Source organism: Actinomadura roseirufa, from assembly GCF_900659635.1.
Taxonomy (GTDB): domain Bacteria; phylum Actinomycetota; class Actinomycetes; order Streptosporangiales; family Streptosporangiaceae; genus Spirillospora; species Spirillospora roseirufa.
Genome location: NZ_CAACVB010000034.1, coordinates 1 through 48865 on the forward strand (window position 1 = coordinate 1; position 48865 = coordinate 48865).

General features: G+C 72.5%; 42 protein-coding genes. 21 read left to right on the forward strand and 21 right to left on the reverse strand.

Annotated elements, in window-relative coordinates:
• Positions 1-103: 103 nt before the first annotated feature.
• The gene (locus tag E1291_RS10480) at positions 104-1105 is read right to left on the reverse strand and encodes an ABC transporter permease (protein ID WP_131737554.1); all 1002 of its coding nucleotides are present in this window, start codon (positions 1103-1105) and stop codon (positions 104-106) included.
• A 370-nt stretch (positions 1106-1475) separates the two neighbouring features.
• On the opposite strand from E1291_RS10480, the gene E1291_RS10485 reads away from it, so the two are divergent.
• Both E1291_RS10485 and E1291_RS10490 read left to right on the forward strand, forming a co-directional pair.
• Positions 1476-2087 (forward strand): TetR/AcrR family transcriptional regulator, encoded by a 612-nt coding sequence (locus tag E1291_RS10485; RefSeq protein ID WP_131737555.1) that lies wholly within the window; start codon positions 1476-1478, stop codon positions 2085-2087.
• A 471-nt stretch (positions 2088-2558) separates the two neighbouring features.
• Positions 2559-4520, forward strand: a complete 1962-nt coding sequence (locus E1291_RS10490; protein WP_131737556.1) for a sensor histidine kinase — start codon at positions 2559-2561, stop codon at positions 4518-4520.
• Positions 4521-4784: 264 nt separating this feature from the next.
• Here the strand turns inward: E1291_RS10490 and dapF are convergent, their stop codons facing one another.
• Complete coding sequence (gene dapF / locus E1291_RS10495) at positions 4785-5657, reverse strand: diaminopimelate epimerase (RefSeq protein WP_131737557.1); 873 nt, start codon at positions 5655-5657, stop codon at positions 4785-4787.
• A gap of 31 nt (positions 5658-5688) precedes the next feature.
• On the reverse strand, positions 5689-6579 hold the full coding sequence (gene miaA / locus E1291_RS10500) for a tRNA (adenosine(37)-N6)-dimethylallyltransferase MiaA (RefSeq protein ID WP_131737590.1): 891 nt from the start codon (positions 6577-6579) through the stop codon (positions 5689-5691).
• 114 nt (positions 6580-6693) lie between these two features.
• On the opposite strand from miaA, the gene E1291_RS10505 reads away from it, so the two are divergent.
• Entirely contained in the window at positions 6694-6909 is a 216-nt protein-coding gene (locus E1291_RS10505) for an antitoxin (protein WP_131737558.1), read from the forward strand.
• 142 nt (positions 6910-7051) lie between these two features.
• Here E1291_RS10505 and miaB read toward each other — a convergent pair whose 3' ends face one another.
• Complete coding sequence (gene miaB / locus E1291_RS10510; protein ID WP_207400664.1) at positions 7052-8596, reverse strand: tRNA (N6-isopentenyl adenosine(37)-C2)-methylthiotransferase MiaB; 1545 nt, start codon at positions 8594-8596, stop codon at positions 7052-7054.
• Between the two features lie 345 nt (positions 8597-8941).
• On the opposite strand from miaB, the gene E1291_RS10515 reads away from it, so the two are divergent.
• The 5 genes from E1291_RS10515 (at position 8942) to E1291_RS10535 (ending at position 14726) form a co-directional block, all read left to right on the forward strand.
• On the forward strand, positions 8942-9664 hold the full coding sequence (locus E1291_RS10515) for an amino acid ABC transporter ATP-binding protein (protein WP_242614067.1): 723 nt from the start codon (positions 8942-8944) through the stop codon (positions 9662-9664).
• A 35-nt stretch (positions 9665-9699) separates the two neighbouring features.
• Entirely contained in the window at positions 9700-10569 is an 870-nt protein-coding gene (locus E1291_RS10520; protein ID WP_131737561.1) for a glutamate ABC transporter substrate-binding protein, read from the forward strand.
• Between the two features lie 104 nt (positions 10570-10673).
• A complete protein-coding gene (locus E1291_RS10525) occupies positions 10674-11354 on the forward strand; it encodes an amino acid ABC transporter permease (RefSeq protein WP_131737562.1) in 681 nt (226 codons plus the stop codon).
• On the forward strand, positions 11351-12337 hold the full coding sequence (locus E1291_RS10530) for an amino acid ABC transporter permease (RefSeq protein WP_131737563.1): 987 nt from the start codon (positions 11351-11353) through the stop codon (positions 12335-12337). The genes E1291_RS10525 and E1291_RS10530 overlap by 4 nt, the downstream gene beginning before the upstream one ends.
• Positions 12338-12737: 400 nt before the next feature.
• Positions 12738-14726 (forward strand): dipeptidyl-peptidase 5, encoded by a 1989-nt coding sequence (locus E1291_RS10535; protein WP_131737564.1) that lies wholly within the window; start codon positions 12738-12740, stop codon positions 14724-14726.
• Between the two features lie 95 nt (positions 14727-14821).
• Here E1291_RS10535 and E1291_RS10540 read toward each other — a convergent pair whose 3' ends face one another.
• The 4 genes from E1291_RS10540 to recA form a co-directional block, all read right to left on the reverse strand.
• Positions 14822-15718 (reverse strand): trypsin-like serine peptidase, encoded by an 897-nt coding sequence (locus E1291_RS10540; protein WP_165495056.1) that lies wholly within the window; start codon positions 15716-15718, stop codon positions 14822-14824.
• An 89-nt stretch (positions 15719-15807) separates the two neighbouring features.
• Entirely contained in the window at positions 15808-17379 is a 1572-nt protein-coding gene (gene rny / locus E1291_RS10545; RefSeq protein WP_131737566.1) for a ribonuclease Y, read from the reverse strand.
• A gap of 454 nt (positions 17380-17833) precedes the next feature.
• Positions 17834-18379, reverse strand: coding sequence for a regulatory protein RecX (locus tag E1291_RS10550; protein ID WP_131737567.1), 546 nt, complete (start codon positions 18377-18379; stop codon positions 17834-17836).
• Positions 18380-18536: 157 nt separating this feature from the next.
• A complete protein-coding gene (recA, locus tag E1291_RS10555) occupies positions 18537-19667 on the reverse strand; it encodes a recombinase RecA (protein ID WP_131737568.1) in 1131 nt (376 codons plus the stop codon).
• Between the two features lie 242 nt (positions 19668-19909).
• Between recA and E1291_RS10560 the strand changes: the two genes are divergently transcribed.
• From E1291_RS10560 to E1291_RS10575, 4 genes are all read left to right on the forward strand, one after another.
• The gene (locus tag E1291_RS10560; protein WP_131737569.1) at positions 19910-20779 is read left to right on the forward strand and encodes an ATP-grasp domain-containing protein; all 870 of its coding nucleotides are present in this window, start codon (positions 19910-19912) and stop codon (positions 20777-20779) included.
• 258 nt (positions 20780-21037) lie between these two features.
• On the forward strand, positions 21038-21367 hold the full coding sequence (locus tag E1291_RS10565; protein ID WP_242614065.1) for a hypothetical protein: 330 nt from the start codon (positions 21038-21040) through the stop codon (positions 21365-21367).
• A gap of 4 nt (positions 21368-21371) precedes the next feature.
• Complete coding sequence (locus tag E1291_RS10570; protein WP_207400665.1) at positions 21372-22529, forward strand: glutathionylspermidine synthase family protein; 1158 nt, start codon at positions 21372-21374, stop codon at positions 22527-22529.
• 61 nt (positions 22530-22590) lie between these two features.
• Positions 22591-23052 (forward strand): DUF350 domain-containing protein, encoded by a 462-nt coding sequence (locus tag E1291_RS10575; RefSeq protein ID WP_131737571.1) that lies wholly within the window; start codon positions 22591-22593, stop codon positions 23050-23052.
• 43 nt (positions 23053-23095) lie between these two features.
• Here E1291_RS10575 and E1291_RS10580 read toward each other — a convergent pair whose 3' ends face one another.
• On the reverse strand, positions 23096-23290 hold the full coding sequence (locus E1291_RS10580; protein ID WP_131737572.1) for a DUF3046 domain-containing protein: 195 nt from the start codon (positions 23288-23290) through the stop codon (positions 23096-23098).
• Between the two features lie 75 nt (positions 23291-23365).
• On the opposite strand from E1291_RS10580, the gene E1291_RS10585 reads away from it, so the two are divergent.
• Positions 23366-27958, forward strand: coding sequence for an ATP-dependent helicase (locus tag E1291_RS10585; RefSeq protein ID WP_131737573.1), 4593 nt, complete (start codon positions 23366-23368; stop codon positions 27956-27958).
• Positions 27959-27991: 33 nt separating this feature from the next.
• Here E1291_RS10585 and secA2 read toward each other — a convergent pair whose 3' ends face one another.
• Complete coding sequence (secA2, locus tag E1291_RS10590; protein WP_131737574.1) at positions 27992-30343, reverse strand: accessory Sec system translocase SecA2; 2352 nt, start codon at positions 30341-30343, stop codon at positions 27992-27994.
• Positions 30344-30599: 256 nt separating this feature from the next.
• Here secA2 and E1291_RS44565 point away from each other — a divergent pair, with 256 nt between their 5' ends.
• A complete protein-coding gene (locus E1291_RS44565; protein WP_278045246.1) occupies positions 30600-30734 on the forward strand; it encodes a hypothetical protein in 135 nt (44 codons plus the stop codon).
• A 129-nt stretch (positions 30735-30863) separates the two neighbouring features.
• Here E1291_RS44565 and E1291_RS10595 read toward each other — a convergent pair whose 3' ends face one another.
• Positions 30864-32087, reverse strand: a complete 1224-nt coding sequence (locus E1291_RS10595) for an ROK family transcriptional regulator (protein ID WP_131737575.1) — start codon at positions 32085-32087, stop codon at positions 30864-30866.
• Between the two features lie 253 nt (positions 32088-32340).
• On the opposite strand from E1291_RS10595, the gene E1291_RS10600 reads away from it, so the two are divergent.
• The 6 genes from E1291_RS10600 (at position 32341) to E1291_RS10625 (ending at position 38425) form a co-directional block, all read left to right on the forward strand.
• A complete protein-coding gene (locus tag E1291_RS10600) occupies positions 32341-33612 on the forward strand; it encodes an extracellular solute-binding protein (protein WP_131737576.1) in 1272 nt (423 codons plus the stop codon).
• A gap of 79 nt (positions 33613-33691) precedes the next feature.
• Complete coding sequence (locus E1291_RS10605) at positions 33692-34663, forward strand: carbohydrate ABC transporter permease (protein ID WP_131737577.1); 972 nt, start codon at positions 33692-33694, stop codon at positions 34661-34663.
• Positions 34660-35553: a carbohydrate ABC transporter permease gene (locus E1291_RS10610; RefSeq protein WP_131737578.1), complete on the forward strand. Its 894-nt coding sequence runs from the start codon at positions 34660-34662 to the stop codon at positions 35551-35553. The genes E1291_RS10605 and E1291_RS10610 overlap by 4 nt, the downstream gene beginning before the upstream one ends.
• The gene (locus E1291_RS10615; RefSeq protein ID WP_131737579.1) at positions 35550-37016 is read left to right on the forward strand and encodes a glycoside hydrolase family 3 protein; all 1467 of its coding nucleotides are present in this window, start codon (positions 35550-35552) and stop codon (positions 37014-37016) included. The genes E1291_RS10610 and E1291_RS10615 overlap by 4 nt, the downstream gene beginning before the upstream one ends.
• A 135-nt stretch (positions 37017-37151) precedes the next feature.
• The gene (locus tag E1291_RS10620) at positions 37152-37616 is read left to right on the forward strand and encodes an RrF2 family transcriptional regulator (RefSeq protein ID WP_131737580.1); all 465 of its coding nucleotides are present in this window, start codon (positions 37152-37154) and stop codon (positions 37614-37616) included.
• Between the two features lie 11 nt (positions 37617-37627).
• Positions 37628-38425: a DNA-formamidopyrimidine glycosylase family protein gene (locus E1291_RS10625; RefSeq protein WP_131737581.1), complete on the forward strand. Its 798-nt coding sequence runs from the start codon at positions 37628-37630 to the stop codon at positions 38423-38425.
• A 163-nt stretch (positions 38426-38588) separates the two neighbouring features.
• Here the strand turns inward: E1291_RS10625 and E1291_RS10630 are convergent, their stop codons facing one another.
• The 6 genes from E1291_RS10630 to E1291_RS10655 form a co-directional block, all read right to left on the reverse strand.
• Positions 38589-39149: a hypothetical protein gene (locus E1291_RS10630; protein ID WP_131737582.1), complete on the reverse strand. Its 561-nt coding sequence runs from the start codon at positions 39147-39149 to the stop codon at positions 38589-38591.
• Between the two features lie 2 nt (positions 39150-39151).
• Entirely contained in the window at positions 39152-39724 is a 573-nt protein-coding gene (locus tag E1291_RS10635; protein ID WP_131737583.1) for a TetR/AcrR family transcriptional regulator, read from the reverse strand.
• 146 nt (positions 39725-39870) lie between these two features.
• On the reverse strand, positions 39871-40338 hold the full coding sequence (locus E1291_RS10640; protein WP_131737584.1) for a Dps family protein: 468 nt from the start codon (positions 40336-40338) through the stop codon (positions 39871-39873).
• Positions 40339-40474: 136 nt separating this feature from the next.
• Positions 40475-40828, reverse strand: coding sequence for a helix-turn-helix domain-containing protein (locus E1291_RS10645; protein WP_131737585.1), 354 nt, complete (start codon positions 40826-40828; stop codon positions 40475-40477).
• Positions 40829-40939: 111 nt separating this feature from the next.
• Positions 40940-42235, reverse strand: a complete 1296-nt coding sequence (locus E1291_RS10650) for a CinA family nicotinamide mononucleotide deamidase-related protein (RefSeq protein ID WP_131737592.1) — start codon at positions 42233-42235, stop codon at positions 40940-40942.
• A 474-nt stretch (positions 42236-42709) separates the two neighbouring features.
• Entirely contained in the window at positions 42710-43222 is a 513-nt protein-coding gene (locus E1291_RS10655; protein WP_131737586.1) for a DUF1990 domain-containing protein, read from the reverse strand.
• 110 nt (positions 43223-43332) lie between these two features.
• Here E1291_RS10655 and E1291_RS10660 point away from each other — a divergent pair, with 110 nt between their 5' ends.
• The gene (locus E1291_RS10660; RefSeq protein WP_165495057.1) at positions 43333-44142 is read left to right on the forward strand and encodes an MOSC domain-containing protein; all 810 of its coding nucleotides are present in this window, start codon (positions 43333-43335) and stop codon (positions 44140-44142) included.
• A 10-nt stretch (positions 44143-44152) separates the two neighbouring features.
• Here the strand turns inward: E1291_RS10660 and E1291_RS10665 are convergent, their stop codons facing one another.
• The 4 genes from E1291_RS10665 to E1291_RS10680 form a co-directional block, all read right to left on the reverse strand.
• On the reverse strand, positions 44153-44740 hold the full coding sequence (locus E1291_RS10665) for a CDP-alcohol phosphatidyltransferase family protein (RefSeq protein WP_131737587.1): 588 nt from the start codon (positions 44738-44740) through the stop codon (positions 44153-44155).
• Positions 44737-46179 carry a 30S ribosomal protein S12 methylthiotransferase RimO gene (gene rimO, locus E1291_RS10670; protein WP_131737588.1) on the reverse strand — a complete coding sequence of 481 codons (1443 nt, stop codon included), beginning with the start codon at positions 46177-46179 and terminating at the stop codon, positions 44737-44739. The genes E1291_RS10665 and rimO overlap by 4 nt, the downstream gene beginning before the upstream one ends.
• 80 nt (positions 46180-46259) lie before the next feature.
• Positions 46260-47018, reverse strand: coding sequence for a helix-turn-helix domain-containing protein (locus E1291_RS10675; RefSeq protein WP_131737589.1), 759 nt, complete (start codon positions 47016-47018; stop codon positions 46260-46262).
• A 230-nt stretch (positions 47019-47248) separates the two neighbouring features.
• A partial coding sequence (locus E1291_RS10680) for a DNA translocase FtsK (RefSeq protein ID WP_242614066.1) occupies positions 47249-48865 on the reverse strand: 1617 nt, incomplete at its 5' end.

Here is a 48865-nt window from a genome sequence, read left to right on the forward strand (position 1 = left end):
CCCGCCGCCCGCGACCGGGCGGTCCGGCGCGCCGGACCGGCCCGCCGGCCGCCGGGACCATCGGACGGGTCGTGCCCGGACGCGCACGTCACCAGGTCCGCGGTCATGGGCGCGGCCCCGTCCGGACGCGGGGGTCGAGGATCCCGTAGACGAGATCCGACGCGAGGCCGGCCAGCAGGACCGCGCACACGGCGACGCAGTCGACGGCCGCGACCACGTTGACGTCGCCCTGGGTGATGGCGTCGACGAGCCATTCGCCCATCCCGTGCCAGCCGAAGAGCTTCTCGGTGAACATGGCGCCGAGGAGGAGCAGCCCGAAGGCGTAGGCGAAGTACGTGGTCATGGGGATCAGCGCCGTGCGCAGCCCGTGCCGCAGCAGCGCGTCCCGGCGGCGGAGCCCCTTGGCCCGGGCGGTGCGCACGAAGTCGGCGTGCAGCACGTCCAGCATCAGCCCGCGCTGGTAGCGGCTGTACAGGGCCAGCTGGGCAAGGGCGATCGTGGCGGTCGGGAGCAGCAGGTGGCGGGCCCGGTCGCCGAGGGCGCCCAGCACGCCGAACGGCCCGTCGGACGCTCCGGGGCCGGACTCGCCGACCCACTCGAACAGGCGCACCCCGGTCATCTCGTTGACCTTGCTCGCGACCATCTGCAGCAGCACCGCCAGGACGAACACCGGCACGGCCAGGAGCAGGCAGGAGGTGAACGTGATGAGCCGGTCCGCGGCGCGACCGTGCCTGACGGCCGCGTAGGCGCCGAGCAGCACGCCCAGGACGCCGCCCAGGAGGGCGCCGAGCGGGATCAGGCGGAGGCTCACGCCGAGGCGCCGCCACAACTCGGCGTTGACGGGCCTGTCCTCCCAGGTGCGGCCGAAGTCTCCGCGCGCCACGCCCGCGGCCCAGGTGCCGTAGCGCTCGGCCAGCGGCGCCCGGTCGTCGAGGTTGAGCCGGGCGAGGTGCGCCTCGATGACGGCCTCGGGCGGGCGTGGGATGCGCCCGTCGAAGTTGGAGCGCGGCCGGAGCGCGGTCGCCGCGAGCAGGTAGGCGAGGCTCGCGGCGAGGACGGCCAGCACGAGGTACCCCGAAAGCCGGCGCAGCAGGAACGCCGCCATGTCCCCCCTCCCCGGCGCTGAGAACAATCACAGGATGCTACTGATCGTTCACGTTCCGCGCGCAGAAACGCCGGGGAGCGCCCCTTTGACGGTCCGCCGAAACAGAAGCCGGTCTACCCGCGGCGCCATAAAGACCTGGCCGGACGGTGGGCAGCGAAAGACCGGCTCGCCACGTCCCGGGGCCGGATGCGACCTCGGGCTTCGTCACACGAGGGCCGCCTCTCGCTTCCCCTCCGCCCCGCTCGCGGTCCGGAGGCGCCGAGGGGGAGGGGCCCGGGAGAGCCCCAGGGACGCCCTCAGAAAGCGGATGTTCGTTCCTTCAAGGAGCGGGGAACTTGTCCGGAACGGACGTTCGTTTTATGTTGGCGCCATGCCCAGGGTCAGCGAAGAGCACCTCGAACGGCGCCGCCGGCAGATCCTCGACGCGGCGCACGCCTGCTTCGTCCGCAAGGGCGTCAACGAGACGTCGATGCAGGACATCTTCGCTCAGTCCGGGCTCTCGGCCGGGGCCGTGTACCGGTACTTCACGAGCAAGAACGAGATCATCGAGGCCGTCACCTCCACGGCGATCGGCGACCTCCACACCTTCTTCGCCGACCTCGCCGCCCGCGACCCGCTCCCCTCCCTGGACGAGATGGTCCTGCAGCTCGCCAGGAGGGTCGTCGCCCTCTCCGGCGAGGACGGCCCGATGCGCCTCGCACCCCAGACCTGGGGCCTCGCGATGCACGATCCCGAACTCCGCCGCTACGTGGCGGACAACCTGCGCAGCCTCCGGGACACGTGGAGGTCCTACATGCGCCGCCTCATCGCGGCCGGGCTGCTCCCGCCGGATGCGGACATCGACGCCGCGGGCAAGACGTTGCTCGGCCTCATGCCCGGCTTCGTCCTGCAGCGCCTCCTGCTGGGGGACGTCACGCCGGAGGAGCTCCAACGCGGGATCAGAGCGCTGTCGCGCGACAGCGTGCTGACGCTCCTGCCCTGACCCCTGGACCACCCCGATACTTCGGGTTTCAACCACGCCCGAAACAGGGGATCTCACCTCACAGACCGCGTTCCCCCGGTTATTCACGTGACTTCTGGGATACGTGTGCACGTTGCGGGCCCGTTGGGCGTCCTACGGCGTGAGTGTGTCGCTTGTCGTGAAGGTGTGCCCGTTGTCCGTTGTCCGTTGCCCGTCGCCCGTGCCGATCAGCCGGTGGCCGGTCGCCGGCGCGCGCCCGGATCCGGATCCGGACCACATCCGTCCTGTTCGTCCCGTCCGTCCAGGTAGTCCCATCTGGTTCTCTCCGTCCGCTTCCGCGGTTACCATCGCGACACGCGCGGCGGATCCGCGTCGAAGTCGCGTTTCCGCAGCGTGGGGTCCCCGTGTCCTGAGGCGGACGCCCCTGTGCACCAGGGCGGGGAGCAGGACGTTTTAACATTTCATTACCTTTGAGTCCCCCGGGAGCACACCATGGAGACGGTGGAACACGACCGCAGGGTGGGACGCGCGGCGTTCCTGCTGGCCCTCGCGGCTGTCCTGACCGTCGCGGCGTCACTGGTGCTGGGCGCCTGGGTGCCCGCCGGGCGGCGCCTGGTCTGGTGGCACCCGGAGATCGTCATCGCGCTCTTCTGGGCACCGGGCGGCGCGGTCCTGCTGCGCCACCGGCCGGGCCTGCGCGTCGGCTGGCTCATGCTCGGGTCCGGCTGCAGCGCGGCCGTGTACATCCTGGTCCTCAACCTGGGCCCCTGGTTCGAGCTGCACCACTGGGCGGGGGCCGGGTTCCTCACCTGGCTCGGCACCTGGCTCTGGGCGATCGACACCTACGCCCTGACGCTCGTCCTGCCACTGATCTTCCCGGACGGGCGGCTGGTGTCGCGCTGGTACCGGCCCGTCCTGCTCATGGCCTGCCTCGTCCCGGTCGTCGTGTGCGTGCACCTCACGATCGACCCGGACGCCCGGAGCTTCCACAACGGGGTCTCGGTCTACCCCTTCCAGGACATCCCCGTGCCGATCAGCGCGCTCATCATCGCCACGCTGCTCGGCGGGCTGGTGTCGATCATCGTCCGGTTCGTGCGGTCGCCCCCGGACGTCCGGCGTCAGATCGCCTGGGTCGTCTACCCGGGCGTGCTGGCCCAGGCGATCATCTACATCGGGGAGAACAGCCGGATCGGCGACCCGGTCCGCAACGTGACGATCGCCGCGGTGCCGATCTGCATCGCGATCGCCATCACCCGCTACCGGCTGTACGACATCGACCTCGTGGTCAGCCGGACGCTGGTGTACGCCGGCCTCGTCGTGGTCATCACCGGCGTGTACTTCGCGCTGGTCGGCGCCGCCAGCCTGCTGGCGCACGGCCGCGGCACGCTCGCCGGGCTCGCCGGGGCCGTCGCGGCCGGCGCGGTGTTCGAGCCGGTCAGGCGGCGGCTCCAGCGCGCCGTGGACGGGCTGATCCACGGCGAGCGCGACCCCTACCGGATCGCCGACCGGCTCAACCGGCGGCTGCAGACCGCCGCCGACCCGGGCGCCGCGCTCGCCGTCGCCGCCGAGGTGGCGCGCTCGGCGCTGCACGCCACCGGCGTCATGATCGAGGTGCTGGACCGGGACGGCCGGACGATCGCGGCCGAGGACGGCCTGCTCGGCGACCGGCCCCAGCTGATCCCGCTGGTGTGGCACGGCGAGCCGGTGGGCCGGCTGCTGTTCGGCGTCACCCGGCCGCCCGACGCGCGCCTGTCCGGCATCCTCGCCCGCAACCTGGCGGAACTGGCCAACGCGGCGCGGCTCGCCGCGGACGTGCAGCGCTCCCGCGAGCACATCCTGCGCACCCGGGAGGAGGAGCGGCGGCGGCTGCGCCGCGACCTGCACGACGGGCTCGGCCCGACGCTGGCCAGCCTCGCCATGACGGTGGACGCGGCGCGCATCACGCTGAAGACCGACCCGGCGGCCGTGGACGCGCTGCTGGAGAACCTGCGCGCGACGATGGGCCGGACCATCGGCGACATCCGCGAGCTGGTCTACGGGCTGCGCCCGCCCGCGCTGGACGACCTGGGCTTGGCCGGGGCCATCCAGGCGCTCGGCGGCGTCGTCGCGACGGGCGACGGCCCCAAGGTGGACGTGCACGTGGAGGGCGACCTGGAGCGGCTGCCCGCCGCCGCCGAGGTCGCGGCGTACCGGATCGTGCAGGAGGCCCTCACCAACGTGCACCGGCACGCGAAGGCCGACTGCGCGGAGGTCCGGCTTTACCTGAACGGCGACCTGCACGTCACCGTGAACGACGACGGGGTGGGGCTGCCTTCACGGTTGCGCTCCGGAATCGGCATGTCCTCCATGCGCGAGCGCGCGGCCGAGCTGGGCGGTTCCTGCACCGTGGGCCCGGGGCCCAGGGGCGGCACCCTGGTGCGCGCCCGGCTGCCCGTCAACGGAGCCCATCTGTAGCGGCACTTTCGCCGCCGTACCCGTGGGAACTCGGCCGGGCCACCCGGTGGGAGGGCCGGTGACCGCCCCCCGCCAAGAAGGTCGCCACCGGCCCTCGGGCTCCGCACGGCGCCGGGGCTCCCATCCCGGTCCATACGGGCCATTCACCAGAGGGTGTGCAAGAAGAAAGTTATGCCGCTCCGGGTCCCGTTGGAGAGGGACAGTAGTCCCGTTCGATCCGGGACCGCCGGAATTTCGGTCGAATCGCAGGTCGTAAGGGGGCGCTCAGATCCAGCCGGGACGGGTCTCGCCCTCGGCGACCAGGACGGCCGGGCCCTTCAGACGGCTCGTCCCGCTGTCGAGGGTCACCGTCACGCGTCCACCGGGAACATCGACGGTCCACTCCCCCTCGGGCAGGGCGTCGCCGCCCGTGCCCCGGGCCTGCGCGGCGGCCGCCGCGGCGACGGCGACGGTCCCGGTTCCGCAGGACCTCGTCTCGCCGGAGCCGCGCTCGTACACCCGCATCTCCAGGTGCCGTTCGCCGACCGGCCGGTAGAACTCGATGTTGACCCCGTCCGGAAAGGCCACCGGGTCGAAGCCCGGGGCGCGCGACAGGTCGAGCGCCGCGACGGGCTCCTCCACCGCGCAGGCCAGGTGGGGGTTCCCCATCGAGACGCCCGTCCCCGGGAACGACCTGCCCGCCATGGACGCCTCGCCCGGGCCGAGCAGCCGGGGCGGGCCCATGTCCACGCTCACGTCGCCGGACGCGCCCAGCGACACGCGCCGCGCCCCCGCGCGCGTGGCGACGTCCCACTCGCCGGGCGGGGCGAGGCCGGCCTCGACCAGGTAGCGGGCGAAGACCCGCAGCCCGTTCCCGCACATCTCGGCGACGCCGCCGTCGGCGTTGCGATAGTCCATGAACCATTCGGCGTCCGCCAGGCCCGCGCCCGCCGCCCCGGTCGGCCCACTGCCCGTCCCACTGCCCGTCTCCAGGCCCGCCGCCTTGGCCCGGACGACGCGCAGGACGCCGTCGGCGCCGATTCCCGCCCGCCGGTCGCACAGCCGCCGCACGGCCTCCGGCGTGAGATCGAGGGCGCCGTCCGGGTCGGGCAGGATCACGAAGTCGTTCTCGGTGCCGTGCCCCTTCACAAACCGCATACCTCGATCGTATTGCCTGGCCCAGGTGGTCTCAGCGGAGCGGCTCCAGGGCCCGCTCCAGCAGGTCAGGGGCATCGTGGGGCAGCCACTGGACCCGTGGGTCGCGGCGGAACCACGACTCCTGGCGGCGGGCGAAGCGGCGGGTCGTCCGGACGGTGTCCGCCTTGGCCTCCTCCTGCGTCCACTCCCCCGCCAGATACCGGAGCACCTGCGCGTACCCGAGCGCGCGACCGGCGGTCACGCCGTCGCGCAGGCCCCTTTTCTCCAGGGCCCTGACCTCGTCCACGAGGCCCGCGTCCCACATCCGGTCCACGCGCAGGGCTATCCGTTCGTCCAGTACGGCTCGCGGCACGTTCAACCCGATCTGCACGACCGCGTCGTAGCGGTACCTGTGCTCGGGCATGGTCGCCGTGAAGGGGCGGCCGGAGATCTCGATGACCTCCAGTGCCCGGACGATGCGGCGGCCGTTGCTCGGCAGGATCGCCTCCGCCGCCGCCGGATCCAGGCCGCGCAGCCGTTCATGGAGCGCACCGGGGCCCGTCCGCGCCAGTTCCTCCTCCAGGCGCGCGCGCACGGCGGGATCCGTCCCCGGAAACTCCAGGTGGTCGAGTGCCGCCCGCACGTAGAGCCCTGAACCGCCGACGAGGACCGGAACCCGGTCCCGGGCCCGTATACCGGCGATCGCCTCGGCGCTGAGCCTCTGGTACTCGGCCACGCTCGCCGTGACCGTCACGTCCCAGACGTCCAGGAGGTGGTGAGGAACCCCGCGCATCTCCTGGACGTCGAGCTTGGCCGTGCCGATGTCCATTCCGCGGTAGAGCTGCATCGAGTCGGCGTTCACCGCCTCACCGTCCAGGCGGAGGGCCAGGTCCACGGCGAGGTCGGACTTGCCGGCGGCGGTCGCCCCGACGACCGCGATCACATCTGGAGACGTCACAGGCTTAATTGTGGCAACAGAACGGGTATAGCCCGGTTGTACGGGTGCCGTGCGAAGTCGCGTGGCGCCATCGGCACGAGGGATCCGGGGGGAGAACGAATGTCCATCGTCGACAAGGTCAAGCAGATGCTCGGCCAGCACTCTGACAAGGCCAAGCACGCCGTGGACAAGGGTGGGGACAAGTTCGACCAGAAGACCGGCGGGAAGTACGCCGACAAGGTCGACCAGGCCCAGGAGAAGGCCGACGACTTCATCGACAGGAGCGGTGAGGGCGACGCCGGCGGCGGCACGCCCGGTCCCAACCAGCCCCACTGATCCAGCGCGCCCCTACACCGCATCAGCCCGGCGGGCCGCAGGGGGGCGGACGCGGGTTCACCGCCGCCGACATCGGCGTCCCGCCCCTCGGCCCGGCCCCTTCCTTTCCGCAGGGCGAGCACCGCGTACCCGCCGCCGGACCTCAGGAAGGGGTCGAGCAGCCCGGCGCCACAGCCGCCTGTGCGGCCGGGCGCCCGATGGAGGGCATGCCCAGCGAAACACCCTTGGCCCCGGCGCCGCCCCCGCCCTGGCGCGCCTCCCACGCGTCTCCGGCGCGGGTGCGCCGGACGGCCTCGACCGGCTTGTCCGCGACCAGATGGTGCGGCGCCGCGTAGGTGACCTCCACGGTGACCATGTCACCGGGCCGGACCGGCTCGGCCGGCGCCCGGAAATGGACCAGGCGGTTGTCGGCGGCACGGCCCGACAGGCGGCGGGTCTCGCCGTCCTTGCGGCCCTCGCCCTCGGCGACCAGGACCTCCAGGGTGCGGCCGAGCTGCTTCTTGTTCTCCGCCCAGGAGATCTCCTCCTGGAGCGCGACGAGCCGCTCGTAGCGCTCCTGGACGACCTCCTTCGGGAGCTGCCCGTCCATGGTCGCGGCCGGGGTGCCGGGACGCTTGGAGTACTGGAACGTGAAGGCCGAGCTGAACCGGGCCTCGCGCACCACGTGCAGGGTCTGCTCGAAGTCCGCGTCGGTCTCGCCCGGGAAGCCCACGATGATGTCCGTCGTGATCGCGGCGTCCGGGATCGCGGCCCGGACCTTCTCGATGATCCCGAGGTAGCGCTCCTGCCGGTAGGAGCGGCGCATGGCGCGCAGCACCGCGTCCGACCCGGACTGCAAGGGCATGTGCAGCGACGGTGTCACGTTCGGCGTCTCGGCCATGGCGGCGATGACGTCGTCGGTGAAGTCCTTGGGGTGCGGCGAGGTGAACCGGACGCGCTCCAGGCCCTCGACCTGCCCGCAGGCGCGCAGGAGACCCGCGAACGCGGACTGGCCGCCCGCGGTCATCGCCCGGACCTCCTCGGGGGCCGCGGCGAGCGCGCCGAAGCCCGAGCCGTAGGCGTTGACGTTCTGCCCGAGCAGGGTCACCTCGAGCACGCCCTCGGCGACGAGCGCCTCCACCTCGGCGAGGATCTCGCCCGGGCGGCGGTCCTTCTCCTTGCCTCGCAGAGAGGGGACGATGCAGAAGGTACAGGTGTTGTTGCAGCCGACCGAGATCGAGACCCATGCCGCGTAGGGCGACTCCCGCCGGGTGGGCAGCGTCGAGGGGAAGGTCACCAGCGACTCTTCGATCTCGACCTGCGCCTCGCTCTGGACGCGCGAGCGCTCCAGCAGGGCGGGAAGCGAGCCGATGTTGTGGGTGCCGAACACCACGTCCACCCACGGCGCACGCTTGACGATGGTGTCGCGGTCCTTCTGCGCGAGGCATCCGCCCACGGCGATCTGCATGCCGGGGTGACCGTCCTTGACGGGACGCAGGTGACCGAGGTTGCCGTAAAGGCGGTTGTCGGCGTTCTCCCGGACGGCGCAGGTGTTGAACACCACCACGTCGGGTTCGGTGTCTCCGGCGCGGACGTACCCTGCCGATTCCAGGAGCCCGGACAGCCGCTCGGAGTCGTGGACGTTCATCTGGCACCCGTAGGTACGGATCTCGTACGTGCGGGGGCCGGTCTCGATAGGCGCACTCATGACAGTCATCAAGGGTACGCGCCGGGCACGGTCCGCCCGACATGATCGAAGGCCGCCGCGGACGGCGCCCCGGACCGCATCCGCCGCACCATGATCACCATAAGGTTACCGGCGAGTTACGAAACGGGTGAACACCCTTCATCCCGGACGCCGCGACTGTTATCACCAGGGGCCCGAACACCCCCGCCGACATGGGTTTTCGTGATCGTATCGGTACCGCGCGGAGGCTTGCCGGTCGATGTCGATGACGTAAAGTCCGGGCGCATGACGGACAGCGAAGGCGAGCCCGAACCCGCCACGGGCGGCGGGCCGCAGGACGCGATCCCGGGCGCCGGGCCCCTCGTCGTGGTCGAGCACGTCGACAAGCACTTCGGCGAGCTGCACGTCCTCAAGGACATCAACCTCACGGTGAACCGTGGCGAGGTCGTCGTCGTCATCGGCCCCTCGGGCGGCGGCAAGTCCACCCTGTGCCGCTCGATCAACCGGCTGGAGCCCATCGACGGCGGCACGATCCTGGTCGACGGCAGGGAGCTGCCCAAGGAGGGCAAGGAACTGGCGAGGCTGCGCGCCGACGTCGGCATGGTGTTCCAGTCGTTCAACCTGTTCGCCCACAAGACCATCCTGGAGAACGTCACGCTCGGGCCGATCAAGGTCCGCAAGCAGGGCAGGGCCGAGTCGGAGAAGCACGCGCTGGAGCTGCTGGACCGCGTCGGCATCGCCGACCAGGCCCAGAAGTACCCCGTGCAGTTGTCCGGCGGGCAGCAGCAGCGCGCCGCCATCGCACGCTCCCTCGCGATGAAGCCCAAGGTGATGCTGTTCGACGAGCCCACCTCGGCGCTGGACCCGGAGATGGTCAACGAGGTCCTGGACGTCATGACCGGGCTGGCCAGGGACGGCATGACGATGATCGTGGTGACCCACGAGATGGGCTTCGCCCGCCGGGCGGCCCAGAAGGTCGTGTTCATGGCGGACGGCCAGATCGTGGAGGAGAACACGCCCGACGAGTTCTTCACCAACGCGCGCACCGACCGCGCCAAGGACTTCCTTTCCAAGATCCTCACCCACTGAGCCGGCGGGGCTCCGGCAGGAAAGAGGTAACGAGCATGCGAGCACGTCGTTTCGGCGCCCTCGTCGGCGCGGGGATGGCGCTGTCCCTGGCGCTCAGTGCCTGCGGCAGCGACACCGAGAAGACCGAGGCCAAGACGGTCGTCCAGAAGGCCAAGGACGACAAGAAGCTGACCATCGGGATCAAGTTCGACCAGCCGGCGCTCGGGCTGAAGAAGCCCGACGGCACCTTCGACGGCTTCGACGTGGACGTCGCCAAGTACATCGCCCAGAAGCTGGGCGTGCCCGAGAGCGGCGTCACCTTCAAGGAGACGACGTCGGCGAACCGCGAGTCCTTCCTCGGCGGCGGCCAGGTGGACCTCGTCATCGCCACCTACTCCATCACCGACGCCCGCAAGAAGCAGATCACCTTCGGGGGTCCGTACTACGTCGCCCACCAGGACACGATGGTGAAGGCCGACAACACCTCCATCAAGAAGCCCCAGGACCTCAAGGGCAAGAAGCTGTGCAAGGCGGCCGGGTCCAACTCCTTCCGCCGCATCACCGAGGGCCCGCCGGACGGCAAGCTCGCCATCGGCGGCGTCACGCTGGTCGAGGCGGCGAGCTACTCCGACTGCGCCGCCAAGCTCAAGAACGGCGCGGTCGACGCGGTCAGCACCGACGACCTGATCCTGGCCGGCTTCGCCAACCAGCAGAAGGGCTCCTTCAAGGTCATCAGCGCGCCCTTCACCGACGAGAAGTACGGCGTCGGCATCAAGAAGGGCGACAAGGAGACCTGCGAGGCCGTCAACCTGGCCATCACGCAGATGTACTCCGACGGCACCGCCAAGACCCTGCTGGAGAAGCACTTCTCGGGCACGGGACTGACGCCGACGACGACCGTCCCGCAGATGGAAGGCTGCGCCTGATCCGAGGCTGAGCAGGCCGCGCCGGCGCGCTCCCCGCAGGCACGTGGCCGGGGAGTACGCCGGCATGGCCCCTAACCGCTGGAACGCCATGGAGCAGCTACTCAATGTTTGACTTCGGCCCCTTCTTCGACAACATCGACCAGATCCTCGAAGGCTTCTGGGCGACCGTGCGCCTGGCCGCGGTCGCGGCGGTGCTCTCGATGCTCTTCGGGACGATCCTGGTGAGCTTCCGCGTCTCCCCGGTGCCCGTCCTGCGCACCTTCGGGACGGTGTACGTCAACGTGCTGCGCAACACGCCGCTGACGCTCGTGCTCCTGATGTGCAGCCTCGGCCTCAACGACGAACTGGCCCTGAAGTTCAGCGAGTCGAACAGCACCTACTACTGGTGGGCGGTGCTCGGGCTGTCCGGGTACACGGCGGCGTTCGTCTGCGAGGCGCTGCGCGCCGGCGTCAACACCGTGCCGCTGGGGCAGGCCGAGGCGGCGCGCTCCATCGGGCTGACCTTCGGCCAGTCGCTGCGCATGATCATTCTGCCGCAGGCGTTCCGCGCGGTCCTCGCCCCGCTCGGCAGCGTCCTCATCGGGATGATCAAGAACACGACGGTGGCGGCCGCGGCGGGCTACGCCGAGGCGGCGACCAAGATGAAGGACCTGCTGGACCTGCCGTCCTTCACCAGCGGGGCGCTCCCCCTGTTCATCGGCGTGGCCGCCGGGTTCATGATCCTCACACTGCCGACCGGGTTCTTCTTCGGCTGGCTCCACAAGCGGATGGCGGTGGCGCGATGAGCGACGAGGCGACCGTCCTGTTCGACGCCCCCGGGCCGCGGGCGCGGGCGCGGCACCGGATCGCGACCGTCGTCGCGTCGGCGGTGTTCCTCGCGGTCCTCGCCGCGCTCGTCTGGCGTTTCAACGAGCGGGGCCAGTTCGAGGGCAGGCTCTGGAGCCCGTTCCTGAAGTGGGAGGTGTGGGACGGCCTCATCCTGCCGGGCCTGTGGGACACGCTGAAGGCGGCGGCCGTCGCCTCGGTGCTCGCCGTGCTGTTCGGCATGGTGTTCGGCCTGGCGCGGCTGTCGGACCACCGGTGGATCCGGATTCCCGCCGCGGTCGTGGTGGAGTTCTTCCGCGCGATCCCGCTGCTGATCCTGATCTTCCTCGCGTTCTTCGTGCCCAACAAGATCAGCCCGACCATCGCCGATTCCTCGCTCGGCACCTTCCAGCGCCTGCTCGTGGACAACTTCTTCTCGATCTTCGGTGTGGAGATCAACGCCGGGACCATCACCGTCCCGGCGTTCGCCGCGGTCGTGTTCGGCCTGGTGATGTACAACGGCTCGGTGCTGGCCGAGGTGGTGCGCGCGGGCGTCCTGTCGATTCCCAAGGGGCAGTCGGAGGCCGCGTACTCGATCGGGCTGCGCAAGAACGGAGTCATGCGGCTGGTCCTGCTGCCGCAGGCCATCACGATGATGATGCCGGCGATCGTCAGCCAGCTCGTGGTCCTGCTGAAGGACACCGCGCTCGGGTTCATCATCGCCTACTCCGAGCTGCTGCAGGCCGGCTTCAAGCAGGTCCCCGCCAACTACGACAACAACAAGCTCCAGGCGGGCCTCGTCGTCGCGGTCATCTACATCGCGATCAACATGTCGGTGAGCCGGTTCGCGACCTGGCTGGAGGGGCGCGGCAGGCGCAGCCGCAAGACCTCGGCCGCGACGATGGGCGGCGGGGTCGGCGCCCCGCCCGCGCCGGGCATGGCGGCCGGCCCCGGGACGCTCTGAGACCGTTACGTTCGACACATTCGCGGCTAAAGCGACATCTGACACGCTGGGCGCCGCCGGGAGATCCGGCGGCGCCCTTCGTGTGCGGCGGCGGCGCGGCGAGCATCGCACGCATCCCCGAGAGCACCGCTGAGAGAACCACCGACGCGCCGTGAGCGTTCGAGCACGCAATCGCCCCGCCCCTCGGTCCGCGAGGCGTTCAGAGCGGCGTTCAGAGCCGCGCCCCCACGCGGGCGCGCACCCCGCCGCCGGACGCGGCCGGGGAAGGCCCAGGTGGTTCCGCGGAACGCCTCCGACCTGTTGTTACCCGTGGGTCCCCTGGCGACCGCCGTGTATCTTTCCGAAGTCAAAGCGCCCGTCATGGCCCCAACCGATCCCTGTATGCGGGACGATTCCTGGTATGACCGCTCGTGCGACCCTCCCCTACGGCTCCTGGCCTTCACCCATCTCTGCCGCCGATGTCGCCCGCGCCCGGCTGCGCCTTAGTTTTCCCACTGTCGCGGGTGATGACGTTTGGTGGCAGGAGAGCCGCCCCGAGGAGGGCGGCCGGACCACGGTCGTCCATCTCAAGGGAGGCCGTCGCACCGAGCTGCTCGCGGCGCCCTGGGACGCCCGGACGCGCGTGCACGAGTACGGCGGGCGGTCGTATCTGCAGATCAGAACCGGCGCGGGCACCTCGATCGTGTTCTCCAACTACGAGGACCAGCGGCTGCACCGGCTCGACGAGGGCGACTCCAAGCCCTACCCGCTGACCCCGGAACCGGCCGTCCGGGCCGGGCTGCGGTACGCCGACTACGTGCTGTCGCCCGACGGCACCGAGATCTGGTGCGTGTGCGAGGGCCACATCGCCGATCCCGAGGCCGGTGAGGGCGCCACCGGCATCCGGCGCGCCATCGTCGCCGTCCCCCTGGACGGCAGCGCCGCCGAGGACGCGGGCGCGATCCGCGAGCTCGTCACCGGCGCGCACTTCTACGCGAGCCCGGCCCCCTCGCCCGGCGGCGGGCACCTGGCGTGGGTGCAGTGGAACCACCCCCGCATGCCCTGGGACGGCACCGAGCTGCGCGTGGCCGCGATCGAGGAGGGCAGGACGGTCGCCCCCCGCACGGTCAAGGGCGGTCTCACCGAGTCGGTCGTGGCGCCGCTGTGGCGCGACGAGGAGTCCCTCTACGTCATCTCCGACTGGCCCGGCTGGTGGAACATCTACCAGGTCGGCCTGCACGGCGAGTCCCCGCAGGCGCTGTACCCCGCCGAGGAGGAGTTCGCCGGCCCGCTGTGGCAGCTCGGCGGGATGCCCTACGCGCTGCTCGGCGACGGGCGCCTGGCGGTGCTGCACGGCGAGGGCGACCTGCGCCTCGGGATCTACGACCCGGAGACGCTGGACCTCGTCGACCTCGAGGTGCCCTACGCGCACTGGCTGACCCAGCTGTCGGCCGACGGCACCACCGTCGTCGGCATCGGCGGCGGCCCGGACGTCCCGCCGTCGGTGGTGCGGGTCGACACCGCCACCGGCCGCGCCGAGGGGCTGCGCCGCGAGCTGCCCCGGATCCCCGAGGCCGGGTACCTGTCCACGCCGCGCGCCGAGCGGCTCGAAGGGCCGTTCGGGCGGCCGGTGTACGCCTACGTCTTCCCCCCGGCCAACCCGGAGGCCGCGGCCCCCGAAGGGGAACTGCCCCCGTACGTGGTGTTCGTGCACGGCGGCCCCACCAGCCGCGTGTCCCCGGTCCTCAGTCTGGAGCGGGCGTACTTCACCAGCCGCGGCATCGGCGTCGTGGACGTCAACTACGGCGGTTCCGCCGGTTACGGGCGCGCCTACCGCGAGCGGCTGCGCCGCCAGTGGGGCGTGGTGGACGTCGAGGACGCCGTCGCCGCCGCGCGCGCCCTCGTCGACGGGGGCATCGCCGACCCCGCGCGGCTCGCCATCCGCGGCGGCTCCGCGGGCGGCTGGACCACGCTCGCCGCGATCACGCGGACGGACGTGTTCAAGGCCGCCACGTCCTACTACGGCGTCAGCGACCTGCACACCTTCGCCGGGGCCACGCACGATTTCGAGTCGCACTACCTCTTCGGCCTGATCGGCCCGCTGCCCGGGTTCGAACGCGCCTACGAGGAGCGCTCGCCGCTCAACCACGCCGACAAGACGGCGTGCCCCGTCCTGCTCCTGCAGGGCGTGGACGACCCGGTGGTCCCGCCCGAGCAGTCGGAGCGCTTCGCGGTGGCGCTGGCCGAGAAGAAGACGCCCTACGCCTACCTCACGTTCGAGGGCGAGTCGCACGGCTTCCGCAAGGCCGGCACGGTCATCGCCTGCCTGGAGGCGGAGCTGGCGTTCTACGGCCAGACCCTCGGGTTCGAGCCGCGCGGCGTCGACCCCATCGACCTCACGGTCGGCTGATCGCACCGCGCGCCCGTCAGCGGGAGGGCGAACGCTCCCGTTGACGGACCGCGGGCCGGTCCCGCGCGCCCCGGGGTCTCCGCGGGACGCCGCCGCTATCTCGCGCGGTCGTCGGCCGCTGCGCGGAGCTTGGTGACGTCACCGTCGAAGTAGGGCGAGTACGAGCGCGACGCGGTGCTGCCGCCGCCCTGGTATCCCCCGATGACGCCGTTGACGGACCCGGTCCTGGTCCGGCCGTCGTAGTTCAGCAGCCAGGGGCTCCCGCTCGTCCCGCCGTAGAAGCCGGCGCAGTCCATGCGGATCTGGTACCTCGACTGCCGGGCGGTCTTCGTGCGGCAGTAGATCGGATGGTCCCGCGAGTCGTAGGCGATCTTCGGGTAGCCCGAGACGTTCACCGTCCTGCCCACCCCCTGGCCGACCGCGAGCCTGTTGTACCCCACCACGCTCTGGATCTTCCGGCCCTTCAGCGGGTTGAGCGCGATGAACCCGAAGTCCAGGTCGGCGTCGGACCCCGCCGCCCAGCGGCGGTCGACCAGGAGGAGCCCGGCCGTCCACGTCCCGTAGGGGCGCTTCCCCCGGTCGTACTTGGGAACGAAGGCGACCTTGGTCGCGTACCCCGCGTTCTTACCGCCGTGGATGCAGTGGGCCGCGGTGAGCAGGAGCCGCTGGGAGGCGCTCTGCACCACGCTGGCCGTGCAGTAGTGGTCGCCCCTGCCGTTGCTGAAGAACAACGCGCCGATCGTGGGCACCCCGCCGAACGCCGTCGACGGCGGCACCGCCTGAGCGGTGAGCCCCCGGGGGGCCGCCTGCGCCCGCTGGTCGACCGGGGTCGCCGCAGCCATCCGCCGGGCCGTCCAGTACCGGGCCGCGGCGTCGGAGTCGGCCGCGCTGACGCTCATGCTCGCCGCGCTGCCGGCCACCGCGCGGCTCTTCCCGTCGCCGGCGAGCCACACCGCGCCGGCGCCCGCCGCGACCGCTCCCGCGGACGTCACGGCCGCCACCGTCCATCTTATCCGCCCCTTGCGCATCGCCCGAAACTATCGACTCCGGCGTACCGCCACAACGCGAACGATCACACTGCTCAGCGGGCGAACTCGATGGCCCGCGACTCCCGCACCACCGTGACCCGGATCTGGCCGGGGTAGGTCAGCTCGTCCTCGACCTGCTTGGCGATGTCACGGGCGATGACCTGCGCCTGGATGTCGTCCACGGAGTCGGGTTTGACCATCACGCGGACCTCCCGGCCCGCCTGCATCGCGAAGACCTTCTCCACTCCGGCGTGCTTCTCCTTTGCGATCTCCTCCAGGCGCTCCAGCCGCTTGACGTACGCCTCCAGCGACTCCCGGCGCGCCCCCGGGCGGCTCCCGCTCACCGCGTCCGCCGCCTGGGTGAGGACCGCCTCGACCGTGCGCACCTCCACCTCGTTGTGGTGCGCCTCGATCGCGTGGACGACGTCCTCGTGCTCGCCGTACCGGCGGGCGATCTCGGCGCCGATCAGCGCGTGGCTGCCCTCCACCTCGTGCGTGAGGGCCTTGCCGATGTCGTGCAGGAGCGTGCAGCGCTTGGCCGCCTCCACCGGGAGCCGCAGCTCCGCGGCCATGATCCCGGCGATGTGCGCCGACTCGATCAGGTGCTTCAGGACGTTCTGCCCGTAGGAGGTCCGGTACCTCAGCCGCCCCAGCAGCGCGATGAGCTCCGGGTGCATGTCGGCGACGCCCACCTCGACGAGGGCGTCCTCGCCGGCGCGCACGCACAGCTGCTCCACGTCGCTCTTGCTGCGCTCGTAGACCTCCTCGATGCGCTGCGGGTGGATGCGCCCGTCCAGGACGAGCTTCTCCAGGGTCAGCCTCCCGACCTCCCGGCGCACCGGGTCGAAGCAGCTCAGCAGCACCGCCTCGGGCGTGTCGTCGATGATGAGGTTGACGCCCGTCGTCGTCTCGAACGCCCGGATGTTGCGTCCCTCGCGGCCGATGATGCGGCCCTTCATCTCGTCGCCCGGCAGATGCAGCACCGACACCACCGACTCGGCCGTCTGCTCGCTCGCGACGCGCTGGATCGCCAGCGTCACGATCTTCCGCGCGCGCTTCTCGCCCTCGGCCCGCGCGGCGTTCTCGATCTCCCGGGTGATCGGGATGGCCTCCCGCTTGGCCTGGTTCTCGATCGCCGTGACCAGCTCGCCCCTGGCCTGCTCCGCGGTGAGCCCGGCGGTCCGCTCCAGCACTCGCCGGCGCTCGTCCTCGACCCCGGCGAGCTCACGCCTGCGCTCCTCCAGCGTCCGCTTGCCCTCCGCTAGCCGTCCCGACCACTCCTCCAGCCGCCGCACCTCGCCGTCCAGCCGCTGTTCCCGCTCCGCCAGCCGGGTCTCCCTGCGCTCCAGGTCCTCCCGGAGCGTCCGCAGGTCCTCGCGGAGGGTTCGGCTCTCCTCCTCGAGCTCCGCCCGCGCCGAGGCGGCGATCCGCTGCGCCTGTGTCTCGGCCTTCTCCAGGACCTCCTGCGCCTCCAGCTTGGCGCGGGCCCTGACCTCGTCCGCCTCGCTCTGGGCCAGGGCCATCTCCGCCGCGGCCTTCCCGTGCACGCCGGGGCGCCAGAAGATGACGACGACGAGAGCGGCCAGGGTCACCAGCAGCGCTGCACCCAGCAGGACGCTCTCCATGAGGCAGATCCTTCCTCGCCGCGAGCCCCGCCTGGAGTGGGGGCCCTGCCTTGCGAGGACTTACTCGCGTCCCGCCCTGCGGCTGGGTACACGTCATCGCCGGGACGCGACGCGCGCGCCCGGTGACTCGGCCGGATCCGGCCAGCGAACGGGTCCTGTCTGCCTCTCAGCTGCTCGAACGTGCTCGGCCGTATGGCAATCCGCGAGACGCGGAGTAACTCCTCACTGCCGTAACGGTAAGCGGCATAGAGGTAATGAGCAAGCAAACCGTGGGCATTCCGGACTAACCGAACGACCACGTGAGTCCTTGCTTACCGGGGCGGGTTCCGCCCGCACCCCCACCCACCTGCCAGGTTATGAGGCCGTCCAAGTAAGGGACGGATAACCCCGCGTCAGGCCGCGTCGTCATTCCCCGGCGTGTCGCTCCGCGTTCACCGGCGTGGCGCGGCCCGGGTCAGTCGACGGGCGGCGCCGCGTCGGGGAGGTCGTCGAGATCGGTTCCCTCGTCGGCGAGGGCCTCCTTGACCACGCGGTAGCAGAGGCCCGGAGGGTAGCCCTTGCGGGCGAGGACGCCGACGAGCCGGCGCATGCGCCTGGCGGGGTCGAGGCCGCTGGTGGCGGGCAGCCTGCGGTCGACGAGGGCGCGCGCCGTGCGCTCCTCCCGGCCCGGGTCGAGGGAATCCACGGCGTCCTCGACGGTGTCCGCGGCCACGCCGCGGTGCCGCAGCTCGGCCGCGAGCGCCCGCCTGGCCAGCCCACGGCCGGCGTGACGGGACTCGACCCACGACCGGGCGAACGACTCGTCGTCGATGAGGCCGACGTCGGTGAGGCGGGACAGGACGCGGCCGGCCACCTCGTCGGGGACGTCCCGGCGGCGGAGCGCGTCGGCGAGCTGGGCGCGGGTGCGCGGGGACGAGGTCAGCATGCGCAGGCACAGCTCCCGTGCCCGCGCCTCGGGGTCGGCGGGCGGCTCGGCGGAGCCGCCCCGGCGCCGGGTCATCGGGGACCGCGCCGGGTGGGCGGCTCCGCGGGAGCGGCGGCGCCGTCGGGGAAGGTCCGCGCGCCGGCATGCCGGCGCCGGGTAAGGCGCCGCCGCCCTACACACGAGATCATCGCTCACTCATCGTCAAGCGTCACCCGTATCGAGGGATTCATCGTCAGGAATCACCCGACTTGACCGCCTTTGTGGTCTTCCTCCCGGCGGCGGAAGCGGCCTTGGCGGGCGCGGCGGCGACCGGGGCCGGCGGCGCGGCCGCCGCGGCGGCGGCCGCGGGTTCGGCCTCCTTGTCGACCTTCGGGCCGATGCCCAGCTTCTCCTTGATCTTCTTCTCGATGCCGTCCGCCATGTCGGGGTTGGCCTTGAGGAAGTTGCGGGCGTTCTCCTTGCCCTGGCCGAGCTGGTCGCCGTCGTAGGTGTACCAGGCGCCGGACTTGCGGACGAAGCCGTGCTCCACGCCGAGGTCGATCAGGCCGCCCTCGCGGCTGATGCCCTGGCCGTAGAGCAGGTCGAAGTCGGCGACGCGGAACGGCGGGGCCATCTTGTTCTTGACGACCTTGACCCGGACGCGGTTGCCGACGGCCTCGGTGCCGTCCTTGAGGGTCTCGATGCGGCGCACGTCCAGCCGGACCGAGGCGTAGAACTTCAGCGCCCGGCCGCCGGTGGTGGTCTCCGGGGAGCCGAACATGACGCCGACCTTCTCGCGGAGCTGGTTGATGAAGATGACGGTGGTCTTGGTCTGGTTGATCGCGCCGGTGAGCTTGCGCAGGGCCTGGGACATCAGGCGGGCCTGGAGGCCGACGTGGCTGTCGCCCATCTCGCCCTCGATCTCGGCGCGCGGGACGAGCGCGGCGACCGAGTCGATCACGACGATGTCGATCGCGCCGGAGCGGATCAGCATGTCGGTGATCTCCAGGGCCTGCTCGCCGGTGTCGGGCTGGGAGACCAGGAGCGCGTCGATGTCGACACCGAGTTTGGTCGCGTACTCGGGGTCGAGGGCGTGCTCGGCGTCGACGAACGCCGCGATGCCGCCCTTCTTCTGCACGCTGGCCACCGAGTGCAGCGCGATGGAGGTCTTGCCGGAGCCCTCCGGGCCGTAGACCTCGACGACACGGCCGCGGGGCAGGCCGCCGATGCCGAGCGCGATGTCGAGCGAGATCGCGCCGGTGGGGATGACCTCGACCGGTGCGCGCGCCTCCTCGCCCATCCGCATGACCGAGCCCTTGCCGAACTGCCGCTCGATCTGGGCGAGTGCGGTCTCGAGAGCCTTCTCCCGGTCGTTCGCTGCCATGAGATGTCCTTCTCGTCGTGACTGTCGGCTCTCTGCCGCTGCTTGCGATGTCGAGGGCGACGTTACGGCGGGCCGCCGACACTTTTCGAGCCCCGGACGCGGTTGTGGACGACGCCGCGTGCCCGGACCACCTTACCGAACATCCGTTCGATCATCGTCGCGCGTCCTGGTTTGGACCGGAATCTCCGTGCGCGCCGTGGTCCGGACCCCGTACGCTGGCGCCGTCCACGGAGGGTTCCATCATGACGCTGACCGTTCTCTTCTGCGTCGATCCGCTCCATCCCCGGCGCGTTGACCCCCACTTCTCCCGCGAGGCCTCGGCCGTGCGGGACCACTACGGCGAGATCGCCCTGATCGACCACGACGCGCTGCGGCGCGGGGACGTGGACGCGGCGGTGCGCGCGGTGCCCGTGGACCTGGGCGCCGTGTGGTACCGCGGCTGGATGCTCACCGCGGGCGAGTACGCCGCGATGGCCGCCACCATGAAGCGCCGCGGAACAGTCCTCCTGACCCACCCGGAGGACTACCGGCGCGCGCACGAGCTGCCGGGCTGGCACGACACGTTCGCGGGGCTGACCCCCCACAGCGTGTGGCGCGCCTTGAGCCCCGGCCAGGACCCGGGTGACCTGGGAGAGCTGGGCGAGCTCGTCCGGTCGCTGCCCAGCGGGCCCGGGGTGGTCAAGGACTACGTGAAGTCGCGCAAGCACGAGTGGGACGAAGCCTGCTACGTCCCCGACGTCAAGAACCTGGCACAGCTCCACGACATCGCCGCGAAGATGGTCGCGCTCCAGGACGACCATCTGGCCGGGGGGCTCGTCGTCCGCGAGTACGAGCAGTACGACGGCGCGGGCGAGGCACGCGTGTGGTGGGTGGACGGGGAGCCCGCGCTGGTGGGGCCGCACCCCGACAGCCCGGACATCGAACCCGACCCGGAGCTCGACGCGGTCGCGCCCGCCGTGCGGTCGCTCGGCTGCCGGTTCATCACCACCGACCTCGCGCGCCGCACGGACGGCGAATGGCGGGTGGTGGAGGTCGGCGACGGCCAGGTCAGCGACCTGCCCTCGACGGTCGACGCGATGGACCTGTACGCGCATCTCCCGGTCCCGGACTGACCCGCCTCCAGGACTCCCGGGCAGAGCGGCCTGGGCTCCCCACCGACCGGGTTCCACCTGGATGTGACGGAACCGGAACCCTGGCGGCTTCCGTCTCATTCGGACCGCCTTTAGGCTTGCCCCGCGCGTGCCGGATCCCTGCTCAACGGGGCGCCTGACCATGCCGTCCGGAACCTCCCGGGCCTTCGCCGTCTCGTTTCGAAGGACGTGTTCGCCTTGCCCCCACAGGAGCCCTCTCGCCGGCTCAGCTCGCGAGCCGTGAAGGTCGGGATGCTGAGCGCCCTGTCCCTGACCCTGGTCGCGTGCGGCTCCAAATCGACGACGGCGTGGTGCGTGGACCGGAACGCGCCCGCCGTGGGCAAGGGCGGCTACCGGACGGTGCCCGACTCCTTCTGCGACCCCGGTGACATCGACGGGTCGTCCAGGTCGTACGGCCAGTACTTCTGGTACTACGGCGGGCGGCGCGGCTCCGACGGCACGGTGGCGGGCGGCAGCTCGTACCGGCCGAGCAAGGGGAAGGTCAAGTCGAGCGGCGGGCACACGCTGAGCCGCGGCGGTTTCGGCGGCGGCGGCCGGAGCGGGGGCTGACCGGGTGCGCCGCATGCGTTCGACGCCCCGGGACGACTGGGCCGAGAGGATCGAGGCGCAGGGGCTCGCCTTCCACAGGACCGCGCATCCCGAGCACCTGGCCCGGCCCTACTGGGACGAGTCCGTCCACTACGTCTTCGACATGGACGAGGTCCTGGCGCTGGAGGAGACCGTCGAGGAACTCCACCGGATGTGCCTTCAGGTCGTGGAGCACGTCGTCGCCACCGGCCGGTACCAGGTGCTCGGCATCCCGGAGTGGGCGGCGCCGCTGATCGAGGAGTCGTGGCGGCGCGGGGACCCGCACCTGTACGGCCGGTTCGACCTGCGTTACGACGGGACCGGGCCGGCCAAGCTGCTGGAGTACAACGCCGACACCCCGACCGCCCTGGTCGAGAGTTCCATCGTCCAGTGGTACTGGCTGCAGGACGTCTATCCGCACGACGACCAGTGGAACTCCATCCACGAGCGCCTGGTGGCCCGCTGGAAGGAGATCGTCCCCCGGGTGGCGGACGGCCCGGCGCACTTCGCCTGGACGAACGGCGACGAGACCGGCGAGGAGGTCATGACGATCGCCTACATGCAGGAGACCGCCGAGGAGGCGGGCCTGAACGGCGTGGCGATCGCCATGGAGGACATCGGCTGGGACTCCGCGCGCGAGCGGTTCGTCGACCTCGAAGAGCAGGAGATCCGGACGCTCTGCAAGCTCTACCCCTGGGAATGGATCGTCTCCGAGCCGTTCGCGCGGAGCATCCCGGGAGCGCCCACGTCGTGGATCGAGCCGATCTGGAAGATGGTGCTCTCGAACAAGGCGCTGCTCGTCCTGCTCTGGGAGCTGTTCCCAGGGCACCCGAACCTGCTGCCCACGTTCCTCAACACCCCCGGGGATCTCACCTCGCACGTGCAGAAGCCGCTGCTGGGACGCGAGGGCGCGAGCATGCGCATCGTCACCCCGGACGGCCGCGTACAGCGCACCGAGGGCGACTACGGGGCGGAGGGTTTCGTCTTCCAGGAGTTCTGTCCCCTGCCGGACTTCGACGGGGAGCACCCGGTGATCGGAGCGTGGGTCGTCCACGACGAGTCCGCGGGGATCGGCATCCGGGAGACGTCCGGGCTCATCACCGACGACACCTCCTCCTTCGTCCCGCACCGCGTCCCGCTGTAGAGCCGGCCGCAGATCTTTCTGCGGCCGTCCCCGACCCCCTGCAGTTTTCGTAAGGAGAACCATGACGACCGTGGCGGCGAACGATGACGGCCTCGGCCAGGTGCTGCTCGACGGGACACTGGCGCTCTTCGCCTACTCCGGCGTGGGCCTGGTGCTGTTCATCATCGGCTTCTACATGACCGACCTGGCCACCCCCGGCCGCCTGATCACGGTGATCCGCGAGCACCGCAACCCGAACGCGACGCTGCTCGCCTGCGCCGCGACCGTCGGCGTCGGGCTGATCGTCGCCGTCTCGATCTTCGCGTCGGGCGGCGACCTGGCGGAGGGGCTGACGCGGACGCTGGTGTTCGGCGCGGTGGGCATCCTCGCGCAGACGGTCGCGACGATGATCTTCGACCGGCTGGTGGGGATCGGCGTCGGGACGCTGGCCGACGACGCCGGCGACCGGCTGGAGCCCGCGGCGATCCTGCTGGCCGTGGCCAATCTCATGATCGGGTTCGTCACGGCCGTGGCGGTGTACTGACCCGCGGTGCCGATCCTCTGAACGGACCCGCCGGACCGCGCGCCTAGCGGAGCCGGGCGGGAACGTCGAAGGTGGCGACGACGGCCTGCCAGATCTCCTTGGCGGGCTCGCCGTCGGCGAGGGCCTGCTCGATCGTGCGCCCGCCCAGCGCGGCCATGACGTGGTCCTTGGCCACGCTCTCGGCGTAGCCCTCGCCGAACTGCTGGTTCATCCGATCCCAGAAAACAGTGAGCCGCACGAGACCACGCTATCCGACCCGCGCCGGGGCCCGGCCGGTGCGCGTTCTGTCGTACCGGCGAGGCACTATGGTCGGGTGGGCGGTGACGTGCTCGAACGCTTCTCCCCGGCGACCCGTGCCTGGTTCTCCGGGGCCTTCGCCGCGCCCACCCCGGCGCAGGCCGGCGCGTGGGAGTCGATCTCGGCCGGCGACGCCACCCTGGTCGTCGCGCCCACGGGATCGGGCAAGACCCTCGCCGCGTTCCTGTGGTCCCTCGACCGGCTGGCCGCCGCGGGCGCGGACGCCCGGGACGAGGACTCCGATCCCCTTCGGCGCTGCCGGGTGCTGTACGTCTCGCCGCTCAAGGCGCTGGCCGTGGACGTCGAGCGCAACCTGCGCGCCCCCCTGGCCGGCATCCGCCAGGCGGCACGGCGGCTCGGCCTGCCCGAGCCCTCCGTCCGGGTCGGGATGCGGTCGGGCGACACCCCGGCCGACGAGCGGCGCAGGCTCGCGACCAGGCCGCCCGACATCCTCATCACCACGCCGGAGTCGCTGTTCCTGATCCTCACCTCCCGGGCCCGCGAGTCGCTGCGCGGGGTGGAGACGGTGATCGTCGACGAGGTGCACGCCGTGGCGGGCACCAAGCGCGGCGCGCACCTGGCGCTGTCGCTGGAGCGGCTCGACGCGCTGCTGGAGCGGCCCGCGCAGCGGATCGGCCTGTCGGCGACCGTCCGGCCGGCGGAGGAGGTGGCGGCCTTCCTCGGCGGGAGACGGCCGGCGCGGGTCGTCCAGCCCCGGTCCGAGAAAGTCTTCGACCTCGACGTCGTCGTGCCCGTGGAGGACATGGGCGAGGTCGGCGGGTTCGTCGACGACGCGGGCGAGGCCGACCCGCGGCGGCGCAGCATCTGGCCCCACGTGGAGGACCGGCTCCTCGACCTGATCGAGGCGCACCGCTCGACGCTGGTGTTCGCGAACTCCCGGCGGCTGGCCGAGCGGCTGTGCGGACGGCTCAACGAGCTGGCGTTCGAACGCGCCACCGGGGGGCCCCTGCCCGAGGACCACTCCCCCGCCGCGACCATGGCGCAGGCGGGCGCGTCCCGGGGCGCGCCCGTGGAGATCGCCCGCGCCCATCACGGCTCGGTCTCCAAGGAGGAGCGGGCGGGGATCGAGAACGCGCTGAAAGAGGGGCGCCTCCCCGCCGTCGTGGCGACGTCCAGCCTGGAGCTGGGCATCGACATGGGCGCCGTCGACCTGGTCGTGCAGGTGGAGTCGCCGCCGTCGGTGGCCAGCGGCCTCCAGCGGGTGGGGCGCGCCGGGCACCAGGTGGGCGCGGTGTCCAAGGGCGTCATATTCCCCAAGTACAGGGGCGACCTCGTCCAGACGGCGGTGGTGTCCGAGCGGATGCGCGGCGGTGAGATCGAGGAGCTGCGCTACCCGCGCAACCCGCTGGACGTCCTGGCCCAGCAGATCGTCGCGATGGTGTCCATGGACGAGTGGACCGTGGACGAGGTGGAGTCGCTCGTCAAGCGCGCCGCCCCCTACGCCACGCTGCCCAGGTCCGCGCTGGAGGCGACGCTGGACATGCTCGCCGGGCGCTATCCCAGCGACGAGTTCGGCGAGCTGCGCCCGCGCCTGGTCTGGGACCGCGTCACCGGCGTCCTGCGCGACCGTCCCGGGGCGCAGCGGCTGGCGGTGACCAGCGGCGGGACGATCCCCGACCGCGGCCTGTTCGGGGTGTTCCTCGTCGGTGAGAAGTCGTCGCGCGTCGGCGAGCTCGACGAGGAGATGGTCTACGAGTCGCGGGTGGGCGACGTGTTCGTGCTCGGGGCGAGCTCATGGCGCATCGAGGACATCACGCCCGACCGGGTACTGGTCTCGCCCGCGCCCGGCCAGCCCGGAAAGCTCCCCTTCTGGCACGGCGACGCGCTCGGGCGCCCCGCCGAGCTGGGGCGGGCTCTGGGCGCCTTCACGCGTGAGCTAGCGGGGCTGCCCGCCGAGTCCGCGCGCGAGCGCGTGTCCGCGGCCGGGCTGGACGCCTGGGCCGCGGGGAACCTCGTCTCGTACGTGAACGAGCAGCGGGAGGCGACGGGGCACGTCCCCGACGACCGCACGATGGTCGTCGAGCGGTTCCGCGACGAGCTGGGCGACTGGCGGATGGTCGTCCACTCGCCTCTGGGCGCGCGCATCCACGCCCCCTGGGCGCTGGCCATGGCGGGCCGCCTGCGCGAGCGGTACGGGGTCGACGCGCAGGCCATGCACGCCGACGACGGCATCGTCATCCGCATCCCCGACATGGACGAGGCGCCGGGCCTCGACCTCGCCGTCTTCGACGCCGACGACATCGAGCGCGTCGTCGTGGACGAGCTGGGCGGGTCGGCGCTGTTCGCCGCCCGGTTCCGCGAGTGCGCCGCCCGGTCCCTGCTGCTGCCCCGGCGCCGCCCCGACAAGCGCATGCCGCTCTGGCAGCAGCGGCAGCGCGCGGCGCAGCTGCTCGCGGTGGCGAGCAAGTACCCGTCGTTCCCGATCGTCCTGGAGACGATGCGCGAGTGCCTCCAGGACGTCTTCGACGTCCCGGGCCTCGTGGGGCTGATGCGCGACCTGTCGGGGCGCAAGATCCGGCTGGTCGAGGTAGAGACGCCCGAGCCGTCCCCCTACGCCCGCTCCCTGCTGTTCCGCTATGTCGGCGCGTTCATGTACGAGGGCGACTCGCCGCTCGCCGAGCGCCGCGCCCAGGCGCTCGCGCTCGACTCGGCGCTGCTGGCCGAGCTGCTCGGCCAGGCCGACCTGCGCGAGCTGCTCGATCCGGAGGCGGTCGCCGAGACCGTCCGCGAGCTGCAGCGGCTCGCGGACGACCGGCGCGCCCGCGACATGGAGGGCGTCGCCGACCTCCTGCGCGCCCTGGGGCCGCTCAGCACGGCGGAGGTCGCCGAACGCGCCGTCCCCGGCGGTGACTCCCCGGCCTGGCTGGTGGAGCTGGAGGCGACGCGGCGGGCGATCCGCGTCCGGATCGGCGGCGAGGAGCGCTGGGCGTCGATCGAGGACGCGGGCCGCCTGCGGGACGCGCTCGGCTCGCCGCTGCCGGTGGGCGTGCCCGAGGCGTTCCTGGAACCGGTGGACGACCCGCTCGGCGACCTCGTGTCCCGCTACGCGCGCACGCACGGCCCGTTCCGGCCGGCCGAGCCCGCGGGGCACCTCGGCCTCGGCACCGCCGTCGTCGTCGAGACGCTGCGCCGCCTGGCGGGCGCGGGCCGGGTCGTGGAGGGCGAGTTCCTGCCGGTGGAGTCGGTGTCGGGGCCGCTGGCGAGCGAATGGTGCGACACCGGCGTGCTGCGGACGCTGCGGCGTCGTTCGCTGGCCCGGCTGCGCGCCGAGGTGGAGCCGTCGCCGCCGGAGGCGCTCGGCCGGTTCCTGCCGGTCTGGCACGGCATCACGGGCGGTTCGCGGCTGCGCGGCATCGACGCGCTCGTCCAGGCGATCGAGCAGTTGCAGGGCGCGGCGGTCCCGGCGTCGGCGCTGGAGTCGCTGATCCTGCCGTCGCGGGTGGCGGGCTACACCCCGGCCCTGCTGGACGAGCTGACCTCCGCGGGGGAGGTCGTCTGGGCGGGGCAGGGCGGCCTGCCGGGAGGAGACGGCTGGGTGTCGCTCTACCTGGCCGACACGGCGCCGCTGCTCATGGCGCCGCCCGCGGAGATCACGCTGACGCCCGCGCACCGGGCCGTGCTGGACGCGCTCGGCGACGGCGGCGCGCTGTTCTTCCGGACCCTGTCGGACCGGGTGAACGCGGAGGTCACCACGTCCGACGCCGATCTCGCCGCGGCCGTGTGGGACCTCGTCTGGGCGGGCCACCTGACCAACGACACGATGGCGCCGCTGCGCGCCGCGCTCGGGTCGGGCCGCCCGGCGCACCGGTCCCGGCCGACTCGGCGGGGGCGGCCCGTCCTGCCGTCCAGGACGGGTCCGCCCACGGTCGCCGGACGCTGGTGGCCGCTGCCCGCGCGCGAGCCCGCCGCGACGCCGCGCGCGCACGCGCTGGCCGAGGCGCTGCTGGAGCGCTACGGCATCGTCATCCGCGGCGCGGTCGCGGCCGAGCGGACCCCGGGCGGGTTCTCGGCCGTGTACCCCGTCCTGCGGGCGTTCGAGGAGAGCGGGCGGTGCCGCCGCGGCTACTTCGTCGAGGGGCTGGGCGCTGCGCAGTTCGCGCTGCCGGGCGCGGTGGACCGGCTCCGCGCGCTGCGTCCCGCCGCCCTGCCCGGCGACACGGTGCCGGACGACCCGTCCGCGCTGTGGGAGACGCCGGCACCCGCCGCGCGGGACGGGCGCGCCCTGGTCCTCGCCGCCGCCGACCCCGCCAACCCCTACGGCGCGGCGCTGCCCTGGCCGGAGCGCGCGGACGAGGTCGCGGCCGGGCACAAGCCGGGCCGCAAGGCGGGCGCGCTCGTGGTGCTGGTCGAGGGCCGCCTCGCCCTCTACGTCGAGCGCGGCGGCCGGTCGCTGCTGACCTGGGACGACGACCCGGACCTGCTGCGGCCCGCGGTGGACGCCCTGGCGCTCGCCGTCCGGGAGGGCGCGCTCGGCAAGCTGACCGTCGAGCGCGCCGACGGAGAGTCGATCAACGACTCCCCGCTCGCCGCCGCGCTGGAGTCGGCGGGCTTCCACCCCACCCCCCGCGGCCTGCGGCTCCGCGGCTGACCGGCTCACCCACACGGCGCGCCGGCGGGACGGTCAGCGGGGGCGGCGGGCGGGCTTGAAGAGCGAGATCAGGCCGCGCAGGGTCCGCTCGTCCAGGGAGCCGAACGGGTTGTCGTGGACGAGGTAGGTCCAGGTCGCCGAGGGCCGTTTCAGGCCGGCCGCGTCGAGGTCGATGCCGCCGGCCGTGGCGGTCAGCCCCCCGAACGCCGCCGCGGCGCTCGCGCGGGCGTCGGCGAGCAGCCGCTTGCCCGCCGGGACGGCGTCCCGGTTGAACTCGATCAGCGGGTCGAGGCCGCGGCCGAGCGAGCGCAGGTGGATGCCCTCGCGGAGGTCGGCGAGGTAGGCCAGGTGCTCGGCCCAGTGGCGGTCCAGCTCGTACAGGACGACCTGGCGGGCGGCCTCGGCGACCGCCTCGGCGCCGGCGACGGCGGTCAGCTCGGCGTGCCGGCCGGGGACGTCCTCCGCCATCACGCGGTCGCCGCGGTCGCCGCGCAGCACCGCGTCCCGCTCGGCCAGGACGTCGCGCCGCTGCAGGCCGATCAGATGGTTGTAGCGCCAGGTGTTGCGGTGCAGTTCGAGGTCGACGCCCTCGGCGACGCGCTGCGCGTGGCCGACGATCCAGTGCGCGCCCCGGTCCTCGACGCGGCCGTCGGCGCCCGCGGCGGCATCGCTCCTCTCGCCCGGCGCGTAGCGGGTGACCAGGTCGTCCTGGAGGCTGGTGAAGAACACCGAGCCGCCCGGGTCGCCCTGGCGTCCGGAGCGTCCCCTGAGCTGGTCGTCCAGGCGGCTGCTGTGGTAGCGGCCGGTGCCGATGACCAGCAGGCCGCCGGCGGCGGCGACCAGCTCGCGGGCGGTGGTGCCGGCGTCGGCGGGCGAGGTGCCGGGGGGATCACCGGCCACCGCCGTGGCGGGTCCGCCGCCGAGGCGGATGTCGGTGCCCCGCCCGGCCATCTGGGTGGAGACGGTGATCGCGCCGGGACCGCCCGCCTCGGCGATGATCGCGGCCTCGGCCGCGTCGTTCTTGGCGTTGAGCACCACGTGGCCGAGGCCGGCGCGGGCGAGCCGGCGGCCCAGCCGCTCGGACTCGGCGACGTCGCCGGTGCCGACCAGCACCGGGCGGCCCGCGGCGTGCGCGGCGGTGATCTCCTCGACGATCGCGACCTCCTTGTCGGCGGACGTCGCGTAGAGCCGGTCGGGCTCGTCGGCGCGGACGCACGGCCGGTTCGGCGGGACGACCGCGATCTCCAGCGAGTAGAACTCGGTGAGCTGTCCCGCGACCGCCATGGCGGTGCCGGTCATGCCGCAGCGGACCGGGTACCGCCCGATCAGCTCCTGCACGGTGACGGAGTCGAGGATCTCCCCGCTCGGCGAGGCCGCCAGCGCCTCCTTGGCCTCGACGGCGGCCTGCAGCCCGTCCGGCCAGCGCTGCAGCAGCGCCACCCGGCCCCGCGCCTCGCTGATCAGCTTCACCGCGCCGTCCCGGACGATGTAGTCCACGTCGCGGTGCAGCAGGACCTCGGCGTGCAGGGCGAGGTTCACGGCGGTGAGGACGCCGAGGTGCTCGGCGGCGTAGAGGTCCACGCCGAGGGCGCGCTCCACCTCGCGGGCGCCCGCCGGGGTGAGCTGGACGTTGCGGGCCTCGTCGTCGGTGTCGTAGTGCAGGCCGGGCCGCAGCCTGCGGACGAGCCCGGCGTAGCGGGGGTCGGCCTCGTCGTCGCCCGCGGCCCCGGCGAGGACGAGCGGCACCATCGCCTCGTCCACCAGCACCGAGTCGGCCTCGTCGACCAGCGCGACGGACGGCTCGGGCAGCACGAGGTCGCCGGGCGCGGTGGCGAGGCGGTCCCGGAGGAGGTCGAAGCCGACCTCGCTGACGGGCGCGTAGGTCACGTCGGCCCGGTAGGCGGCGCGCCGCTCGGCGGGCGTGGACGCCTGGCCGACCCAGCCCACCGACACGCCGAGCAGCTCGTACAGCGGGCCCATCCATCCGGCGTCCCGGCGGGCGAGGTAGTCGTTGACCGACAGCACGTGGACGCGGCGGCCGCGCAGCGCGTGCCCGGCGGCGGCCAGCGCGCCGGCGAGGGTCTTGCCCTCGCCGGTGGCCATCTCGGCGACGTGCCCGGACAGCAGCGCGAGCGTCCCGACCAGCTGGACGTCGTAGGGCCGCTCGCCGAGGGCGCGGCGGGCGGCCTCGCGGCCGGCCGCGCACAGCCCCGCCGGGTCGTCCCGCTCGCGCAGGGCGGCCGCCTCGGCGGTGAGCCCGGCGTCGGTGAGCGCCCGGACGCGGTCCTCGCGTCTCCCCGCCTCGTCCACGATGGCACGGAAGGGCGCCAGATCGACGCTGCCCGGCTTCTGGACGAGGCGCCGCAACCGGTCGCGCAGCGCCATCGCGTCCCCCCTTGCTCTCGGTCCCGGGCCCCGGGACTGACGGTACGCGCCCACCCTTCCCCAGATGTCCCCGGCGCGGAACCCCGGGACGCCTCCGAGACGGCTTCCGGGGCGGCCTCTGGGGCGGTCTCCGCACGAGGTCTGACCTCGACTTCATCCCTCAGGCGGATCCCCCGGGGGCCCGAGTTTGAGAGCATGAGGACCTACGGGGTTGCGGTGGCCAGGGGAAAGCGTCACCGCGGAACGGGGTTTCACCATGACATCGACGGCACGGCGTGCCGCCGCGCAGCGGCGCAAGCGCCAGATCATCAGCCAGACGCTCATCGACCGCGCGCTGAGCGACCCGCGGCGCCACGAGCAGGCCGCGGCCGCGGCGGCGGCCGCCAAGTAGGGCCACCGGGGACGGGCACCGCCTGGTCCTCGCGCGCATCGGCGCCCCCGCCTTCCGGGCGGGGGCGCCGCGCGTCGTGCCCGCGGAGCCGCCGTCCCCTGATCGTCCGGGTGCCGGCGCTGGGCCGTGTCAGCTGCCCAGGGGCGCCGAGAAGACGTCGTCGCGGGCCCGCTCCAGGGCGGCGTGCAGCGCTCCGCGCAGGACGGGGTTGCCCTCCACCTCGGTCACCGCGACCGTGGGCCGGGTCGGGCTGAAGCGGCCCACGGCCCGCTCGATGCGGCCGGCCAGCGGCGTGCCGCCGGCCCGGCCGAGGCTGCCCGACAGCACGACCAGCCCGGGGTCCAGGACGATGTTGACCGAGGTCACACCGTAGGAGATCCGGTTGGCCAGCTCGTCCAGGAAGGCGCCGCCGTGCCGCTCGTCGGCCGCCGCGGCGCGGACGCACTCGACGGCGGTGGGCTCGACGATCCCGTGCCGGTGGGCCAGGGCCCGCACGGCGTCGGCGCCGACGAGCGAGCCGTAGCCGCCGGCGAGGCTGGGGGTGCCCCAGGAGGTCGACTCGGTGACGCCCTCGTCCTCGGGGCCGCGGCGGGCGGCGGCCAGCGGGAGGGGCGCGCCGGGGACGGGAAGGTAGCCGATCTCCCCCGCGCCGCCCGAGCGGCCGCGGTGCAGCCGGCCGCCGAGCATGACCGACAGGCCCATGCCGCGGTCGAACCACATGAGCGCGAAGTCCTCGGCCTCGCGGGCGGCGCCGTAGGCGCGCTCGGCGATCGCGGCGAGGTTGACGTCGTTCTCGATCGTCACCGGCCGGCGCAGGTCGGTCTTCAGCGCGGCGAGGACGCCCTCGTGCCAGGCGGGCAGGTCGAAGGAGAACTGGACGTCGCCGGAACGCGGGTCGACCACGCCGGGGGTGCCGATCACGAAGGCGCTCAGCTTCGACAACGCGACCCGGGCCGAGCGGCACGCCTTGACGACCGCGTTGTGGACCATCTTGACCGGTTCGTCGGCCCCGTTGGGATCGACGGTAACCTGGGCGGCGACACAGCCGGTGATGTCGGCGACGCCCGCCGTGACGCCGTCCGGGCCCACCTCGAGGCCCGCGACGTAGGCGCTGGACGGCACCACCGAGTACAGGGCCGCGTTGGGGCCGCGGCCGCCGGCCTGCTCCCCGACGACCTCGACCAGGCCGCGATCCTCGAGCCTGGACAGCAGCTGGGAGGCGGTGACCTTGGACAGCCCGGTGTGCTCGCCGATCTGCGCGCGCGTCAGCGGGCCCTGCTCGACGAGCAGGTCCAGGGCGGCGCGGTCGTTGAGCTCCCGCAGCAGCCGCGGTGTTCCCGGGCGTCTGGCCATGCTGGTACCCCTCGATGTCTCAATCCGCTAACGGGCGGTTTTGTTTAGGAAAGTTTCTTGTTAGTTTACGCCCAAGCGCCAACCGGTCCCGTACCCGGGAGGGGGGCGCGCGCAGAGCGCCGACTGGCGTGCAGGGCGCCCGCGAGCGATGCGCGGTGAGGGGGGCATGGATGGACCCTAAAGGGTCGTACCCTGCTCCACTCGCACCGCAGGCCACAAGGCCGCGCGAGGCGATGCCGGAAAGGATCCCCCAGTGAAGTACATCAGGATTGCGGCGGCGACGGCCGCGATCGCCCTGGCAGCCACCGCCTGCGGCGGCGGTGACGACGACAAGGACAAGTCCGGCTCGGGCAAGGACCCGGCGCAGCTGAAGGTCTGGATGATGGGCGACGGAACGCCCGAGCAGACCAAGTTCCTCGACACCGTCGAGACCGAGTTCAAGCAGAAGCACCCGAACACCGACGTCCAGATCAAGTACGTGCCCTGGCCGCAGGTCGCCACCACGTTCCAGAAGGCCGCCGCCGGCGGCGAGGGCCCGGACGTGACCGAGCTGGGCAACACCGACGTGCAGTCCCACGTCGAGCAGGGCAGCCTCGCCGACATCTCGGACAACTTCTCCGGCTGGGCCGACGGCAAGACGCTCAACAAGACGGCTCTCGAGAACGACCAGTCGGGCGGCAAGACCTACGCCGTGCCGTGGTACGGCGGCGTCCGGGGCATCTGGTACCGCACGGACTGGTTCCAGGAGCTCGGCATCCAGCCGCCGAAGACCTGGGCCGACCTCACCGCGGCCGCCAAGAAGGTCCAGGACTCCAAGAAGGTGCCCGGCATCGGCGCGCCGAGCGACCAGACCAACGCGCTGGTCAGCTTCATCTGGGGCAACGGCGGCGAGGTGGCCACCAAGGACGGCGGCAAGTGGGCGGGCAAGCTCGACCAGCCGCAGGCCGTGGAGGCCGTGAACTACTACACCGGCCTGGTGACCAAGGAGAAGGTCGCCCCGGAGCAGTACATCGGCAAGAACGAGCTGGAGGGCCCGCAGCGCGACTTCGCGCTCGGCAAGCTCGGGATGTACATCGACGGCAGCTGGGCGCTGAAGGAGATGAAGAAGGTCTCCGCCAAGGACGAGGGCAAGTGGGGCGTCTTCCCCATCCCGAGCAAGACGGGTGGGAACGCTCCCGTCATGGCGGGCGGCTCCGACCTCGCCGTCTGGAAGGACAGCAAGGCCAAGTCCGTCGCCTTCGACTACATCACGGTGCTGAACACCGCCAAGAACGCCAAGGCCTGGGCGGACTACAGCGGCTTCTCCTCGATGCGCTCGGACGTGAAGTTCTCCGACCCCAAGCTGGAGATCTTCACGCAGATCGCCTCCAACACCAAGTTCACCCCGATCAGCGCCGGCTGGGGTGAGTTCGAGCAGGCCAAGAAGGTGCTGCCGAACGCCCTGAAGGCGATCATGCAGGGCAAGGCCGCCGACGGCGAGCTGAAGAAGGCCAACGAGCAGGCGAACACGCTGCTCAACTCCTAGCACCCAAGGCCCGTGCCGCCCGCCCTCCCCGGCGGGCGGCACGGCCGCAGGCCATCCGTCCCCGCTGATCGGAAGCGCAATGCTCGACACCGCACCCGCGGTGCGGAAGCCGCCCGGCCGCAAGAACCCCGGCCGGGCGCGCTCCCTCCGCCGGCCCCGCTTCGGGCCCTACCTGCTGATCGCGCCCACCGTGGTCGTGATCGCCGTGCTGATGTTCTGGCCCATGATCCAGATCGGGATCATGTCGTTCCAGAAGGTGGGCAACCGCCAGCTGCGCGGCGAGCCGGCCGAGTCGGTCGGCACCGAGAACTTCCGCACGATCCTCAATGACCCGTTCTTCTGGCAGACCCTGCGGCAGACCGTCCTGTTCGCGGTGGTCGCGGTGACGCTCACGCTCGTGATCGGGACGCTGATCGGGCTGCTGCTCAACAAGCTCGGCAAGCGCATGTCGAGCTTCGTCGCCGGCGGCGTGATGGTCGCCTGGGCGACCCCGCCGGTCACCGCCGCGATCATCTTCAGCTGGCTGTTCGGCTCGACGGGCGGCCTCGTCAACTGGAGCCTGGACCTGCTGCCCGACTTCCTCGTCGGCGGCGGCTGGAACGACTACAACTGGTTCGCCACGCCGCTGTCGACCTACACCGTGCTGACCGTCTGCGTGGTGTGGCAGGCGTGCCCGTTCGTGGCCGTGTCGGTGCTGGCCGGTCTAAAGAGCGTGCCGAGCGAGCTGTACGAGGCGGCGCGCGTGGACGGCTCGGGCCCGTGGCGGACGTTCTGGAGCATCACCTACCCGATCCTCAAGCCGATCTTCTTCGTGCTGCTCGTCATGTCGATCATCTGGGACTTCAAGGTGTTCACCCAGCTGTTCGTGATGTCGGGAATGGCCAACCGCGACGCGTTCAACCTGTCGCTCTACGCCTACTCCGAGGCGTTCGGCTCGCTGAATCCGAAACTCGGCATGGGCTCGGCCATCGCGCTGGTGTTCACGATGATCCTGCTCGTCGTCACGGCCCTGTACGTCCGGGTCATGGTCCGTCAGGGGGAGACCCGATGAAGCCCTCCGGCTCGGCCGGCGCGCGCCCCGGCGGCGCCGGGGACGGCGCTCGCAGAAGAAGGATCCGCAAGAGCGTCCTGAACGGGACGGGCCTGCTGGTGTTCTTCTTCTCGGTGTTCCCCGTCTTCTGGATGGCCTCCACCGCGTTCAAGCCCAACAACGAGATCTTCAGCACGACGCCGAAGCCGCTGCCGTCGCATCCGACGCTGGAGCACTTCGACCTGGTGATGAACGGCGGCATCGCGGAGGTGTCCTTCTGGACCTATTTCCGTAACAGCGCCGTGCTGGCCATCGCCACCGTCGTGGTGTCGAGCCTGCTCGCCCTGCTGGCCGCCACGGCGGTGGCCAGGTTCCGCTTCCGGTTCCGCACGACGTTCATGGTCATGCTGCTCGTGGTCCAGATGGTGCCGCTGGAGGCACTGGTCATTCCGCTGTTCCTGGACCTCAAGCGGCTCGACCTGCTGAACACCCTGCCCGGCCTCATGATCGTCTACGTCGGGTTCGCCACGCCGTTCGCCATCTGGATGCTGCGGGGGTTCGTCGCCGCGGTGCCGCGCGAACTGGAGGAGGCCGCCGCCATCGACGGCGCCGGCCCGATCCGGACCTTCTTCAAGGTCATGCTCCCGCTCGTCGCGCCCGGCCTGGTCGCGACCAGCATCTTCTCGTTCATCACGGCCTGGAACGAGTTCATCTTCGCCTTCACTTTCCTGGACGACCAGGACAAGTACACCCTGCCGATCATGCTGCAGTTCTTCCACGGCCGCAGCGGCAACGCCTGGGGGCCCATCATGGCAGCGTCGACGCTGCTCACCATTCCCGTCATCGCGTTCTTCCTGCTCGTCCAGCGCCGCATGGTGTCCGGGCTCACGGCCGGGGCGGTGAAGGGATGACCACCGACGACATCGCGACCACCGAGGAGACCCTCCGGCTGGCCCGCGGCACCCTGCTGCCCTCCTTCCCCGGCCCGGCCGCGCCCGGCTGGCTGCTGGACGAGCTGGCGGCCGGGCTCGGCGGCGTCACGCTGTTCGCGCTCACCGGCAATGTCCCGAGCCCGGAGTCGCTCGCGGCGCTGACCGCGCAGATGCGCAAGGCCGGCGACCCGTTCGTGACCATCGACGAGGAGGGCGGCGACGTCACCCGCCTCGGCGGGCACCTGACGGGCAGCCCCTATCCGGGCAACGCGGCGCTCGGCGCCGTGGACGACCCGGAGCTGACCCGCCGCGTCTACCGCTCGCTCGGCGCCGAGCTGGCCGAGGTGGGGGTCAACTTCAACTTCGCGCCCTCGGTGGACGTGAACACCGCCGACGACAACCCGGTGATCGGGACCCGCTCGTTCGGGCCGGACCCGGCGCTGGTGGCCCGGCACGCGGCCGCGGCCGTCGCCGGCACCCAGGAGGCGGGCGTGGCGGCCTGCGCCAAGCACTTCCCCGGGCACGGCGCCACCGTGGAGGACTCCCACCTGGCCGTCCCGCTCGTCGACGCCGACCTCGACCTGCTGGACCGCCGCGAGCTGGTCCCGTTCCGGGCGGCGATCGGCGCCGGCACCCGGGCCGTGATGACCGGGCACCTCAACCTGCCCTCGATCACCCGCGGCGTACCGGCCACCCTCTCCCCCGAGGCGATCACCGGGCTGCTGCGCGAGCACCTCGGCTACCAGGGGGTGATCGTCACCGACGCGCTCGACATGGAGGGCGCGAGCGGCGCGATCGGCATCCCGGAGGCGTCGGTGCGGGCCCTCATCGCGGGCGCCGACCTGCTGTGCCTCGGGCCGCGCGAGCACGCCGAGACCCTGCGGGCCACGCTGGACGCCATCGTCGCGGCCGTGCGGACCGGACGGCTGCCCGCGGCCCGGCTGGCGGACGCCGCGGAGCGCACCGGCGCGCTGAAGGGCTGGCTCGCCGGGAACAGCCCCGCCGAGGTCGACCGCGCCGTGGGGCTGGAGGCGGCCCGCCGCGCCGTCCGGGTGACCGGCTCGCTGCCGGTCTGGAACGGGTCCCGGCCGCTCGTGGTGGAGCTGAAGGCCGGCGGCAACATCGCGGTCGGCCCGACCCCGTGGGGGCTCAGCGCGTGGGCGCCGGACGCCGTCCAGGCCGACGGGTCGGAAGGGGAGGCAGTCCGTGTCCTGGAACGTGCCACGGGCCGCGGACTGGTCGTCGTGGTGCGCGACGCGCACCGCCACGCGGGCCAGCGGGAGCTGACCACCGCCCTTCTGGCGGCCCGTCCCGACACGGTCGTCGTCGAGATGGGACTGCCGGTTTGGCGGCCCGCCTCGGCGGTCTATCTGGCCACCTACGGCGCCGCGGCGGCCAACGGCCAGGCGGCCGCCGAACGGCTCGGCCTGACCCCCGCCTGACGGCGGTGACGGACCCGTGGCGCGCCCGCCGGACCAAGGCCCGGCTCCGGGCGGGCGCGCCACGCCCCGCCCCTGAGCAGGGCGGCCGGGGCGGGGTAAGCCAGACCAGTCCGATCGGCAAGGGATAATACGAGCATGCGATTGTCCGCCCGGGTCGACTACGCGCTGCGCGCCGCAGCGGAGCTGGCGGTGGCCGGAAGTCATCCGGTCACCGCCGTCCAGCTCGCTGAGGCGCAGCAGATTCCGCCCAAATTCCTCGAGAACATCCTCGGCCAGCTGCGCCGGTCCGGCCTCGTCCGCAGCCAGCGCGGCCCTGAGGGCGGCTACTGGCTGGCGCGCCCCGCCGAGCAGATCTCTCTCGCCGACATCATCCGCGCGATCGACGGGCCCCTGCTCGGCGTCCGCGGTGAACGGCCCGAACACGTCGGCTACGAGGGGCCGGCCCGCTCCCTCCAGGAGGTGTGGATCGCGCTGCGCGCCAGCGAGCGCTCCATCCTCGAGTCGGTCTCGCTCTCGCACATCGCGGCGGGCGAGCTTCCCGAACCCGTCCGCAAGCTGACCGACGACCCGTCCGCCTGGGAAAGCCCCTCCTTCATCTAGGGACCGCACCGGTGCCGGAAGGGGACGTCGTCTGGCTGGCCGCCCGGCGCCTGCACGAGGCGCTCGCCGGGCGGCCTTTGACGTGCTCGGACTTCCGCGTCCCCCGGCTCGCCACCACCGACCTGCGCGGCCGGACCGTCCTGGAGGCCGTGTCCCGCGGCAAGCACCTGCTGGTGCGCGTCGAGGGCGGGCTCACCGTCCACACGCACCTGCTGATGGAGGGGCACTGGCGGATCCGCCGGGCAGGACCCGCCCCCCGCGATCACCGGGTCCGGCTCGTCCTCGGCAACGCGCGGTGGCAGGCGATCGGCTCCTCCCTGGGCCTGGTGGAGCTGCTGCCCACCGACGGGGAGGACGCGGCCGTCGGCCATCTCGGCCCCGACCTGCTCGGCCCCGGCTGGGGCCCGGGGGCCGCCGCCGAGGCCGTCCGGCGGCTCGGCGAGCGGCCCGAACGGGCGATCGGCGAGGCGCTGCTCGACCAGCGCGTGCTCGCCGGGATCGGGAACGTCTACAAGGCCGAGATCCTGTTCCTGCGGGGCGTGGACCCGTGGACCCCCACCGGCGCCGTCCCGGACCTGTCCGCGCTCGTCGACCTCTCTCACCGCCTCCTGGACGCCAACAAGGAGCGGCACGGCCACGTCACCACCGGTGACCTGCGCCGCGGCAACGAGCACTGGGTCTACGGACGGGCCGGCCGCCCCTGCCGCCGCTGCGGCACCCGCGTCCAGAGCGCCGGCCAGCCGTCGGACGCCGGCGCCCGCACCGTGTTCTGGTGCCCTCGGTGTCAACGTGCGAGCCCGGCCGTGTGACCGCGATCCCGGCCCAAGGGCTCGCCTGGCGGCTCGCTCCCTGACCGGGCTCGTGCGAGCGCGAATCGCTTCGCGATCTTCCCGGCGGGGCTCGCCTCCGGCTGCGCCCCGACGGTCAGGTGGCGCGCTCGCGTGACGGCTGAGGCCCACGGTGAGACGGGCTCTACGCGCGTTGCTCGGCCAGGCGGGCGACCGCGGAGAGGATCTCCAGCCGGACGAAACCGGCGCCGCCCGCGCGGATCAGCATCCAGTACGGGGCGAACGCACGGCGGGCGGACGCGCTGGTCGCGTGGACCCGGGTCTCGAAGGACAGCACGGACCCGGCGCCGTCCGGCACCACCCTCAGGGACAGCGCGGCCTTCACCCATCCGGGTTCCCCGAAGGCGGTGAACGCGGCGGGATCGCCGGGCTCGACCGGCGCGGGCTCGGGCCGGAGCCGCCAGAACTTGGCGATCTTGCCCTTGACCAGTTCGGTCCCCTCGTCCCGGACCAGGTCGGGCGTCGGGAAGGACTCGATCAGCGGGCCGCTCAGCCGCGTGCCGCCCGCCGACCGCAGGGCCATGAGCCTGCGCGAGACGGGCAGGTCCTCGGCGGCCAGGCCCATCATGGCGTCCCACACCGCCGGGGGCCCGGCCTCGATGCGGCGGGTGTAGCGGGAGCGGAAATGGTGCCCCGGCAGGAGCCGGTCGAGCCCCGTGTCCCGGGTGCCGATGTCGTCGGTCATGGTCACTCCTTCGCGCCGAGCGCGGCGACCACCGCGCCGGCCAGCCGGTCGGCCAGGCCGGCGGGCGCGTCGCCGCCGACCAGGAAGAGATAGGTGAAGATCGGCCCGAGCAGCAGCGCGTGCGCGAAGGCCGGGTCCGCGGCGGCGATCTCGCCGCGGTCCGCGGCCCGGCCGAGGATCTCGGCGAGGACGGCCCGCTCGAAGTCGACGAACCCGGCGGCGAACCGGGCGGCCAGCGCCGGGTCGCCGGACACGTCCGCCAGCAGGCCCGGGAGCACCGACCGCGCCCCCGGGGCGGCGAGCAGCGCGATGATGTGCTCCGCCAGCGCGGCGAGGTCGCCGCGCAGCGTGCCGGAGTCGGCGGGCGGCGAGGGCCGCGGGCCGTGCACGACCGCCGCGAAGACCATCTCGGCCTTGGACCGCCAGCGCCGGTAGATCCCGGCCTTGCCCACCCCGGCGCGCGCGGCGACGCGGTCGATGCTGAGGCCCTGGTAGCCGGTCTCGGCGAGCACCTCGCGCACCGCGGCGACGACGGCCTCGTCCACATGCCCGGACCGCGGGCGTCCTCGATTCATGATCCCGAGTATAAACGAAACGGATCGATCCGTAAACAAAATCGCCGACGCCCGCACCCGGGAGTGGGCCGAAAAAGAAGGCAGGCCCCCAGCGAGCCGGGGGCCTGCCTCGAAGACCGTCAGGGGCGAGCCCCCGACCGATCCTCCTAAATCTGGGCCTGGAACATCCAGTGCTGCTTCTCCAGCTCGGCGGTGATGCCGATGAGCAGGTCCTGGGTGACGGGATCGGGCTCGTCGGTGGCGGCGATGCGGTCGCGGAAGCGGCCGATGACCTGTGCCAGCGTGTCGGTGATCGCCGCGACGACCTTGTCGTCGGGGAGGGGACCGGCCTCCAGTTGCGGGAGATGGGTGCGGTCGGCGACCGTGCGGGAGCGGCCGTCGGGGTTCACGCCGATCGCGACGGAGCGTTCGGCGACGTCGTCCTGGCCCTGGCGGGCGAGATCGACGACCTCGTCGAGGTGCTCGTGGACGACCTTGAAATTGCGCCCGGTCAGGTTCCAGTGGGCCTGCTTGGCCACCAGTGAGAGATCGATCAGGTCGACGAGGGCCCCCTGCAAGGCGTCTCCCGTGACCTTCTGGGCCGCCTCCGTGAGGGGGCTCTTGACCGTCGCCATGTCGGGCTCCTTCCGCGTCGTTACGGTTAGCCGTTACAACCCGGGAGCCTGCCCGTCTATGCCGAGCTCATGCGACGCCCCGGCGTGAGGCCGCGCACACCCGCGGCCCCGCCGGGGCAGGGAGCGCCGGACGACCTCAGGCGGCGACCATGTCGGCGCGGAACTCGCCGGTGATCTCCTCTGGAGTCTCCGGAATGCCGTCGGCCGCAAGACGCTCGTGCTCGGGCGCGCCCGCCATGACGGGCTCGTGCTGCAGCTCGGCGAGGGCCAGTTGATCCGCCACTTCCCTGAGCACGTGCGACAGCGGTACGCCTAGGGCTTTGCAGATAGAAGAGAGCAACTCGGAAGATGCCTCTTTCTGCCCTCGCTCGACCTCGGAGAGGTAGCCGAGGGAAACCCGCGCCGCCGCGGAGACCTCACGGAGGGTGCGTCCCTGGCGCAGCCGCAGCTGCCGCAGTACGTCACCGAGCAGCTGGCGAAGCAGGACCATCGTCTCGCTCCCTCCCTCAGTTCGGACCATCTGCCGGTTCCACCGTACCCGGCTTGGCGGTGGCCGTGGCAGACCGTTGATTTCGTGTTCGCTCGGAACGTAACGCTGTAATCAGCCCGACTCTTCCCGATCTTCCCGTGCGTCCCAGGCCGGGACCTCCGGGCCGACGCCCAGGAGGGTGCGTCTGAGCAGCTCAAGGGCATGGACGACGGCCATCCGGCGGAGCACGGCGCGGACTTCCGGGCCGGTGCCCGGCACGGGGAGTTTCGGGCTGACCACAGTGCGCGATTCTCCGGGTCCGGCCAGGCCGACGAAGACGGTGCCGACCGGGCGGCCGTCCTGGGGCTCGGGGCCGGCGACGCCGGTGACCGCGAGCCCGTAGGTCGCGCCGAGGCGGTCGCGCACGCCCGCGGCCATCGCCGCCGCGACGTCCGGGTGGACGGCGCCGTGCTCGGCCAGCAGGTCGCCGGGGACGCCCAGCAGCCGCGCCTTCAGCCCCGTCGCGTAGGTCACGGCCCCGCCCGCGAACGTCGCCGACGAGCCGGGCATCGCGGTCAGCTCCGCGCCGATCAGCCCGCCGGTGATCGACTCCGCCACGGCGACCGTCGCCGACCGGGCGGCGAGCAGCCGGTGCACGACGCGGTCGAGCGCCTCGTCCTCCACGCCGTACACGACGGGCCCGAGCAGGTCGCGGATCCGCGCCTCGGCGGCCGCGAGCCGCGCGGCCGCGTCCGGGCCCGCGGCGGTCACGCGGATCTTCACCTCGGCCGGGTCGGGCAGGTAGGCGAGCCTGACGTCCGGCATGGCCTCGACCTCGGCGAGGCGGGTCGCGATGACCGACTCCCAGACCCCGGCGGTGCGCAGCGTGCGGCGCGCCACGACCGGCAACCCGGCGCGCGCGGCCAGTTCCGGCAGCACCACCTCGTCCATGATGGTCCGCATCTCCGACGGGACGCCGGGCAGCGCGTACACGGTCCCGCCGGGCAGGTCCACGCGCAGGCCGGGCGCGGTACCCGCGGAGTTGGGCAGCAGGCCCGCGCCCTCCGGCACCTCCGCCATGCGGAACGCCATGGGCTGCAGAGCGCGGCCCGCCGCGGCGGCGCGTTCGCGCAGCCGTTCCTCGAGCCCGGCGTCCCGGACGAGCGGGACGCCCGCGGCCTCGGCGAGCGCGTCGCGGGTCAGGTCGTCGTAGGTGGGTCCGAGGCCCCCGGTGGTCAGGACGGCGTCGGCCCGGCCGAGCGCCGCCCGCACGGCCTCGACGATCACGTCGGTCTCGTCGCCGACGACCACGCTGCGGGTCACCTCGACGCCGTGGTCGGCGAGCCGCCGCCCGAGCCACGCCGCGTTCCCGTTGACCGTGTCGCCGAGGAGCAGTTCGTCCCCGACGGTGAGCAGTTCGACCCGCATCACGCCCCCATCCTCGCCCGTCCGTGCACGGCGCCCCGAATCTACAGCGGCCGGACGCGGGCCCGTCCGACGGGAGCGCCGGGGGGCCGGTTGACCGCCCGGCGCGGCCGCATCAGGACGGCGGCGCCCGGAAAAGCGAACGGCGCCCCGCCGCGCCGGTGCCGCGCAAATCCCCATTCACTCGCCGCGAAAAAGGACGTGCCGTGCAATGTGTCCCGCCGCAGGACGGTACGCACAGTGCGCGCGGACGAGAACGCGGCGAAGGCGCGCATCGTCGGCGCAGGACGTGCCCAGAGCGTTGACGCCGGGTCCAACTTCGGCCAGGAGTTCCCGTTATTTTGTGAGTCAGAACTCATTTGCCACGGCACGACGCGTAGCCATTCAAGGGGATAATTGCCGTGGGGCCGCAGACCGGGCTGCGGGGCCACGACCGGGGTGGGCGTGGCCTCGCAGCCCATGGCCCGGCTTCGGTCGTCAGACGCGCGTCAGGCGGCGCAGGACGGCGCCGCAGCGCCGCGCGTACGCCCGTTGGAACAGCGGGACGACGGGCCGCGCGAGCCGTCCGAGCGTTCCGGCCGGGCGGCTGAACGCGGTGACGGTCAGCCACACGTCGCCGTTGTCGTCCATGTGCACGACGAACGCCTCCTCTCCCCGCGCGGGGTGGCCGGGCAGCGTCCCGTAGGCCCATCCGACGCGGCGCTCCTCGTCGCAGGTCCACACGACGCGGCACGGCGCTCGCAGCCGCAGCGGCCGGACGCCGAGCGCGATCTCGACGGTGGCGCCGGGCTCGGCCCGCGGCGCGGACGCCTTCACTCCCGCGGGGATCGCACGGTGCATCCAGAACTCCATGAGCGCGTCGGCGGCGTTCCGCATCACGGCGGGCCCCTGCCCGACGAGCGTCCGCACGCGCAGGTGGTCGTAGCCGTCCGGCATGGTCGCGTCCCATGTCGCGCCGACCTCGGCGTACGTGAAGTCCTGTGCGGTCATCGTCGTCCCCCCGATGCCAGGATGCCGCAGCGGCGCCAACCTGACGAATCCGTGTCAGGTATGCCCCCGATCCCTGGCCTGACCCGGGACGGGCCCGTACCGTCCCACGCATGATCGCCGTCGTCGCGGAACTGAACATCTTCCCGATCAAGAGCGCGGGCGCCGTCCCGGTGACCGAGAGCGAGCTGACGGCGCAGGGGCTGCGGCACGACCGCGCGTTCATGCTCGTCCGCCCGAGCGGGCGGCACCTGTCGCAGCGCGAGGTGCGGCGCCTGGCCCTGCTGCGGCCCGCCTACGACGGCGTGAAGCTGACCGTGCACGCGCCCGCCGCGGCCGTTCCGCTGGTGCACGAAGAGGTGGACGGCCCAGCCTGGGACGTGACCGTGCATCGCCGTCCCTGCCAGGGCATCGACCAGGGGGACGAGGCGGCGAGCTGGTTCACGGCGGTCCTCGGGGTGCCCTGCCGGCTGGTCCGCTTCACCGGAACGCGCCCCACGCGGCTGGGCGACGGCACGCTGACGTTCGCCGACGGGTATCCGGTGTCGGTGCTGTCGGCGGAGTCCCTCGACGACCTGAACCGCCGGGTGGACGTCGCGCTCCCGATGAGCCGCTTCCGGCCCAACATCGTCCTGCGGGGGCTCGGCGCCTACGGCGAGGACGGCGTCGTCGGGCTGCGGGGCGGCGGAGCCGAGATCGAGCTGGTCCGGCCGTGCGGCCGCTGCGTCATCATCAACGTGGACCAGGAGACGGCCGAACGGGGCCCCGCCCCGCTGCGCGCTCTCGGCCGCTACCGCACCGGGCGGTTCCGGGACGAGCAGGGGATCATGTTCGGGCGGCTGGGCGTTCCGCGCGTTCCGGGGTTCCTGCGCGTCGGCGACCGGCTCACGGCCGAACGCGGCCCGGACGCGGACACCGGGTGAGGGGCACGGCTCAGTCCCGGGGGGCGTTGCGCAGCCGCCACGCCTGGACGACGTAGTCCAGGCCGGTGACGACGGTGACGATGAGGGCGGCGCCCATCGTCGCCCACCTGAGCGGGTCGAGGGGGCCCGGCAGGATGTAGAAGCCGATGGCGAAGACCTGCAGCATCGTCTTGAGCTTGCCGCCCTTGCTGGCCGGGATCACCCCGTACCTGATGACGACGAACCGCAGCAGCGTGACGCCGATCTCGCGGACCATGATGGCGGCCGTCACCCACCACCACAGCTCCCCCATCACCGACAGGCTGACCAGCGCCGCGCCGGTCAGCGCCTTGTCGGCGATCGGATCGGCGATCTTGCCGAAGTCGGTGACCAGGCCGCGGGCGCGGGCCAGATCCCCGTCGATCTTGTCGGTGATCGAGGCCGCGGCGAACACGGCGAACGCGGCGAGCCGCCAGCCGGTACCGTCCAGGAACAGCGTCCAGACGAACAGCGGGACCAGGACGATCCGGAGCAGCGTGAGGGCGTTCGCGACGTTGTAGACGCTCGCCGGAGGCGGCTCGGGCGACCCCGTGACCGGCTCCGGCGCGCCGGCGATCATGGCACGTCCGCGACGAGGTCCACCCCGTCGCCACCGGTGACGCGGGCCGCGACGATCTCCCCGAGCGCCAGGCCGTGCCCGCGGACGAGGACGGTCCCGTCCACCTCGGGCGCCTGGTGCGCCGCGCGGCCCTCGAACCCGTCGTCGGTCTTCTCCTCCAGCAGGACCTCGACCAGCGTGCCGACGCGGTCCTCGGCGCGCTGCGCGGTGAGCTCCTCGGCGAGGCTCGTCAGGTCCTCCACACGGCGGGCGACCTCCTCCGCGGGCAGCTTGCCGCCGAGGTTCGCGGCCTCGGTGCCGTCCTCGTCGGAGTAGCCGAACACGCCGATCGCGTCGAGCCGCGCCGCGGTCAGGAACGCCGCCAGCTCCTCGACGTCGTCCTCGGACTCGCCGGGGAAGCCGACGATGAAGTTGGACCGCACGCCCGCCTCGGGCGCCAGCGCGCGGATCTGGCCGAGCAGCTCCAGGAACCGCTCCCGGTCGCCGAAGCGGCGCATCGACCGCAGCACCGGCCCGCTGGCGTGCTGGAACGACAGGTCGAAGTACGGGGCGACGCCGGGGGTGCCGCAGATCGCCTCGATGAGCCCGGGACGGGTCTCGGCGGGCTGCAGGTAGCTCACCCGGACGCGCTCGACGCCGTCCACCGCGGCGAGGCCGGGCAGCAGCTTCTCCAGCGCGCGCAGGTCGCCCAGGTCCTTGCCGTAGGACGTGGAGTTCTCGCTGACCAGCACCAGCTCGCGGGCGCCGTGCCCGGCGAGCCACCGTGCCTCCTCCAGCACCTCCGCCGGCGGCCGCGAGACGTAGGCGCCGCGGAAGGCGGGGATCGCGCAGAACGTGCACCGCCGGTCGCAGCCCGAGGCCAGCTTCAGCGGGGCCACCGGGCCGCCGCCGAGACGCCGCCGCAGCACCCGCGGGCCGGACGCGGGCGCGACGCCGTCCGGCAGGGCGTCGTCGTCCCCCCCGTGCTCACCGCCGTGCTCACCGCCGTGCCCGGGGATCGCGACGGCGGCCGCGGACGCCGTCCGCTCGACGGGCGAGATCGGCAGCAGCGTCCGGCGGTCGCGCGGGGTGTGCGCCTCGTGCGGGCGGCCCGCCAGCACGTCGTCGAGCCGGTCGCCGATCGAGGTGTAGTCGTCGAACCCGATCACCGCGTGGGCCTCGGGCAGGGCCTCGGCGAGCTCCTTGCCGTACCGCTCGGCCATGCACCCGGCCGCGACGACCTTCGCGCCCGAGTCGTGCGCCGCCAGCAGCGTGTCGATGGAGTCCTTCTTGGCGGCCTCGATGAAACCGCAGGTGTTGACCACCACGACGTCGGCGCCGCCGGCGCCGTCGGTCAGGTCCCAGCCCGCGTCCTCGATGCGCGCCGCGAGCTCCTCGGAGTCGACCTCGTTCCGGGCGCAGCCGAGCGTGATGAGTGAGACCTTGCGGCGAGTGGACATGCCCCTAAGGTAATGGGCTCGGGCCCCCACGCCGACCAGCGGGCGGCGGTTTCGCGAACCGTGCCGGTACCGGCCGGGCGTCAGGTGGTCTTGGGGTCGCCCCGGCCGAAGTCCATGCGCTGGACGCCCTTGCCCCGCCCCGGCGCGCCGATGTCCTTGCCGTTCACCGTCATCCGGACGCCGCCGCCGACCCCGACCACGATGGTGATCTTCTTTTTGGCCGTCCAGCGCTTCTCGTCGCCGGCGCGCAGCAGCCCGCTGAACAGCGGCCTGCCCTTGTCGCCGCGCACGTCCACCCACGTCGCGCGCCTGGCCTCGACGCGCAGTTCCACCGTCTTGCGCGGGGCGGCCACCACGGGCGCGCCGTTCTTGGGCGGCGCGGCCACCGGCGGACGGGACGGGGCGGGCGCGGCGGGAGTCCCGGCGACCCGCCGCGCGGTGCGCTGCTCGCGGCCGGTGGTGTGCCCGACGACCTGGACGATCCCGTAGATCAGCACGAGCGCCAGGGCGAGCGCCATCGCGGCGCTCCAGTTCGGGGAGCGGCGCTCGCGGAAGGCGACGGGCTGCTCGGGCTCGAACGCCGACACCGCCGAGACCGGCTGGGGCGCGCCGCCGTGACCGGCGTCGAACTCGCTGACGAGGGGCTCGGGATCGATGCCGATGACGCGGGAGATGCTGCGAATGTGGCCGCGGGCGTAGAAGTTGCCGCCGCACGCGGAGAAGTCGTCGGCCTCCATGCCGCGGATGACGGTCTCGCGGATCCGTGTCTGGAGACTCACCTGGGTCACCGAGAGACCGGCCTGCTGACGCTCCTTCGCCAAGGTCTCACCGATGCTCACGCCGAGCCTCCTTCGAGCGCGTCCATGACCGACCCCACATTGCAGCGAACATCAGTCTAGAAACCGCAATGCCCGCTGAGCGACAGCCAACACGTTCGAAACTGGGCAAGATTTCGCATCATTCCGCCATCGCCCGCCCTCCCAGGGTTACGCAGCAAAGGAACACGCGGTTTCCGGCCGTGGAACGAACGGGGAACGGCGGACCGAACAGCCGGTTCGGCGGAGCCGGGTCACGTGCCGCCGCGCAGCTCCGCGAGGACGCCGGGCAGGTCGTCCGGCTTGGCCAGCACGTCCCGCGCCTTGGAGCCCTCGCTCGGGCCGACGATGTCGCGGCTCTCCATCAGGTCCATGAGCCGGCCCGCCTTGGCGAACCCGACGCGCAGCTTGCGCTGCAGCATCGAGGTCGACCCGAACTGGGTCGAGACGACCAGCTCGATGGCCTGGACGAGCAGGTCCATGTCGTCGCCGATCTCCTCGTCGATCTCCTTCTTCGGCGCGTTCGACTCGGCGACGTCCGCCCGGTACACCGCCTCCATCTGCCCCTTGCAGTGGTCGACGATCCCGTGGATCTCCTTCTCGGCCACGTAGGCGTTCTGGATGCGCATGGGCTTGCTCGCGCCCATCGGCAGGAACAGCGCGTCGCCCTGCCCGACGAGCTTCTCCGCGCCCGGCTGGTCGAGGATGACGCGGCTGTCGGCCAGCGAGGACGTCGCGAACGCCAGCCGGGACGGCACGTTGGCCTTGATGAGCCCGGTGACGACGTCGACGGAGGGCCGCTGCGTCGCCAGGACGAGGTGGATGCCGGCGGCGCGCGCGAGCTGGGTGATGCGCACGACCGAGTCCTCGACGTCGCGGGGCGCGACCATCATCAGGTCGGCCAGCTCGTCCACGATGACCAGCATGTAGGGGTAGGGGGTGTAGACGCGCTCGCTGCCGGGCGGCGCGGTGAGCTTGCCCGCCTTCACCGCCTTGTTGAAGTCGTCGATGTGCCGGAACCCGGACGCGGCGAGGTCGTCGTAACGGCGGTCCATCTCGCCGACCACCCAGTCGAGCGCCTCGGCGGCCTTCTTCGGGTTGGTGATGATCGGCGTGATCAGGTGCGGGATGCCCTGGTACATCGTCAGCTCGACCCGCTTGGGGTCGACGAGGATCATGCGGACCTCGTCCGGCGTGGCCCGCATGAGGATGGAGGTGATGAGCCCGTTGATGCAGGTCGACTTGCCCGCGCCGGTGGCGCCGGCGATGAGGATGTGCGGCATCTTGGCCAGGTTCGCCACGACCGTGCGTCCCTCGACGTCCTTGCCCAGGCCGACGATCATCGGGTGGTGCTCGTTCGTCGCGGCGGGCGAGCGCAGCACGTCGCCGAGGCTGACGATGTCCTTGTCGACGTTGGGGATCTCGACGCCGATCGCGGACTTGCCGGGGATCGGGGAGATGATGCGCACGTCCGCGCTCTTCACCGCGTAGGCGATGTTCTTGGTGAGCGCGGTGACCTTCTCGACCTTGACCGCGGGGCCGAGCTCGATCTCGTAGCGGGTGATGGTCGGGCCGCGGGTGAACCCGGTGACCTGCGCGTCGATGTCGAACTGCTCCAGCACTCCGCTGAGCGCGTTCACCACCGTGTCGTTGGCCTTGGTGCGCGGCTTGGCGACGCTGCCGGCCCGCAGCGCGGACTGGTCGGGCAGCAGGTAGATCTCGCCGGAGGAGGACAGCGGGAGCTGCTCGGAGCCGCGCGGAGCCGGGGTCGGGTCCGGCACGGCGAGGGGCTCCGGCGCGTCGTCCACGCGGGTGTCGTCCTCGCCGCGGGAGTCGTCCGGGCCGCCGTCCGGCGGGGCGCCGTCCGGGCC

Coding starts and splice junctions, on each gene's coding strand:
- E1291_RS10480 (WP_131737554.1), bottom strand. CDS start 1,105: ATGGCGGCGTTCCTGCTGCGCCGGCTTTCGGGGTACCTCGTGCTGGCC.
- E1291_RS10485 (WP_131737555.1), top strand. CDS start 1,476: ATGCCCAGGGTCAGCGAAGAGCACCTCGAACGGCGCCGCCGGCAGATC.
- E1291_RS10490 (WP_131737556.1), top strand. CDS start 2,559: ATGGAGACGGTGGAACACGACCGCAGGGTGGGACGCGCGGCGTTCCTG.
- dapF (WP_131737557.1), bottom strand. CDS start 5,657: ATGCGGTTTGTGAAGGGGCACGGCACCGAGAACGACTTCGTGATCCTG.
- E1291_RS10505 (WP_131737558.1), top strand. CDS start 6,694: ATGTCCATCGTCGACAAGGTCAAGCAGATGCTCGGCCAGCACTCTGAC.
- miaB (WP_207400664.1), bottom strand. CDS start 8,596: ATGAGTGCGCCTATCGAGACCGGCCCCCGCACGTACGAGATCCGTACC.
- E1291_RS10520 (WP_131737561.1), top strand. CDS start 9,700: ATGCGAGCACGTCGTTTCGGCGCCCTCGTCGGCGCGGGGATGGCGCTG.
- E1291_RS10525 (WP_131737562.1), top strand. CDS start 10,674: ATGTTTGACTTCGGCCCCTTCTTCGACAACATCGACCAGATCCTCGAA.
- E1291_RS10530 (WP_131737563.1), top strand. CDS start 11,351: ATGAGCGACGAGGCGACCGTCCTGTTCGACGCCCCCGGGCCGCGGGCG.
- E1291_RS10535 (WP_131737564.1), top strand. CDS start 12,738: ATGACCGCTCGTGCGACCCTCCCCTACGGCTCCTGGCCTTCACCCATC.
- rny (WP_131737566.1), bottom strand. CDS start 17,379: ATGGAGAGCGTCCTGCTGGGTGCAGCGCTGCTGGTGACCCTGGCCGCT.
- E1291_RS10550 (WP_131737567.1), bottom strand. CDS start 18,379: ATGACCCGGCGCCGGGGCGGCTCCGCCGAGCCGCCCGCCGACCCCGAG.
- recA (WP_131737568.1), bottom strand. CDS start 19,667: ATGGCAGCGAACGACCGGGAGAAGGCTCTCGAGACCGCACTCGCCCAG.
- E1291_RS10560 (WP_131737569.1), top strand. CDS start 19,910: ATGACGCTGACCGTTCTCTTCTGCGTCGATCCGCTCCATCCCCGGCGC.
- E1291_RS10575 (WP_131737571.1), top strand. CDS start 22,591: ATGACGACCGTGGCGGCGAACGATGACGGCCTCGGCCAGGTGCTGCTC.
- secA2 (WP_131737574.1), bottom strand. CDS start 30,343: ATGGCGCTGCGCGACCGGTTGCGGCGCCTCGTCCAGAAGCCGGGCAGC.
- E1291_RS44565 (WP_278045246.1), top strand. CDS start 30,600: ATGACATCGACGGCACGGCGTGCCGCCGCGCAGCGGCGCAAGCGCCAG.
- E1291_RS10595 (WP_131737575.1), bottom strand. CDS start 32,087: ATGGCCAGACGCCCGGGAACACCGCGGCTGCTGCGGGAGCTCAACGAC.
- E1291_RS10605 (WP_131737577.1), top strand. CDS start 33,692: ATGCTCGACACCGCACCCGCGGTGCGGAAGCCGCCCGGCCGCAAGAAC.
- E1291_RS10610 (WP_131737578.1), top strand. CDS start 34,660: ATGAAGCCCTCCGGCTCGGCCGGCGCGCGCCCCGGCGGCGCCGGGGAC.
- E1291_RS10615 (WP_131737579.1), top strand. CDS start 35,550: ATGACCACCGACGACATCGCGACCACCGAGGAGACCCTCCGGCTGGCC.
- E1291_RS10620 (WP_131737580.1), top strand. CDS start 37,152: ATGCGATTGTCCGCCCGGGTCGACTACGCGCTGCGCGCCGCAGCGGAG.
- E1291_RS10630 (WP_131737582.1), bottom strand. CDS start 39,149: ATGACCGACGACATCGGCACCCGGGACACGGGGCTCGACCGGCTCCTG.
- E1291_RS10635 (WP_131737583.1), bottom strand. CDS start 39,724: ATGAATCGAGGACGCCCGCGGTCCGGGCATGTGGACGAGGCCGTCGTC.
- E1291_RS10640 (WP_131737584.1), bottom strand. CDS start 40,338: ATGGCGACGGTCAAGAGCCCCCTCACGGAGGCGGCCCAGAAGGTCACG.
- E1291_RS10645 (WP_131737585.1), bottom strand. CDS start 40,828: ATGGTCCTGCTTCGCCAGCTGCTCGGTGACGTACTGCGGCAGCTGCGG.
- E1291_RS10650 (WP_131737592.1), bottom strand. CDS start 42,235: ATGCGGGTCGAACTGCTCACCGTCGGGGACGAACTGCTCCTCGGCGAC.
- E1291_RS10655 (WP_131737586.1), bottom strand. CDS start 43,222: ATGACCGCACAGGACTTCACGTACGCCGAGGTCGGCGCGACATGGGAC.
- E1291_RS10660 (WP_165495057.1), top strand. CDS start 43,333: ATGATCGCCGTCGTCGCGGAACTGAACATCTTCCCGATCAAGAGCGCG.
- E1291_RS10665 (WP_131737587.1), bottom strand. CDS start 44,740: ATGATCGCCGGCGCGCCGGAGCCGGTCACGGGGTCGCCCGAGCCGCCT.
- rimO (WP_131737588.1), bottom strand. CDS start 46,179: ATGTCCACTCGCCGCAAGGTCTCACTCATCACGCTCGGCTGCGCCCGG.